A 57,671-nucleotide genomic window follows, 5' to 3' on the forward strand; every position below is an offset into this window, starting at 1 on the left:
ATTTGACCGATACACAAGGCTATGGCCGCCTGATAGCCGCCAGTCTGGGAGGACAATGGCGGGGTTTTGGTCAGGCAATGTTTGTGGAGCCGTTAACGCAGGCGTGGCAGGGCGTACTGAAACCGGCAGAAGCGAATCTGAACACCCAGTGGCGGACGGCGATAGTGGACAACTGGAACCGGGCATTCACTGGCCGTTACCCGTTTGCCAGAGGGGAAAGTGAAATCTCATTGCCGATGCTGGGGCAGTTTATCCGGTCGGATTCGGGGCGGATAGAGCAGTTTTTGACGCGTCAGTTAGGCGGAATAGTGCATAAAGCGGGGAACCAGTGGGTGGTGGATGAGGTGAATGGTCAGGGCGTGCAGGTTAACCCGGATTTTTTGAAAGCGATAAATCAGCTCAGTCAGCTATCGGACCTGTTGTTTGCCGATGGCAGTCAGGGGCTGCGGTTTGAACTGCGGGCTAAACCGGTGCGGGATGTAGCGGAAACCGACCTGACGATAGATGGACAGCAATTGCGCTATTTTAACCAGATGGAAAGCTGGCAGAGTTTTCGCTGGCCGGGCGAGACCGATGAACCGGGGGTGACGCTGATGTGGACCAGCGTTAATACCGGGGCGCGGTTGTTCGGTGATTACCAGGGAAACTGGGGGCTGATCCGTTGGCTGGCGCGGGCGAAAGCGGAAAGGCTGGATGAAAGCCGTTACCGCCTGATATTTACTGCCCCGGATGGATTACCGTTGATCTGGATTTTACGCACAGAATTGGGGGAAGGGCCGCTGGCATTATTAAAACTGCGCGGATTTAAATTGCCGAAAAATATCTTTGCGGTAAAGCCGGGTAGTCACAGGACAATATCAGCGGTAAATGACGATGATCTGATAGCGGAATAATGCATGCGATTGGAGATAAATGAAGAAATAGCGTAACCGTTAACTGTTTTCGTTAACAGACTAGCTGTCAGGATAAATATCACTACAGATATTCCGATGAAGATGTTTGGCTATATGGGTGAGAGTCGTGATTATACTTTTCTCAGTGAGGAAGGAATGTTGCTATGGTTTTATTGATGTTATTGGCTGTCTTATTATTCGTATGGCATGAATGAGAATGATTCTTCTTTATCGTGATGGGATAATTGAGATTTAAAAAGGAGTGATGAGATTGGAACAGCGATAATCTATTGGATAACATGAGAATAGTAATTATTATCATAGTGACCTGATTATAACAACATATTCAGGTCGCTTTCTAAAGTGATCCTAGTAATTTTCCTGCCGGGAGTGATGGGGAGTAATTTAAAACCGGAAGATAATGTCCCGGTTTGGTTGGTAAATTCTAAGCTTGGTGTTGCAAGTTGGATGGCAAAGAATGCTTCTTATAGAAAAGAGACGTTAGATCCTAGTAAATCTGATTGTGCTTTGATAAGCAAGGATGCAGAATAATGTAAGGTAGTGCGGAAAGCGATGTGTATACTGTACTCCTATATATTTATCCCACAGATAGATCAAAGGGGGTTCACATGACAGTAGGAATGACAACGTTAGTAACGTTGCTAACTCCACTTCCAGACATTAATCAGTTAGCAAAATTGCCAGAGTATCTTTCTGCTCCGATTACGCAATTGGTGCAAGACAGAGCAGAGCAAAAAATGCTGACTGCTCAAGAGGTGATGTCATATTTTTCTGAATCTAAAATGGCGCTTGCCTACCTGAAAGAGAATACCCAAATTGGTATTGAATTACTTGAAACCATTGACCGTGACGGGATCGAACCAGGTATAGATATTCGTGATGTAGTCGAGCGCTACGAATCCGCTGCAAAAATCGCCACGAGCCAACTCCATCTCTTGAAATTAAGTTATATTCTTGCGGAGTCTTCGCCTGCATGGGGACCGCATGTCAAGCTATTCCAAACGCATTCTCAGAGAGCGCTGAGGGTTTTTGCAAATAATAGAAACGTTTTATTGCGTATTGCAACAACGTTAAAGCAGTACTTGCCAGTTAATGCAGGTGAATATACATCGAAAGCCGACGCGGAAAGTTATAAAGAGTTGGTGAATCTCTCGCATAAAAAGCTCGGTATTCCATTACCTGTGTGGGGTTAGGTATATGGTTTACGTCAGCGTGGCGGAAGATCTACTTTTCAATGCGGCTGCTCATGATTACGCAACCATGTTGGCTAAATATTTGAGTGGGGCAGAAGAGGTGTCTGGTTGGCTTGGATGCCAAGGGCGTTTTGAGCGCAACATGCAGGCTATGGAATCAGGAATATGGAAGTTACATATTCTTCCTCTGAATGAAAAACCGTGGCCGGCAAATATGATGCTACACAACAGGAAAAGTGACAATTATCTGGTTTATGCCCAACATTGGTATTATGAAAATCATTATCAGGTCGTGGCCGTGGTGATACCAGATGCACACTCGCGTATTGATAGGCTCTTGGATAAACTTGTTCATATCGTAGAAGACTCTTTTCAGTGTCTAAATGAGCGGGAATTAAGACTGCTTAATCATGTAAGCGTATGAACCCATTTACTAAGAAAAACAATAGACCTGCTCCGACAGGTTTTTTTATGGAGTTTTCACAATGCCAATCTATTGGAGATAAATGAGGAAATATCATAATCACTAGCCATTCTTATTAATAGTTTACGCTTAGTACTCGCGGTGCTTTACCGTCTATGAAGTAGTAAACTTAAGAATATTCGGTTGAAGTAAGAATCTAATTTGAATAATATCTTATGGCTATTTGGCAGTAAGATGAAATTACCTTTATTAATAAATAATTAAGTGAGGTGTTTATGTCTGAAATTAATAAGCCAGAAGTTACTGAAATAGAAAATAAACTCCCTGAGCATAAATCATTAAACCCTGATCAATACAAATGTAATCATGTTGTTGCCCCAGAAAATTCTTGTCCGTGGGCGATTATTCAAGTGTATCTAGGAAATCAAGCACGTCGTGGTGATTGGGATTCTCCTAATGAATGCATACGCCTTATTCCTGAATCGATTGCTAACAGTGAAGGCAACTTAATTTATATTGAGAAGTGCGATAAGCATGGGCATTGGTTACCCTGGCAACCAACGCCGGAAGATATAATGGGTAGTGATTGGTCATTGAGCTAGATAACAATATGTTGGTTTTTGATGTTACCTTGGGGACTAGTAAGTATGATACTGGGCAGGATTGGGGATATATGAGTGACAAGGGAATCTTTGGTAAGGGAGAATCTACTTTCGGTACTTTAAATATAACCCAAAATAAAATAGATATTAAAAGCATTTTAATGCTCTACTATAATAGCGGCGGATTGTGTTTGAGAGTATATTTTGATAAAGCTAATTATCAGAAAGTTAAAGAAGTATTCAAGAAGAATTTTTATGTCTCAGTTGATAATGTAACTTATGATTTTGGAACTTTCTTGTATGATCATGATGCAGATAACGATAATTATGAATACGATGTCTACTATTATGCATCGGAAAACCCAACCGTAGAAAAACTAGGTGCCATAATGAAAAAACAGGTGAAACCAAGCGTTTTTACTGTAACTGGCGTTAACTATATTATGTTGAATTCCAAGCCTCTCACTTGCGGGGTTTTTCATATATAAAGTCCACTTCCACGTTCTCAGATAATGTTTAATGTAGCATTCAATTTCAACTACCGAGTAATCCTCGGTAGTTGATAAGTATTTAGCAGAGAATGAAGATGTTACTTTCTGCGTAGTGAAGTTTGAGCTATATATTGAACTAAATTTTTATATACGAGAGACATATAGCTAACTCTTAAGAATTTTTATACCCAATTAAATTCAGCTTCGGTAGTCAGGGTTGCGTCTAAATTGACGGCTGTAATTCTATAGTAATAAATAGCGTTAGGAGGCGCGTTGAGTATTTTAGTTTCTCCAGGCCAGACATCAATAGAATTATAGAATTCATACTCCCCAAATGGGGACGCCCAGAAATTTAAAACCCTCATTGCTGCTTGGCCTTTGTTTTTTATTGCTATATTTCTCCATCGAATAGGAATGGTTATATTCCCATTTTTATAAGCTTCGATAGCTTGGTTAGGGTTTAGGAATATTTTGAAATCTGTTAATATCATATTGGTTTCCTTATTATTACTGTTATTTGTTGGCATATATAATCAGGTGATTTGACCTGTGAAATTTAACTTAACACTTTCCATGAGCAGTTAAATATTGAAATTTATCAGTGATGTAAAAGGAATAAGGTAAACATAAAAGCGGTTAATACACATTCCATGCTACGCATTGCGTGGCCTTTTCTTTTTTCACACACGTTTAACAGGATCTTAATTTCTAGTGGGGGTGGAAATATGAAATTCATGGACAAGCCGCCTGACATCTGGATGCAGCTATGGTTATGGCTGTTATTAGTCAAAGAGATACGAAAATCCTGACAGTGGCGAGGACATATATTCCTGACGGATTTATTGCCGATAGCGGTAGTCGTAATTAATGACTAAGGAGTTACACCGACAAAAAAGGATATTATGAATAATGATTTTTTCTTATTAAAGCGGCTCATAAGTTGCTGAAATGAGCCGCAAAGAAGAAGTGAATAACTCGTGTATGCTGTTTAATTTAATGGACCTCCATTGACCGGAATTTAATTGTTTTGTAAATAAAAATCATCATTATCTCTTAGCCAGAAAGGGGGCAGTATATAGGATAGTTGATATCCAGATGATTGCAGTGATAAACATAACAATCATCTTGGTGAAACGCCAATAAAATGGTTTTGGAGGTGTAGCGATGGAAATAGGTAATTTGGTATTTTGGGGCTGACTATTATCTTGTTCGTTATCTTGATATGGCAGGATAAAACGATAGCCTTGTCGGTATACCGTGTGTATGGCTTCGTCGAGATCACAATAGCGTAACGTTCGGCGTAACTTACAGACTAATTGCAATAAATTGGTTTCTGCTACGCCGTTTTTGCGTTCAGGCCAAACCAGAGGGATTAATTGTTCCCGATTTAATGTCTTCCCTTGTGATGCATGTTCCCACAATGCGAGTAGCAGGCGTTTCTCTTTTTCAGTAATGATAAATACATTTTTACCATAAATTATTTTGTTTGAGTCACAGTCTAAATAAACATCTCTAGTTATTTTCAACATAACGCATTCTCTGCCTCTGTTTAATGTTTGTCTATTCGCTATAGCCAAGATGGCTTAATTAGGCTTATGCCTGTCAGAACTTATATAGTTTTCCCATGAGTAATGCAAGAAAATAAATTATTTAAAATCTTTTATTTTATTTTGTCATGTGAGTTATTTTTCTGTTTTTTATTTATAAATAAAAATAATGATAATTAATTATTAGTTTTATTTATATTATGATGATTGTGCCTTTATTGTTCGTGAAGTGATAGAAGTGTTGTAAATATAGATAAAATATTTTTAGGTATTATTGATTGTATATAAATTCATTTTGTAAAAATAAGTGAATAGATATCCATGAGAAATAATGCTGTGAATTGAGGGTAATTTCCATATGTAATTGAATTAATAGATAAAAAATTGATAAAAATAATTATTTTTTATTTTTAACTTTTATTTAGCGGTATTTGAGTGATTACTGTTCAATAAACAGTTTAAAGCTCCAACAGTGTGATGTTTATCACGTATTAACTTACGTTAATCAGTAGTCAGGTCGCCTCATTCCCTTGAATGAGGGTTTGGATATTAAAGCACGGTGAATACACAAGTCAGGCATTAGGCATGATACCTAAGGGCGGTAGCGTACCTAAAATGATGTGTGTTTTAACCCGGTTATGAATTTAACTCTTAAGGAAATAACAATGTCTACAACTGCCGATCAAATTGCTGTTCAATACCCCATTCCAACTTACCGTTTTGTCGTGACCGTTGGTGATGAGCAAATGTCTTTTCAAAGTGTATCGGGATTAGATATTAGCTATGACACGATTGAATATCGTGATGGAATTGGTAATTGGTTACAAATGCCCGGTCAACGCCAGAGACCAACCATTACCTTAAAGCGCGGTATTTTTAAAGGGCAATCTAAATTGTACGATTGGATTAACTCTATTTCGCTTAATCAGATAGAGAAGAAAGATATTTCTATTAGTCTCACCGATGAAACAGGTTCAAACCTGCTGATTACTTGGAATATTTCTAATGCTTTCCCAGAAAAACTAACCGCCCCCAGTTTTGATGCCACCAGTAATGAAGTTGCGGTGCAGGAAATAAGTTTGAAAGCCGATCGGGTGACTGTTGAATTCCATTAATACACTGCTTGGTGTCAGGACTGTTTGTTGTCAGGAATAGTCTGGCACGTCAATGCAGTGCTTTTTAAAGGCGAATATTATGACAATTGATACATCTTATCCGGGTGTCTATATTGAAGAAGATGCTTCATTGGCACTCTCTGTCCGTTCCAGTGCAACGGCGGTACCTGTTTTTGCAGTTGCAAATGATAATAAATTTTTATCTGCAGATTATATCCGTATCAGTAGTTGGCTGGACTATTTGACACGAAAAGATGGGCAATTTGATCCTGATGATAAGCTTGATGTTTCACTACGTGCCTATTTTATTAATGGCGGTGGATATTGTTATCTTATTAAAACCGAAGAGTTAGTAAACCAAGTTCCGAAGCTGGATGATGTTACATTGCTGGTTGCTGCCGGAGAGAATATTACTACTGCTGTAGATACACTTTGCCAACCGGGTAAAAGCTTATTTACCATTTTTGATGGTCCAGTCACTCAAATAGATTCGAACCAAAAACCCGACGAAGTACTTAAGATTTATACCGTCACCGCCTATGGCGCAGTTTATTATCCTTGGTTGACCGCTGAGTGGGGAGAAAAAGATAAAGAAGGGAAAAGAGCTAGCGTTAATATTCCACCCAGCGCAGTAATGGCCGGTATCTATGCCAGTGTCGATAATAGTCGGGGTGTTTGGAAAGCACCGGCTAACGTCCCTATTCAAGGAGGATTACAACCTAAATATCCGGTGACTGATGACCTGCAAGGACAATATAACAAAGATAACGCTAAAGCGTTGAATATGATTCGTACCTTTCCTAAGAGTGGCACATTGGTGTGGGGGGCTCGTACGCTTGAGGGCAGTGATAACTGGTGTTATATCCCGGTTCGCCGTCTGTTTAACAGTGTAGAGCGAGATATTAAAAATGCCATGAGTTTCGCGGTCTTTGAACCGAACAGTCAACCCACTTGGGAAGCGGTGCGTCGAGCTATCGATAATTATCTCTATTCCCTCTGGCAACAAGGGGGATTGGTGGGTAATAAAGCTGAACAGGCTTATTTTGTTCATATTGGTAAAGGTATCACCATGACTGATGACAAGATTAAACGTGGTGAAATGATCGTTAAAGTGGGTATGGCGGCAGTTCGTCCAGCCGAATTTATTATCTTGCAGTTTACACAGAATATGAACCAATAGAAGGGAAGGAATATGGCCACACAAACTTCTACTCCTGGCGTCTATATTGAAGAAGATGCTTCACTGGCGCTTTCTGTTAGTCAAGGAAGCACGGCAATCCCGGTTTTTATTGGGCGTTTCTTTCCGAAAGAAACGAGTACGATGCCAAAAATAACACGTGTTAATAGCTGGTTGGATTTCACTAATCTGTTTCATGTGGGTTGTGTTAAGTCAATAGCCATCAAATCAACTCCTCCGTCTACCGCCGCTAAAAAAACTAGAAAAGTTGAAGGTGTTGTATCGGTTAAAAACAATGATAATGGAGAGGCTAGTAGCGATACAACAAATGAAAACGAAAATGAAAAAAATGAAAGTGAAAACGAAAACGGAAAGAAAACCGATTACACTTACGAGGTGACAGTTAATTACACAATAAGCAGTGATGCCTTAAAACTTTATTTTCAAAATGGCGGTGGACCTTGTTATATCCTACCGATTGCTAAGTCGGAAGATTCTAATATGCTGGCTTTAATCCCTGAGTTAATTAAGCAAGCTTTAGAAATTACTTTAATCGTCTGTCCTGAACAAGATTCTGATTACCAGAGCAAGATATATAACAATCTGACATCTTCATTATTGGATGAGGGCTATTTCCTTATCGCTGACAATCAGGATAAAACATCTGTTATCAGTGTTAACGTACCCTCACAAACCGCGACGTATTATCCTGCGGTAAAAGTTTCGCAGCTTATGCAAACGGAAGAGGAGCGTGTAGTTGTTACAGGTTATGAGGATGCAAAAGAAAACGATGTTAATAATCTGACGGAACTCAAAGAGAAAAACTCGGATGTCTATAAGAAGGCTGTTACTGCAATAGAGAATATAAACAAAACTATTCCCGCTAGTGCAATCATGGCCGGTGTCTATTGCGCCACTGATGCCAACCGCGGTGTTTGGAAAGCACCGGCTAACATTATGCTGAATGGGATTAGCGATGTGAACGAACGGCTCACTGACGATGACCAAAAAGTCATGAACCCGAAAGGTATTAATGCCATCCGTTATTTCAGCAACAAAGGTTTTGTTGTCTGGGGCGCACGTACCCTGAAAAAAGATGATGACAACTGGCGTTACATTCCGGTACGGCGTCTATTTAATGCGGCGGAGCGGGATATCAAACAGGCAATGCGATTTGCCGTCTTTGAGCCTAATAGCCAACCGACTTGGGAGAGAGTACGGTCAGCCATTGACAACTATCTCCATCAACTCTGGCAACAAGGGGCGCTGGTCGGCAGTAATCCTCAAGAAGCCTATTTTGTCCAAATTGGTCAAGGTGTCACTATGTCTGACGACGACATTACACATGGAAGAATGATCGTCAAGGTTGGCATGGCGGCAGTCCGTCCGGCTGAATTTATTATCCTGAAATTTTCGCAAAAAGTAGCACAGTAACCGTACTGGGGCGCGGTTTGCCGCGCCTGTCCTGTAGAGGAAACGATAATGGAAATAAAACAGCCGGGCGTGACAATCGCGGAGAAGCTGATATCCCAGACGCCAGATGATGCATTTATGGGTATACCGGTTTTTATTGGTTATATTCCAAAAATTTCGGCCAGTAAAACCCGTTCGGGTAGTAAAACCATAGTTAAATTAAACAGCCTGACCGACTTTACCCTAAAATTTCACGAGTCAGGATTAATGTACTACTCCGTGCGTCATTTTTTCGAAAATGGCGGTCAACAAGCCTATGTACTGCCGCTGGCCTCTGATGAACCACTGAACGATTTTCAATCATTGATCACTGCGCTGCGACAAAATTGGCTTAAGCAGGCTATTGCCGCGGAAAGTACTATCACCCTGATTATCGTTCCTGATGTTGTCCTGTTTAATCAAATGGAAGAACTAGGTGCTGACATCGATCTTTGGCTACAGTTTTGGCAGTCAGTACTCGACCTTTGCAAGAGCCGACGTGGCATCATGGGATTGCTGGATGCCCCGGATGATCCGGTACTGGCCGCTACATGTTTAGAGCAGTTTTCCTCAAGCGATCGGCAATGGGGCGCGGTATATTGGCCGGGATTGAAAACCACATATCAAGAAAATGGTCAACATATCATCCTTTCGCCTACCGCGGCGGTGGCTGCGGTTATCCAAAGTAATGATAATCAGCAAGGTATCTGGACTGCTCCGGCCAACGTGGCTTTAGCTAAGGTGGTCAGCCCAATACGCTCTTTTATTGAAGCTGATGCGCTCTTTAATCAGAATGGCACTTCGTTGAATCTGGTTCGCAGCTTCCCCGGTAAAGGAATTAAAGTCTGGGGATGCCGAACTCTGGACAACTTCTCCGGCTCTCCCTGGCGCTATATCCAAACTCGCCGCTTGGTCTCTTATATCGAAGCGCATATCACCCGATTAGGCCGGGCTTTTGTTTTCGAACCCAATAACGCCGTCACTTGGATGAAACTTAAGGGTCAAACCTACAACTGGTTGCATCAATTATGGTTAAAAGGCGGGCTGCTAGGTACCCACGAAGAACAGGCATTTGACATATTACTCGGTGTTGACGAATCAATGAGTGAAGCGGATCTGCGAGCCGGGAAAATGATCATGAAAATCAAACTGGCTCTACTCATTCCGGCGGAATTTATTGAACTGAGTTTGACGTTTGATACACGTACCGGGATAACGGGATTAAATTAAACAGGGGCAAAATATGCACAATCTATACACCCCGTCTGTGTCACATCGTTTTATCGCCAGTTTTCTGTTTAACAACATTCCCAGTCCGCTTGATATCGCTTTTCAGCGTATATCGGGACTTAGCCGTGAACTGCAAACCACGCAACACAGCCAGGGCGGGGAAAATGCCAGAAACGTTTGGCTGGCCGAGAAGATCCAGCACGGTAGTTTGGTATTGGAGCGTGGTGTTATGACGGTTACACCGCTTACTCTGATATTTGATCGTGTCTTGCGTGGAGAAAAAGCGGTTTATGCTGATGTGGTCATCATGTTGCTGAATGAAAATTTTTTACCTGTGGCAAGCTGGACTGTGAGTAACGCGTTACCGGTTCGTTGGTCTACCGGTGACTTTGATGCCAATAGCAATGCTGTTTTGGTGAACTCCCTAGAGTTACGTTATCAGGATATGCGCTGGTTAGGAGTGAAAGCATGACTGTAGAAATTAAGGAACTGATTATTCAGGCTAAAGTCACCGATTCTACGAGTGATTTATCATCTCCGCGAACATTAGCCCAAGAAGCGTTAGATGACGCTCTCCTGATTGAAAGGATTAAACGGGAGGTGTTAGAGGCATTACGTGAAACAGGGGGCCAGTATGAGCTTAATTGAACGCAGCCTGTCCAAACTCACGCTGACCGCTTTTAAAGATCGGGAAGGTAAAATCTTGGTGGGCAGTTTACCGGTGATGTATAACCCTGATGCGATCCAGTTCAATTATCAAGCCAATTATAAAAACGATGAAAGCATTACCCATATTCACCAAAGTAACCACCATGTGTCGTCTCAGCCTGCGGGCCTGTCATTAGATCTGCTGTTTGATGCATCAATGCCCGGCAACAGTACGCCGATCGAAACCCAACTGTCGACGCTGAAAACCCTCTGCGCCGTTGATGCCGGTACCAAAGTCCCGCATTTTCTTAAAATCAAATGGGGCAAAATGCGTTGGGAAAATAAAGGTTATTTTGCCTGCCGGGCCAGTGGTCTCACTATTCATTACACCTTGTTTGACCGGGACGCCATGCCATTACGGGCAATGGCTGCCTTGTCGCTGGTGGCGGATGAGAGCTTTGTTATTCAGTCCACTGAGCAGCAGTTAAAATCGCCACCGGCTACCGCGGTTAGCGTAACCGATATGCTCTCTCTACCATTGATTGCACTGGGCGCGGGCGCGGCTCTGGCGGGGGGTATCGATTATCTTTCACTGGCTTGGCAAAACGATCTGGATAATCTTGATGATTTCACGCCGGGACAAACGCTGCAAGCACGGAGGGAAGCATGAAGATACCCACGCTCGCGATTAAGATAGGCGGCAAAACGCTCAATCAGTTTACGGTTATCGGTTTGTCAGTAAATTACCCTATCAATGGCATTCCTTCGGCTAACGTCACTTTGGCTATTGTTGGTGATACCAGCCATATTTTTGATGCCAAGGCGCAAGCTGAACTGGCAAGTTGTCGTCCGAATCATGAACTTATTGTGCAGATCAAAAAAAGTGTGGTGTTTAAAGGGATTATTGTTCAGCAGACATTGAAGCTTAAAGGTCAGGAGAGTCTAATGATTCTGACGGCAAAACATCCACTGCAAAAATTAACCCATAGTTTCCACTCGCAGCTATTCAGTAAACAGAGTGATGAGGCGATTATCAAGAAGCTGTTCAGCCAGGCCGGAGTGTCTGTCACGATAAAACAAGCGCCCCAACTTAAAACGGTACATGAGCAAATGGTGCAGTTTCGTTGCAATGATTGGACATTCTTAAAGAGCCGACTCAGTGCTACCAATACTTGGCTGATCCCAAGCCGTGACGCTATTACGTTGGCAACACCGGAATCACTTAATCGGTCAACCGTACATACCATTCGCCAGAGCGGCGACCTTCGGGACATTGTGCTGTTTGAAGCGAATCTGCAATGGGATAATCAGCGCAGCCCCAAAGCGGTAAGTGTACAGTCTTGGGACATTAACCAACAGAAGCTGTCTCAGGCAGTTCAGGCGAAGCATAGTGGGTTTGGGCATGGTCAACTTGCTACCGACACGTTGAAACCGCTGACCGATCAAGAGTGGCAATGGATTTTCAGCAGTCCATTGGATAATGAACAAACCAGGCAGTTTACTCAAAGCATCATGGGTAACCGACGTAGCCATAATATATCCGGCAGTTTTGAGGTTGCAGGCAATGATCGTTATCAGCCGGGTGATGTTTTGGCATTAACTGGCTTCGGGCAGGGGATGGATGGTCAGGCGATTATCACCGGCGTCAACCAGATCATCAACCAGCGACAAGGTTGGCGCACCCGGTTAACGTTAGGCATGCAAGCAGATGTAGAACAGGTTGTACCTCAGGTTAAAGAACTGCATGTCGGGATCGTAGAAAAATACCAACAGGATAGCCAATCGCTAGGTCGTATTCCGGTCAAAATACCGGCTTTAAACTTAACCAACGGCACGCTGTTTGCCCGCTTAGGTAAACCTTACGCCAGTCATGAGAGTGGATTTTGCTTCTACCCGGAACCGGGAGATGAGGTGATTATCGGCTTCTTTGAATGTGATCCTCGTTTTCCGGTGATATTAGGCGCCATGCATAATCCTAAAAATAGATCACCGGTGGAACCGAGTGAAAAGAATTTGGTGAAAACCTTAGTGATTAAACAGGGAGAGAATCAGCAGGCATTAATCTTCGATAATAAAGACAATACACTCGCGTTTAATAGTGGAAAAAATACCTTATCTCTGCAACAGGATAAAGATATCACCATTAATTCCGCTAAAAATCTCATTACTCAGGCGCAGGAAATTAATATTCAAGCCGAAAAATCCCTATCAGCTGCGGGAAAATCTGGGGTTGATATTAAAGGGGCGAAAATTAATTTAACACAATAATAGGTTAAATAAGATGGAAAATAAAATATTAGCCGATATTTATGGTCGGGGCTGGGCATTTCCGCCACAGTTTTCTTTTCAGACGGGAATCATTATGGCAGAAGGGGCAGAACATGTCCGCCAGAGTATGAAAGTTCTTTTTCTGACGGAACCTGGAGAGCGGATTATGCGTGAAGATTACGGTTGTGGCCTAAATGATTATATGTTTGAAAATATCAGTGATGAACTGATGGCTCATATTCAAACGCGTATTGAAGAGCGAGTATTACGTTATGAACCCCGCGCAGAAATTACTGAAATTCAGGTGAATCAAAAAATAAATTTACCGAATACTCTGCATATTAAGGTGAATTATGCCCTGAGAGGCAGCGAAATTAGCCAGCAAATTGAAGGCATTCTGGAGGTTGGCGAAGGAGAAGTCATCTTATGAGTAAACAACTGGTGGTGGATGGCGACACTCTATTATTCGAACCTTTATTCGGCAACCGGCAGGTCGCCATCTTAGGGCCTGCAACCATTCGGGGTAGCGGGCACGTGCAAATTCGGGGGAAAAAGATCGTGATAATGGGTGATGAAAAAAAGGTCCAATTTCAGGCGCAATATATTACCCCTAGCCATCCGGGACCCGGCATGGGTATGGTTACCATTGCTCAATTAGATGCCAGCCAGCAGGTAAACTTTTGTCGTAGCCCTGTCACGGTAATTGTTGTCGGGCAGCAATTTATTGCCCGTTTTACCCCAACACAGCCAGCGAGTAATCCGTCAGGCGTGTTAGATATAACCGCACCCAGTATGGGAAAAGGCCGGTTTATTGCCGGTCAATACGCTGTCAGTGCCGGATAAATAACGCTTTAATTTATTTTTAAATAATAACGATCTCCTGAAAATATATTAAAGTTATATGCAAATAACGGGTGGTATAAATATGGGACAGACCGGATTACATAATAAACTTACCGCTATTGTGTCTGAGACGGATTTTAAACTTGATGAAAGAAGCACATTAGATATTTTAGACTGGCTTAAAGAATACGCCGAAAAAATTCCTTTTGGTCAAGAAAAAGAGCAGTTTTGGAGTCGCTTCTATTTTATTCAGGAAAACACGCCACAGCAATTAGCGGATATTTACCAAGAAGCGAATAGAGCAAATGGTACTTTACCCGCTCATCAAGCTTTTTTACTGGCTTTTTTAAAACTGTTAGAAACAACGAAAATATTATTCAATACTTTTCCGGCACGTCATCGAGATCTTTATTACCGGGAATTATTGGGCTTGAAACCGAGAGATGCTCAAGCGGATCGGGTGGCGATAGGAATTACCTTGAATTCTGATCGTGCTGAATATCTTATTCCGAAAGGAACTCTCTTTGATGCCGGACATGATAGCGCTGGCAATCCATTACAATATGGATCCGAGTTGAATGTATTGGCAAACCAAGGGGAATTGACTGACCTGTGTTGGTATCGAAAAGAGGGGAATGGCTGGAAATCGGCAATACCACTGAATCTTGCAGATAACATTGAATTTCCTGAAAACGGTATTCGGCTTTTTAGCCCAACGCCTGATGATGTTTCGGTTCTGTCCGGTTATTTAATTACTTCGCCTTTATTTACGATGCCGGCAGGAGAGCGCACGATTAAAGTCACATTAATAAGCGAGTGGCAGGGGGATTCTAATCAAATCACCGCTCAGATTAGCTCGGGAGATCACTGGCTTTTTCTATCAGTAGAAAAAGAAAATGTTAACCTTAAACTCAGCTTATCCGCTAATGATGACCCCACTAGCCCGCCTAATGCGTTAGATAATATGACGTTTGATGTACCGGTACTAAAACTGAGTACCAAACAGGGACCGATGTTGCCGCAGATTAAAGACATCGAGATCAACATCAACATTAACGACAACCGTAGTGTGAACTATGCCTCTGATGGCGGTATTGAACAAATAAATGCGACTAGTTTTCCTTTTGGTCAATCACCGTTATTAGGCTCTGGTTTTAATCTGGTTGCCCCTGAATGGTATAACTCCGAAAACGCGACCTTGATGATTACCCCTCAATGGGTTGGCTTGCCTACAGTAAATTTTTCAACATGGTATGAAGGATATAAGACCAAGCCCGATAATAGTGCATTTAAAATACAGGGTTACTTAGTCACGCCTCAAAAGAGAGAAATACTTAAGGGAAAAATACTTAATAAAGAAACAATTAATAAAGCTGAATCTCAGTCATTATTCAATGGAGGTAGTGGAGATAATAATAAACCACAAGGACGAAGCTTAGAATTTACCTTGCCAACGATGAATTTTCCCCTTGCGGACAGCTTAAATCCTAATGATTGGCCTGCATTCGTGCGTATAGAATTGGCCGGACAGGATTTTATGCATACCCAATATTGGAAAGATCCGAAAGATAAAAATTTACCTTATATCCCACAAATCAGTGCATTGCAGATTCAATTCAACGTTGAAGTTAAATCTAAGCAATTTACTGTTTACCCTCTGACGCCTTTTGGCCGGGGCGAGGCAACAGCAGAAATGCCGACATTGACTCATGATGCATTCTATTTAGGCTTTACGGGGGTACTACCGGGGCAAACTTTATCTCTCTATTGGCAACTAGAAGGGGTCAAAGTACTCGATTTATCTTGGTTTTACCTCGACGAGCACAATACTTGGAGTAAATTGGATAAATTAGTTGATGATCAAACCGGCAGCCTGTTTGACCGGGGTATCTGGCGCACTTTATTGCCACAAGATGCATCAAATCAGGCCGCTCTGATGCCGACAGGGCGGTACTGGTTGAAAGCTGAGATAGTTGGAAAAACTGATCCCCAAGATTACCCACGTATTAAAGGTTTGCTGTATAACGCCACCATCGCCACATTAGCCAACGCAGAAACTGTTGAACAGGAGCATTTTATTAATGGATTGGCTGCTGACAGCATAAAACAGCCGGTGGCCACGATTGCTGCAATCAACAGCGTCACGCAACCTTGGGCTTCTTGGAATGGTCGTTCTCGAGAAACGGAGCAAGCCTTCTTAAAACGAATCCCTGTCCGATTGTCCCACCGTAACCGGGTACTGAGTTGGGGAAACATGGTCACCTTACTAAAAGATCATTTTGTTAGCCTATTTGATGTCAGATACCATTCAGGCAGCCAATTAACCACCATTCCGGCGCCAGAAAAACAACAACTGATAGTTATCCCGGATAATCGTTACAAGGATAACGATGACGCGTTACGCCCAACACTAAACCCGGCGCGATTGGCAGAGATGGTCTTATGGATAAGTCAGTTAAGTAGCCCTTGGGCAGTCATTGAAATCAACAATCCTACTTATATTGACGTTAGTGTGAGCTATCAAGTGACCTTTATTTCAGACGTTAATTCTGACTACGGCCATTACCAATTACAGCAACAATTAAGCCGAATATATATGCCGTGGGCAGAGAATCCTGCTATCGGTGTAGCAACCGGTAATCGCATTGACTACTACCAGTTGTTAGCCACTATCCAACAATCCCCTCTGGTTGAGCGTGTCACTAATTTAAGCCTAACCATAGCTGACCAAACTAAAGGGGCCGTGGGTGCAAGTATCGAAGCTAAAGATAATGAAGTGCTGATTTTAGTTTGGACAGATAAGCGTCTTTCAAGCCAAGGAGTTGATAATGAATAATCAGGATGCTCTGTTTCCCATCATTAAAGACGATATTGCCTTTGATACTTTACTTGCTCAGGCCAAGGCTATTATTGAGCAATATTCCGGTCAATATTGGAGTGATATGAGTGAAAATGATCCCGGTATCACCTTATTGGAAGCCTGTTGTTATAGCGCGTCTGATTTAGCTTATCGTCACTCATTACCACTGAAAGATCTGCTGACGCCCATTCCAGAGGAACAGACCGCAGGAGAGGGTATTTTCCCTCACGAGTTTGGCCCGCAACAGATGCTGACTTGTGGCCCTATTACTGCGGAAGATTATCGCCGGGTGCTATTAGACTTGCATAGTGACGACACGGTTAATGGTTACTTTTTATTTAATGATGCACAGCTGATATGCGAACCTAAAGATCAACGCTACACATACTGGTATAGCAAAAAGAAACGTGAATACGGTTTTATTCGAACCCCAGATTCAGATAGTGAAGAGTTAACATTAAGAGGAAATTATTGGCTTTATTTGCTGGCAAGCCGGGAAAGTGAAAATAATAAAACCCCAACTGAGGACAGATTAAAGGCGTTTCTGAAAGATAATCGTAATTTGGGAGAATGGGTGAGTAAAATTATCTGGTTACAACCCGTTGATTTACCATTGAAGATCGATATTCAGCTTGATGATGATGTTAAAGATATCGCTGACATATTCGCCCAAATTTATATGACAGCGGAACAAACGATAATTGAAAAGCCGCGACGTTATACCACCCAAGCGATGAAAGAGATGGGTTACAATAATGAAGAAATTTTTGATGGGCCTTATTTACATCACGGTTGGATACCGCAATTACCGCCGATCAGAGATTACAACGGCACTAGGGTATTAAACTTAAGCCATTTGGTTAACCAATTATTGGCGATTAAAGGTGTTCAAAGTGTAACCCGGTTGGAGTTAGATAAGGAGAAATATGATGCTAACATTATCTCCCCGTTACCGGACGATAATTGGTCTTGGAAAATTGTTAAAGGATATTATCCCAGACTATGGGGCGAAGATCCTTTATCATTAATGACTTCATCAGATAGCCCATTGACTATTATCGCCAAAGGTGGTGTGAAAGTTACAATTTCTAAGGAAGATATAGAGAAAAAACTCATCACAGAACCGTTGATTAATACAAAAGCAGAATTATTGCATTGGGGCAAGCATCGTAAAGTGGGGGATTATTATCCGGTAAGAAATAAATTACCCGCGTGTTATGGATTGAAAAAGAATAATAAACAAACCTTACAACAACTACAGTTACACCAATTTATGCTGCCTTTTGAACAATTGTTAGCTAATGGTTGTGCTGAACTTGCTTTATTGCCAAAACTATTGGCGTTTAAACAACGAGGAAATAGGGTACATGGTGCACAATGGCCTTTTAAAGTTAATACAGTTAGTCAGAATGTTCATCGGGAGATAATGCCTGACTTAATTAAAAAATTGAATGATGATGCGCAAATTGATAATGGTGATGGTATCCAGGAACGTAATTATGTAAAAGAGCTGGTTATCCTGGAGTATCTATTAGGCTATTTTGGTGCGCATCGAGCAGACAGACCACTTATTCTCAATCGGCAGGAGTTCTTATCCACTCAGCGCGGTTATTTGGCTCAGCAACCGGAGCTGGCCTATCATCGTAATAATATTCGGATTGATAAAGTATCGGCGCTGCAAAAACGAATTGCAGCCCGGTTAGGTTTGGGAAGAAAATGTTTTAGTGAACCGCCTGATTTAGCTGATCTACCTTTCTATTTGATTGAACATCGTCGGCTATTACCAGTGAAGCCTGATGAAGCATTCAACGATGAACAAACACCGGATGGATTGGAAATTAAAAATCATCCTGATTCTAAAAGCCATCACTTAATTATCATTCAACAAAATGTGGCAGGGCGGTTATTGCACGGTCAAATGATTAACTTGATTATTAAAGGTGAGAACGGATTCACATTGCGGGGCCAAGTAATCACTGAGATTACAGAAAAATCATTTTATCTTGACACCCGTAACAGTGTTGCTCTGGAATATAATCTGGACAGAGTACAGCAGGCATTTACTGACAAAAAACTATGCTGGCAAAATAGCCCGGTGTGGTTGGAAGATATGGATTATCAACTGGTTTATGCCGATGAGACAGATCAAATAGATGATAAAGATGAACACTGGATTATTTCCAGCCCGCAAAGCCATTTTCCCGCCATGATTAAAGAGGATGACGAAATTACGCTAAAATATAAAATTACCCCTTATGAGCCAGACAAAAAAAGATCAGCTAATGTAAATTCTCCATCTGATTATATGCTTAAAGCTGTGGTGAAAGAATTCGATCATATTGAGGGTAGAATATTAATTAAACGAGATAAAGACAATAAAGCTGTTTTTCCAAAGAAGGAAAATGCGTGGCGTTATCGCTGGTATTTCTCTGGTGCAAAATACGCGCATACTGATCGTTTCTCGTTTGTCGTCAGTGTAGTCATTAATCGTCAATTAATTGAAAATAATAATGTTGATCCTCATAAGCTGGAGGCGTGGGTAAAAACTGAGATTTTAGCTGAATTTCCTGCTCATGTTTCAATGATTATCCATTGGTTACCAACCGACCATTTTAGAAATTTTGCCAGTACCTATAAACGTTGGCAAAATAATGGTTCTGCTTTAGGAGATGAAGCATACCATATTTTAGAAATGTTAACTTTAGGTCGCCTGCCTTCCCCATTAACGGGGACAGGGAATATGAGAATTGCTACTAAAGAGCAAAGAACTGAGGTCATTGGTGAATCTGAAACAGAATGGCATTCTAAATTTATTGAGAGTAACCAGTTGTTGTATGTGCCTAAAGTTCAAGAAGATATTTTTCGTAATAAAGACAAAGATTGATTTATTTATAAGGTGATGAAAATGGAAAAGAATAACGATTTATCTAATGTAGAGATTAATCCAGAAAATAGTAATGATAAAATAGAAGACCTTTCCGCGGATGATTTAAAAAAACGCTTTAAAGCAGGGAGTATTCCATTACAGACTGATTATGAAAACTTGATTGATATTGCTGATATTGGTCGTAAAGCAATTGGAAAAGCCCCGCAACAAAATGGACCGGGAGCAGGATTGAAACTGGATGATAATGGTACACTTAATTTAAAAATGGGTACCATCGCCAATAACGGATTTTCTCCATTAATGTTAAAAGATGATATTTTATCTGTAGATCTTGGTAGTGGTCTGATTAATAAAGACAATGGAATATCTGTTGGTCAAGGTAATGGTATTGTTGTAGATACAGATAAAATATATGTAAAGGCCGCTAACGGTATTAAGGTTGAGGGTAGTGGTGTTTCAGTAAAATTCAATGATGGTATCAATGTTGATAATAAAGGTGTATCTGTAAAGACAAAAAATACAACTATCAAAGTTGAATCTACTGGGATATCTGTAGGAATTGGCTGGGGAGTAAAAGTAGGTGGTGAGGGATTAGATGTTCAAGCTAGTAATGGTATTAATGTTGATAAAAATGGTGTTTCAGTTAAAGCGGGTAATGGTATTAAGGTTGATGATAAAGGTGTCAGTATTGATCCTAACAAAGTACTCCCCAGAGGAATGATTGTGATGTTTTCTGGTAGTAGTGTTCCTGAGGGATGGGCATTGTGTGATGGTAAAAATGATACACCAAATTTGATCGATCGATTTATTTTAGGCGGGGATTTTTCTGGTGTTAAAGGGCAAAGTAATACTAAAGTTTCAGGACCTAAAGATGGTAAATCATTTAGTTTTAATTCTGATGAGGCTACATTAAATATCAATGGCAGAACAAATGAGAGATCGTTATCTATTGGTCAAATACCTAATCACAATCATCTTAGTGGAATAATAATTGACACAGAGATAATGGCCCAGCATGGTTATTATAAGATCGATTCAAACAAGAGAGCGGTAGCTTCTTCGAATAATACCAACAATAGATATCTCTATTACTCAACAGGGATGACCACATCTAAAGGTGTTGTAAATGGAAACAGTCCAGAGACACACAATCATGATATTGATGTGAAAAACACAGGCAAACATTCCCATAGTAATAAAATAACAGTTCCTTATTATATTCTTGCTTTCATTATGAAGCTTTAATTTGTTCATTAATCGTAAAGGGAGTGCTATTTATGACTTCGGAGCTAAATTTATTAAATCGAATTGCTATTACTATTGAAGCTAATAATCAACAGGTAGCTAAAAAAGTATTACGTAGTTCCATGCTTAATCAGATCAGTGTAAGTAAATTACTTAATCTATACTTTAATCAACATGCGACTAGTCAGGATATCTATTTAGATAAATTAACGCTGAATCTGGGTGAAATAAATTTTCATGATTTTAATTCATTATTTCCTATTAGGTTTAATATTGCAATAAATAAAGCATTGGATCAATATTGTAAAAATAATAAGGAAAAAATTATTACGGAGGGTTCAATAATATCCCAGAATACCGGTAAATCCTCTTTATTACATAGTAATGATTTATCTGATATTAAGGAATTTATCCAGTATTTATATCAAAAAGAGGTTAAATTAAATCCTGAAAAAGTAATAGCAGATAACAGAAATATTGATGTTAATACTAAAGTTTTAATTAATCAGTTAATGCGAATAGAGAAAAATTTAGCATTATTATTGGCAAAAAGTTGCTTATCTGAGCATGGCTTGCAGCGGCTTTTAGCTATCAGTCAACCAGATTTATTAACCGCGATTAATTGCAAATTATCAGAGAATATAGATAGATCTCAGCATCAAGGAAAGGTAGTTTCCTCTTGGCAATTGGTATTGAATGCATTGGGATATATACAGCGGCATAATATTCAGGAAATACCCAAATCAGATATGAAAGTGATATCATATATCATGGCTGAATTTGATAGCAGTATGCTTGATATTGTGCCTATTATTACGTTATTTCGCCAGAATATCGTCGCTGAAAATACCTTATTAAATAAATGGTTGAAACAGATTTGGAAAATAGAGTGGATTCCAAAATTGTGTAAGAAACACCTCTCTTTTCAGGAATATAAAATTTTAGTCAATCGTTTTGGTTGTGAAACACAGACTTCTAGAGAACAATCTTTACAGCAAATAGTTCCGGTTAATTCAATGATTACTGAGCTATTACAGAAATTATCTCCAGAGAATCGGGAAGATTTACTACAATTAAATCAGCATCAAACTTCTCAAGAACAACCAATATTATCAACACCAGATAATTTGCGCCATAAAGATAATAATTGTAATCAACCTCAACCTCAACCTCGGGCTATTAACCGGCCATATCCTGAATCAGATTTATCTTCTCCATATCAGGTAAGTAATGCTGGGATATTAATTTTATGGCCGATGTTACCTGCATTGTTTAATCAATTAGATCTACTTGAGGAGAAAAAATTTATTCATCGTCAAGCTCAATTTATGGCGATTGATTTCCTGGACTATCTTATTTGGGGGAGTGAAGAGGGGCAGGTAGAGAGAAAAATATTGAATAAAGTTTTATGCGGATTAACGATTGATGAAGAGATGCAATCAATCCCTATTGAACCAGAAGAACAGTTGATAATAGAACAGTGGTTGGATGCAATTATCGCTCAACTTCCGGGCTGGAAAAAACTGAGCCGAAATGATGCCCGCCAACTGTTTTTACAACGACCGGGTGAATTGCTGATAGATGAACAGGAAATAAAAATTACACTACAACATCAGCCATTTGATCTGTTATTAGCCGACTGGCCGTGGCCGTTAAATATCGCTAAACTTCCCTGGCTAAATCATCATTTACAGATTGACTGGCAAAATATTTAAAAGGTTTATATGAACTCTTTACTTAAAAATAGTCACTATGTGGTAGCTGAATTACATTGGATTTATCCCCATTTGGAACGTATCGATCTGTTATTACAGCGCTACTATTATCAAAAGAGGGAACGGTACGATTTATTACCGGAGAGTTTTTTACTTACTGAGGATAAGGTAGAAGAATATTTGGCACAACCGCAGGGTTTTCCTCATTGGCTATTTGAGGAAGGTGACATTATTATTCATCCGAAAACCGAAGAACACTTTACCTCTGATTTATTGTCTTTATTGATTGAACGTTTTGAACTCACAGAATTTGAGCATGATGCTTTATTACTCGGTTTATTGCCACATTTTGACAGCCGTTATCATGCATTATTTGCCGCTCTGAATGGTAACAGTAAAAAACAGTGGCCCAATTTTGCTTTAGCAATTGAATTATTTAGTCAACGCCAAAGTGACTGGCAATTCCTGCAAAACAGTTTTTTACCACACGCACCATTAATCAATAACCAATTATTACGGCTCAATAACCACGAAGAACCTATTTGGTTACAAACGCAATTTTTAACTCACAGCGCTGTCTGGCATTTTTTATCAGGACAACAGGTAATTTTGCCTCCCCTAATAACTTGTGCTTATTGGCATTATCCTGTTTCACGCCTTTGGTATCCGCCAACCCTTTGTCATTCACTTGAAAAGATATTATTGAAAGAAACTGATGAAATTCGTCCGCTGGTGATACTGAAAGGAAAACAGGGCAATGCCAGAGAATTAGCGGTCAGCAATATTATGGCGTTTCACAGAATCAGCACTTTAACCTTGAATTTAGCTCGATTACCAGAGGAAGAGAACTCAACTGTAATAGTTAATTTGTTAGCAGATGCAGTGAGAGAAGCACGGTTACATAATGCTTGTTTATTAATTCGCAATTTTTCTTTGCTTGCAGAGGAAAAGAAAATATTGAATAACGCATTATCCGTTTTATTGAGTCAACCAAGGTTACGGGTGGTTTGTTTAGTGGAACCGGGAGATACATTAATATGGATTAATTATCTGCCAATAGTGCAAATTAATATGCCGGTAGCTACGCTGGTGGATAAAGAGTCTATGTTGAAAGAATATTTACCGGATAATCCCGCTCAGAGGATTAATATTGCTCAATTGTGCCAGCGTTTCTCATTTACCGCAGAAACCTTGCCATTAATTCTAAAAGAAGCTTATCGATATCAAATATTACGGCAACCGGATGGTCAATTAGAGGAAATAGACTTACGTAAAGCATTAAGTTTCCGTGCTCAACAGAACTTAGGTAAACTGGCTAAACGAATAACGCCAACGCGTAATTTTAATGACTTAGTAGTTTCTGATGAATTAGCTCAACAATTGAAAGAAATTATCGCGGCAATTAATTACCGTGACCAGATTTTGAGTGCTGGATTTCAGGAGAAAATAGGCTATGGTACCGGTATTAGCGCACTATTTTACGGTGAATCGGGAACGGGTAAAACGATGGCCGCAGAAGTGATTGCCGGGCATCTTGGCGTTGATTTGATTAAAGTCGATCTCTCTACCGTGGTGAATAAATATATTGGCGAAACGGAAAAAAATATTGCTCGTATTTTCGACCTGGCTGAGATGGATTCCGGGGTACTGTTTTTCGATGAAGCCGATGCACTATTTGGCAAACGTAGTGAAACCAAGAATGCTCAGGACAGACATGCTAATATTGAAGTTTCTTATCTGTTACAACGGCTGGAGGATTATCCGGGATTGGTGATTTTAGCCACGAATAATCGTAGCCATCTGGATAGCGCTTTTAATCGCCGTTTTACCTTTATTACCCATTTTACTTATCCTGACGAAATATTACGTAAGAAAATGTGGCAAACTATTTGGCCTGAACAACTGAAATTATCCGACGAAATTGATTTTGCACATTTGGCTAAACGGGCTGATTTAACGGGAGCTAATATTAGAAATATTGCCTTATTGGCATCAATATTAGCCACAGAAAATAATAGTGAAAAAATTGAGCATCAGCATATAGAGCGGGCGGTTATTCTCGAATTAAATAAGAGTGGTAGACTGATTTTTTAAATGCTTATCAAGTTTGGAGTCGATATGAAAGATATCATTGAACCTAATAATGCTATAGTGGAAGTTAATAATGCATTAAAAGATATTTTATCTCAATATTTAAATAATATTGATATTCGTTTTGATTTGCCGGAGATAAATTCGATTCCATCGAAGCCGACAATAAGTATATTTCTCTATGATGTACATGAAGATTTGCAATTACGCTCTGCTGAACCAAAGCGTTATAACCCTGTGACTAATTTATTGTTACCGGGGTGGGTCAATATTAATTATAATTATTTAATTACTTACTGGCATTCGAATAAACCCTCAGTTGATGGCAGTAACCCGGATAGCCAACCTGATAATCAAGCTGCAAAAATAATGACCTCTGTTTTGAACGCATTGATTAATCATCGTCAATTACCCAAAATTCCTGGTGCTTACACCAGAGTCATTCCGCCGCAGGAGAATTTAAATAGCTTGGGTAATTTTTGGCAAGCTCTTGGTAATCGTCCAAGACTCTCTTTATTATATTCAGTTACCGCACCGGTAGAACTTCAAGATATTAAAAATACAATAGAGCCAGTTATGGAGATTTCCCATTTTGTAAATCAAAAATTGAATCCTACTAGTTCACAAATAAACCAAGCTTTGTTAGCGGAATTATGTACTGATTTAGGTGGTACAGAAGATGTGCGTTTGGCGCTAACTAAAGTGAATCTAATAACTAAACCAGTCTTATCGATTGTAGACAATAATGATAAGCAAGAAAATGAAAAAATTATTCTTGAGGTTTCAGGCATTACTTTTTCAATCTATTGTTCTGAAATAAAGGATATTCTTTCAAGATGGGTAAACAGCCGTAAAGCGGTTGTTAAGATAAATGGCATAGGTATTATTGTTGATAAAGTAGATTCTAATAAATTAATTAGCATTTAGAAATAATCACTTAATTAATTACCCATAATAAGATGGCGAGTAATAGAAGATAACAATATTTTTATTGATTGCTTTATATAAAAACATCTTGTTGTTAGTAGTGTCTTAATCTATATGTTACTTATTGCTTACTTATAACTCTTGGGTGATAATATTATGCTGATCAGCGATCTTGCAGAAAAAATTGAAACTCATGCCGGAAAAGATAGAGCATGTGAAAATATAGAAACGGGTAATCATCTGGAAATAGAGATTTCTACTGGTTTATCGAGAACAAAGGATAGAACAAAGTTAAAAAAACATAATATAAATGCCGTAAAATTGATAGATGACATTATCGCACTACATAATGATCCAAAAGGAAATAAATTACTTTGGAATGATAATTGGCAGGATAAAATCACTGATCGGGACTTGGTAACTATATTTAAGGCAATTGATGAAATTGTTTCTGAATTCGGTGGTATTGGATCCTATCAAGAAATCGTTGGGGTAAATCCTTATGATCCTACTGAGCCAGTTTGTGGTTTATCCGCCCAAAATATATTTAAATTGATGACTGAGGGGGAACACGCTGTTGATCCAGTAAAAGCGGCCCAGACAGGAAAAATAGATGGCAATGAATTTGCTAAAAGAGTTGATCAGCTCAATAGTACAAAAAATTATGTTGCATTAGTTAATGATCGTCGACTGGGGCATATGTTTTTAATTGATCTCCCATCCAATGATCAGGAAACAGTGGGATATATCTATCAATCAGATTTGGGAGAAGGGGCATTGCCTCCGCTTAAAATAGCAGATTGGTTAAATTCCAGAGGAAAAGATCCCGTTCATCCTAATAAATTAAAAACATTGTTAAGTCATGAGTTTAATCTATTATCTGATGATGAAAAGAGAGCATTAGTTTCAGAGACGCTTGATATACATAAAGATGCATCTAATGTTAAATTGGATAGAGTAAAGAGAGATCAAGGCGTGGATATTTATTTGACCGAATACGATGCTAATAGCTTTTATGAAAATATTGAAACATTAAAATCTAAACTTGATAACGATACTTGATAATTATGATAGAAAATTTAGTAAACCCGAATGAATTGTATTATTCAAATATTTATATTAGGATTGCGAAAATAATATTAGGTAAATCAAAATCTTAGATGTAATAAATTTAACCAATACAGTGGAGTGGGCCTATTAATGTTAAAACATGCTAATCCTCAAACAATATCCACACAACGTACTAGAAATAGTGCCACGCAGTCGCCATTATCGAGTTCTTCTGGTGGACATCTTGAGCTTTCAAATAATGAGATGGAGTCGGGGGAAGGTTATAAAAGCAGGCAAACCAAAGGATTGAAGCAATTTCTTGCGGATAGAAGCCTTAATAAGGGATATATTTCCCCGTTGAGGAATAAAGGGTTATTGGTGGGGAGTGAAGAGGCGCCAATTAACGTGCCCGTCATAGCCCATCGTTATGACAGTAATCGGGAACTTGCACAGGCAATGCCTTTGAGAAATAACGTCCCCCGTCAGGAAAATCCTTTTCATGATGTTGTAATGGGATTTCTTGGTGATCAAGTGACATCATCAGAATCGGGTTCAGGAGCGATAGGAGTACATTGGGGAAAAAATACGTTAGACCCCAATATTACCGGGATTAATGTGGTGAATGGCGCATCGGGAACCGTGGGGATTAGAATTGCTTTGAAGGATATTCAAGCGGGACATCCGGTTATTGTTACGTCTGGCGCATTGAGTGGTTGTACTATGATATATGCCGTGAAGGATGGCTATTTTTTTGCTTATCATACGGGACAGAGACCCGGAGATAATGAATGGAAAACAGGTCGGCAGGGTGTTGTTGCTACTTATGAGAGCCATAAAGCCCTTTCGCCGGACAGCGAGCCGATGACGGTTGGCGAACAGAATAACGATCTGGTGAATATATTTGCAAAGTATGATCAGAGTGTCATTACCTATATGGGTAAACCGGGCGTGGTGATTGATAATGAGGCAGAGAATGTTGGCGTTTTTAACTATGACGAAATGAAGCCTGAAAAACCTGCTATTAGGGCTGGTTATAGTTATGCGCTGTTGGCTAGAGATGATAAAGGAAAGATCAATGTCAAAGTATTGTCGGAAGATGCTACTGTTTCACCCGGCAAGAAAGGTAATACTATTGAGGTCATTAATTCGTTTAAAAAACGGTTGTTATAATATAGTAGGTTTGTTTAATGTTTTTTTATTTAAATCCAGCGATATTCTTTACTATCTGATTTGTCAGAAATTGATTGATTTATTTTGTAGTTAGAAAAAAAGCATGGCAATGTTGTTTGGCATAAAATAATAATATCAGGTATCACAAGTTCAGCCATTATAGAGAGCGTAGAAATGTTCAAGAATGATATTCGCGAAAAAGCAGTTACATCTGGTAAAAGCAAAACTTCGAATGAAGGGTTGTTGGACGCATTACATTTGGAATTACCTAATGTAAAAGCAGTTATGTCAGCTTATAAAAAACAGCTTCCTGAATTTGGTGATTTTAATAGAAAAACGCAATTAATTCTCAATGCTTCGCAAGAGTTTGGGCAATTGAAACCTGCAAAGCAGCGTAAATTCTCTAAACCGGGTTTAAAAAAGGAAGGTGTTTCTGATGGAAATTTCATTTATTCAAAAAAATCTCTGCAAGATTTCGCCGCTCATGCAGGATATGTGCATAATGGCGATTATGACGATGAATTTGTTAATTTTAAGGATAATGATAGAAATTTAGCGAATGGAAGATTATTCCCGGGTATTAGCTTGATTAAACGTCCGAAATTATCAATAGTAAAAGATAAAGAAGAATGGAAAATGCAACAAAGTGACGAGGCCGAAGCTTATAAGATTACTGATATTGAAGCCTTTATTTCAGGGATAAGAGAGATGTATGGTAAGGAAAACCCTTTGCACCCTGTAGTAGAATCTTTGATCAGAAATCATATTATTAATAATCAATATATATTACCGACGATGGCGGGTATTGCTGGTTTGCATGCAGAGGTACAAGCACTGAATAATTTATTGACTTTAGAAGATGAAAGGGCAGGGGAAGCTGTTGGGAGTCGGAAAATAGGGGAGTATATGCGGGATATGTTGCAATCATCTATTTTTACTCAGCGATTAACAACAAAACAAGCTGGAGATGATTTTGCCGCTTGTCATAACTGTTCGGGGATATTGTCATCACCGGTCAATGTTATTACAGGAAAAGTGCAAAGTGCAGGAAGTAATTTTTCATCAACATTATCTCGATATAAAAAATCGCAGGAATCACCAATATAAAATAAGATCTTTTTTATGCCTGAGTGTTTCACTTCTCAGGCATTTTATTTGCTTATTATTGGTTTTTTATGTGAATATTAGCTTAATAGGAATTAATTATTTTTCATAGTTTCGAGTATCCAATTATTGAAAAAACTGACCTTAGTAAACTGTTCTGCTGGTTTTAACAGTGAACGAGAGACTAATCCAGAAACTAAATAGTCGTTGTTATTTGTTTTAACCATTAATGGCCCGCCTGAATCTCCGCCGCCGACACCGCCATTTGGATTGCCAGAACAAATATTTATTTTGGGATCATAATTTGTATCAGGATATCCTGGGGGGACTTCGATACATTTCTTATCATCAAGAATATGTTCATTGGTTTTCATTAATATATCTGGAGTTAATACGCTTTCCGTCCTGCCAAAACCAATAACCGTTAATTCTGTACCAACGGGTAGTTCAATGTTTTCGTTTATTCCATTGAGTTTTGCAAATGCGTTACTATGAGTATCTCGGTTGAGCTTAATTAGCGCTATATCATATTGTCCTCGTTTTCGTGCTTCTTTTTTTGTTCCCGTTTTATGCTGAATATTCTCTGGCGATGTAAACCAGTTTGGATGAATAATTATTTTCTCAATATCAACTTTATCCTTATATATTGGTGTCGGTTTATATCTTTCTAATCCTACATAGATTGTGGATTTAATATTATCATCTTCAACACAGTGAGCTGCTGTTAAAACCCAACGTTTATTGATTAATATAGAGCCACAATGATGTCCTTCAATATTTCCATCTTTTGTATTAAGTGCCGAATAGAATGGGAATTCATTCGATGCGGCAGGCTCACCGTTTATTATCTCTATTTCTTCGGCGCTATATGCCATCGATGAGAATGATAGCGTGCTGATAAAAGCCATAATGAAAAGCAATTTTTCTTTCATAATGTAATCCTTGTATAATACGATGATAGAGATAAAATTCCATCGTATACTATATCAATACGGTCTGGCAGAATAACAATTATATGCATATTTATACCTCATTTATAGTTAATGGGTTTTTATTATTTAAAATTAAGTTAAATAAATATTTGTTATTGAGTAACTTGAGGTTTTACAATATGGATAAGATTGTTTTAATATTATTAACAAGCAAGTGTGGGTAATCTTATACCTTATTGTCTAATTGAATTGTGTTAAATGCACGGTTTATTTTTGGTAATTAAAGATATTATTGAAATTAATAGTATCAAGAAGAATATAAAAACATTAAATATATAATATTATATTGCAATTTTATTGAATGATATTATGAAGATATATAGTAATGATATCATTTAATCGATCTGAAGGATATTAACGCCATTTTGTTGCACAAGAAACTTGATTTACTTGATTTATGTAACTATCATTAGTTACATCCTTGAGAGAAAGGACGAATATGTAAGTAAAGCGGAGAAACTGATAAAAAAGTTTCTTAATAGCCAAAAGACTTTTGAATGGTCTGAACTTGTTGTGTTATTAAGTCTATTAAATTATGAGAAACAAGAAAAGCAAGGTTCAAAGGTACGATTCTTCAATCAATCAATCATTGATTCACACAATTTTAATGCACCGCCCTCATCCTGAAAATTACATTAAAGGTAGCACATTAAAAGCGGTGAAACAGATTCTAAAAGAAGTGGGGTTGATATGAAATATTTAAAATATAAAGGTTATTTAGGTACAATTGAATTTGATCTGGAAAACAATACTCTTTTTGGTAAATTGGAATATATCCGTGATTTAGTGACTTATGAAGCCAAAACAATTGCAGAATTGGAAAATGAATTTAAGATCTCAATTGATTTGTATTTGCAAGACTGCAAGGAATTAAATAAAAACCCTGATGTGCCATACAAAGGGGTTTTTAATGTTAGAGTTAATCCAGAATTGCATAGAAAAATTGCAGAATTAGCACTTGAAGAAGATGTGACGGTTAATGCTTTCGTGAATCAAGCGCTAGAAAATGAAGTCAGTAAACATCATGTAGGGTCTTAATAACCTTATCGGATTAATGACAAAGGTCTAGCCATCGGCTTAGGTCTTTGATCTAATAGAAGCACTGGAAAATGGATACCTCGATAATTGATAAATGAAATTTTATAATAGGTTATAGTATGATCAATGTATTAATTTAGCCTCTTAATTTTTAAAGAGGCTAAATGATAATTTTGCTAATGATTTGGTGTTTATAACACCAGATCCAGAATGATGACGCCACATAAGCCAATCGCCCATGCAATAGTGGTTGGTATTGACCAAACGATCATCTGTTGTTTGGCATCTTTGATTCCCATCATACGGTTAACGACCCAGAATAGGCTGTCATTAAAATAACCGAAGAATAACGATCCCATCGTTGCTGCTTGTGCGGCAACCAGCATGTTAATTCCCGGAATTTGACTAATAATTGGCGCGGAAATAGAAGCGGCGGTAATCATTGCCACAGTGCCGGAACCTTGAATTAAGCGAACCAGTGTCGCGATGATAAATGGAATCAATACCGGTGTTAGGGGGAGATTGGCGATATATTGCGCCAGAATGGTGCCGGTACCACTTTCACGCAGTACCGCTCCTAACGCGCCGCCCGCTCCTGTCACCAATAAAATAATACCGGCAGCTTGTAAACCCTCTTCCAGACGATCAATCACTTCATGTTTATTGACTTTTGGCATTAAGGTATAAACCGCCAACAATACACTGATGGCTAAGGCAATAACCGGTGCGCCAAGGAAATCAAATGTCTGGAAATAGAAGTTGTTTTCTTGTCCAGTAAAAGTTTCAGTGTTTAGTAGCAGGCCATTAATGGCTTTAATGAAGATCAAAACGATAGGGACAATAATCGGCAACAGGGAGAAAAATAGGCTCGGTAGCGGTTTGTCCGCCTTTTCTTCCATGTAGCGTTGGTGGATTGTTTGTAAATCTTGCGCTTCTTCTGCTTCATCAATGGGTTGAAACTCAGGATATTTTACTGCTAACCATTTGGCATAAAATACAATGCCAATAACGCAAGGCACCGCCAGAACCATACCGGTTAACATCATAGCGCCGACATCTACGCCAAAAATACCGGCAACCCCCAGTGGCCCCGGTGTTGGCGGAACAGTGTGGTGGGTAACAACCAATCCTCCGGCCAGCGCCACGCCAAGTGTTAGAAGATGACGTTTTCCCTTTTTCGCGAGTGCCTTTGCCAGTGGATAGAGAATAACAAAGGCAGAGTCGACGAAAATCGGAATACTGACAATATAGCCGGTGATCGCTAATGCCCACTCTTCGCGTTTTTTACCTAACCATTTGATAAAGCTGTAGGCTATCTGTTCCGCGGCGCCGGAAACTTCCAGCACTCGTCCCATCATGACTCCCAGACCGATAACAATGCCGATACTGCCCAGTGTGGAGCCAAAGCCTTTAGTCATAACATCAATGGTATTTGCTGCGGTTAAGCCACCAGATAGCCCGGCGATCGCCGCTGCGATGAGCATTGCTAATAAAGCATGAACACGGGTACGTAGTACCAGAAAGATCAACGCAAATACGGCTACACCCAGACCAATGACCGGAATGTAGAGTTCCATAATTAGCCTCCAGATAGGGACAAGTTATTGGTGATAAAAGCCCGGATTGCATCACTGAAAGTATTATCAGCATGAAAACCTAGTGATAAGCCACGACTGATATCGAAGTGACCCGGCCAACTGGCGACAATACGGTTAATGTTTTCGTCTGGCTCGAAGCGGATGAGTTTCACTGTTTTCTGCCCGGCAACTTCTGCCAGTGCGTCAATCATGCCCTGAACCGTGATACTTATACCCGGTAAATTAACTGTACGGGAAAGACCAAATTTTTCCGCCGGAATTTGAATCGCATGGATAAAGTTGCGGATTACGGTTTCAGGGCTGGAAAGCCATAAAGTAAGATCGCGGGAAACCGGGCAGATGCTGCTTTCTCCGCGCAGAGGTTCACGGATGATAGCACTGGCAAAAGAGGATGCCGCTTTGTTTGGTTTCCCGGGACGGATACTGATTGTTGGTAGACGGAGAACTCGGCCATCGACATATCCTTTGCGGGAGTAATCGTTAATCATCAATTCACACATGGCTTTCTGTGCGCCATAGGATGATTGAGGATTAACCGCACATTGTTCGGTAATGGTTGCGGGTAATTCTCCGCCGAATACGGCCAAAGAGCTGGTGAAAATAAATTTCAATTGTGGATTTTTGACCCGTGCAACGTTTAATAAGTTGCGAGTAGCATCAAAGTTAACTTGCAAACCGAGATCAAAATCGCTTTCAGCGTGGCTACTGACAATGGCAGCGAGATGGAATAGTACCGCACTGTTTTCATCGATCAGCTTTTCCGCGGCTCCTGATTGAGTTAAATCCAGTGCCAGACATTGGACGCGGGGATCGTTAACCGGTGATACAGGACATTGAATATCGGTCAATATGAGTTGGTCGAAATTTAATGTTTGATGGTTGTTTAGTAAAGCGTTGGTTAGTTGCTGACCCAGAAAGCCGGCTCCACCAGTGATGATTACTTTCATTGCGACTCTCCTTGTTTAATAGCTTTGGTTATATATACCCGTCATCTTTCAAGTTGCCTCTTTGTTGGCTGCACTCTCTCACCCCGGTCACATAGTTATCTATGCTCCCGGGGATTCGCTCCCTTGCCGCCGCGATGCATCTTGAAATCTTTAGGGTATACCCGTTATCTTTCAAGTTGCCTCTTTGTTGGCTGCACTCACCCCGGTCACATAGTTACCTATGCTCCCGAGGATTCGCTCCCTTGCCGTCGCGACGCATCTTGAAATCCATAGGGTATAGGGTTCTTATCCTTATACGCTGACGGTATGTAATATCAGATTGTGTTCTCGTAATTGTTGCTGCACTTTCGGTGGAAGCTGGCTGTCACAGACAATATCATCCAAACTTGAAAGCGGGCAGACGCGAAACATGCCGTATTTGCCATATTTACTGCTATCAGACACCAAAACACGTCGGCGGGCGATTTCCAATACTGCTTGTTTGACTAAAACTTTTTCTTCATGCGGCGTGGAGACACCATGTTCCAGATCCCATGAGCTGGTGCTAATAAAGGCAATATCCACATTTAGGTTGCGAAGCAACATAGCGGCGATAGGGCCGACACAGGAATGATTTCTCTTATCTACCTGTCCCCCGGTATGGAACAGATTTAATTGGGGTTTGTTCATCAGGTATTGGGTAATGGAAAAATCGTTCGTGATGATAGTGAGGTTAAAACGCTCAGCCAGAACCTTGGCGATTTCAAACGTGGTGGTGCCGGCGTCAAGATAGACCACTTGTCCATCTTCAACCATAGAGACTGCGTAGTGACCAATTTCCCGCTTATGACGATGATTAAGCCGGGCTTTTTCATTCCAGGGCAATTCCTGACGTAAAACATCACTAAGTTGCACGCCGCCACTGACGCTAACGACCTTTCCTTCCTCCTCCAGAGTGTGGATATCCCGCCGTACTGTCATATGTGAGACATTCATCAGTTTAACCAGCGCGCTGATGGAAATTGTCTGATATTCATGTACGTAACGATAAATAAAGTCTCTACGCTCTGATGGAAGCATATTTTCTCCTGATTATTTCTGTACTTTGGTCAACCAATTCAGACCATCTTCTGTGTGACCCGCAGGGTGATATTCACAGCCAAACCACCCTTGATAGCCCATTTCATCTAGTTTGTTAAATAGCCACGGATAGTTCACCTCGCCGCTATCGGGTTCGTGGCGGTCGGGCACGGAGGCAATCTGGATGTGACTGAATTTACCCCATAGACGTTCAATGGCGCGGAGCAAATCTCCTTCCATAATCTGGCAGTGATAAAGATCTAGCTGGATAAAAACATTTTGACGGTCAATTGATTTGAGTAATGTTTCAGCCTGATGCTGAGTCGTCAGAAAGTAACCTGGCATATCACGAGTATTAATCGGTTCAATTAATACGTTGATGTTATGTTCTGCCATCACATCAGCGGCATGTTGAATGTTGCTGATATAACATTCACGTTGTTGTATCAGAAATTGGGCATCCAGTTTTCCCGCCATCGCATGAACTTGCTTGCAGTTCAGCGCCAGTGCATATTTCAGCGCGGTTTGTACACCTTCGGCAAATTCTTTTTCACGGCCAGGAATAGAGGCGATCCCCCTTTCTCCCGCGTCCCAATTTCCGGCGGGCATGTTGAACAGAACTTGGGTTAATTGATGCTGTTTTAATAGGGCGGCCAGTTCTTCCGCCGCCGCTTCATAAGGAAACAGATATTCAACGCCTTTAAATCCAGCTTTGGCTGCACGGGCAAAACGTTCTGTGAAAGGTACGTCGTTGAACATCATGCTCAAGTTCGCCGCAAATTTAGCCATGATGAATTCCTTGTTTGTTTACTCAGTTCTTGGGGTAACGAGTTTCAAGTTCTTGCACTTGCTCTTCATTTAATGTGGTGAAGCCATGTGGCAGTAACGTTAAATAGAGCCGGGCGGTATCTTCCAATTCCTCTGCGTTGAAAAAAGCTTGCCGTAAAGTTTTGCCGCCGACAACAGGTCCGTGGTTGGATAGCAGGATTGCGTTGTGTTTTGCGGCCAGCTTCGCAATTTCCTCGCCGATTCTTTCATCTCCTGGTGGTAGATATTTGACCAGAGGCAGTTTTCCAACTCGCATCACATAGTAGGGCGTAATGGGCGGCAGACAGTTACTTTTATCCAGATTGGATAGGCAGGAAAGGGCGGTTAACCAAGGGGAATGTAGATGGACCACCGCACGGCATTCGGGACGGTTGCGATACATTGCCAGGTGCATGGAAACTTCTTTGGTGGGTTTGTCACCGGATAGCCAGTTACCTTCCGCGTCCAGCTTACTCAGGCGATTGGCTTGCAAGTCGCCAAAACTGGAGTTGGTCGGCGTGATGATAATCGCGCCATCTTCCAGTTTGGCACTGATGTTACCTGCGCCGCCGCTGCTATAACCTCGGTAGAACATTGAGCGAGCCCATTCGACTAATTCTATCCGTAGTGCTTGTTCACTCATGAAACATCTCCTGTACATGCAGGAAGAAATCAATATCGCCGAAGTTGCCTGATTTTAACGCCAGCCAATAATTGTGTTGTCGATCGTGTACCCAAGGTACGCCCGGGGCGATTGGCGCACCGATATTGAACTGTTTGATATCCAGACTTTGTACTATCTTACCGGCGGTTTCGCCGCCTGCGACAATGAAGGTGTTGAATCCGAGCTGACACAGGCTTTTTACAACCTTGGCGAAGGTGTTTTCTATTGCTTTACTGGCAGTGGCGGCGCCGTATTGTTGTTGGATTTTCTGTAATGTTTCCGGGGGGTGAGTTGCGTATAGCATGGGCGCCAGATGGTTTTTGGATTGCTGAATAACCCACGCGACCAGTTTTTCGGCATATTGTGGATCTTTGATGCATGAATCAATATTCAGGGCCTTGGCAGGGGCCAGTTTCTGGTACAGGGCAACTTGTTTGTTGGTCATGATGGAACAACTGCCGGAAAGGATCACAGTGCGTCTATTCTCGGCGGATGGGGTTGCCCCTTCCAGTTGGCATGGCATTAATGGCTTACCGGTGTCGGTGCTGGCAAGGGCAGCGCCAAGGCCGGAACCCCCAGTGATTAATTTCAGTTCTGACGCCGCTCTGGCAATAGGCAGCAGGTCATTCATGGAGAAGGTGTCTGTTACCGCGTAACGTATGTTTTGTTGTTGTAAATGATTTATTCGTTCGCGGATTGCCTGTTCTCCCTGGTGTACGCATGCCAGATCCACCAGATCTGCTTTTCCCTGAGCCTGTTGTTCCATCAGGCGTAGTAAATTGGCGTCTGTCATTGGTGTTACGGGATGGTGCTGCATCCCGCTTTCATTAAGTAGTTGACCATTAACAAATAGATGTCCATGTACAACTGTTCGCCCGTTAACCGGGAGGGCAGGAGAGATCAGCGTGATGTCTGTTTTCAGTTCATCCATCAGGGCATCGGTGACCGGTCCAATGTTGCCTTTACTGGTGGAGTCAAAAGTTGAGCAGTATTTGAAGAATATTTGTTGACAACCGGCTTTCTGACGTAACCAACGGCAGGATTTCACCGCGTTATTCACCGCTTCGTCTATCGGGCAGGAACGGCTTTTCAGGCTGATAACGATAGCGTCAATATCCTGTGGAATAGCGGTATTTTCATCAGGCGTATTCAGTAGCTGGACGACTCGCCAGCCGCTTTGCACCATAAAACCGGCGATATCGGTTGCGCCGGTAAAATCATCGGCGATAACGCCCAATTTAATGGTCATTACTTTTTCTCCGGCAAAGTGATACCTTTAAATGTTTTGATAACCGCGCTGTCATCCCATTGGCCGAAACCTTCGTTACTGGCGGCAAGGAACATTTGATGGGCAGCGGCTGATAATGGTAGTGGGAATTTCAGATCTTTACCTGTTTCTAATGCTAATCCCAGATCTTTGACAAAAATATCTACAGAGGATTTGGCGGTGTAATCTCCCGCCAGAATATGGGGAACGCGGTTTTCAAACATCCAAGAGTTACCGGCAGCGTGGGTTACAATATCGTACATCAATTCTAGGGAAATACCGGCTTTAGCTGCCAATGCCATACTTTCTGCGGCGGCTGCAATATGTATACCTGCAAGTAGTTGATGGATTGTTTTAACGGTAGATCCTTGACCAACTTCATTTCCGACATGGTAGAGGCGTTCGGTGGTGGCATCAAATACGGGTTTTAGTTGTTCAAATAACGCGGGTTCGCCGGAAGCCATAACGGTAAGTTGGCCTTGTTCGGCTTTTAGTGCGCCACCTGAAATAGGCGCGTCCAGCATGTTGAGGTTGTATTGGTTAAGACGATGGGCAAAATCTTTAGCTTGTCCTGCGGCAACGGTACTGTGAAGCACAATGATCGTACCGGCTTTTAGTTGGTTGACTAGCGGTGTTTCGCCTTCGAACAGGATGCTTTCTATTTGAGCGCCATTGACGACGACGAGTAGGATAGCATCCAGCTCTGGCGCCCAGTTTACGGCGCTGTTTGCAGCCGCCTTAGCGCCCGCTTGCAGAAGCTGGTCACAGGCTTCTGGATTTAAGTCAAATCCATATGTGGGAATACCCGCGCGTATTAACGCGCGGGCAATTCCCATACCCATAGCCCCCAATCCTATAATTCCTATTTTTTGTGTTGATTGGTTCATGATGGTTCCCTAGTGTTGTTGTTATAATTTGTTATTTTTTATAATTATTTCACATGAAATTTCACAAATACACGATGGTTATCACATTCGAATGCCCGCTGTTTGAAGATGGATTTTATTTTAATTGTTTGATTTATATGGTTTATATTGGGTGATTGTGGAATGTTAAGTTTCACATAATGGTGTGATGAGAAATATGGTTGTGAGAGCACACTAAGGTGGGTAAGCGCGTTTAGTTGAGTTCTTTTAGAGGTGTTAGTTAGTCTCTGGAGCTGTTTAAGGATAGATAATTTAGGAGCGTTGATGTAGGTTGTCTGTCTTCGGATGAGTAGGGGGATATCGGGTGCTAAGAAGTATTTGTGGTGGTGGGGGAAGGATTCGAACCTTCGAAGTCTGTGACGGCAGATTTACAGTCTGCTCCCTTTGGCCGCTCGGGAACCCCACCAGATTTTGAAATGTATCACTGTTGTTGACAGCGGACGGAATCATATCAGATGAACCGCTGCTGTAAAGCATATATTGAAAAATAAGTGACTATATGCTGATTTTCCAGCCTTATTGATCTTGTTGTGAGCAAATAAGTGGTTTGTTTGCTGGTGGCGGGGGAAGGATTACTCGTCACTGCGTTCCTCGCCCTGCGGGCCAACGCGTCGCAAGCGCCGCATTGTTGTTTCGCTACGCTCAACTCGAACCTTCAAAGTCTGTGATGGCAGATTTACTGTCTGCTCCCTTTGGCCGCTCGGGAACCTCACCCGATTTTGAGAAGTATGATTGTCGTTGACAGAGGACGGAATCACATCAGATGAACCGCTACTGTAAAGCATATATTGAAAAATAAGTGACGATATGTTGGTTTTCTACCTTTATTGATCTTGTTGTGAGCAAATAAGTGGTTTGTTTGCTGGTGGTGAGGGAAGGATTACTCGTCACTGCGTTCCTCGCCCTGCGGGCCAACGCGTCGCAAGCGCCGCATTGTTGTTTCGCTGCGCTCAACTCGAACCTTCAAAGTCTGTGACGGAAGATTTACCGTCTGTTCTCTTTGGCCGCTCGGGAACCTCACCCGATTTTGAGAAGTATGATTGTCGTTGACAGAGGCCGGAATCACATCAGATGAACCGCTACTGTAAAGCATATATTGAAAAATAAGTGACGATATGCTGATTTTCCAGCCTTATTGATCTTGTTGTGAGCAAATAAGTGGTTTGTTTGCTGGTGGTGAGGGAAGGATTACTCGTCACTGCGTTCCTCGCCCTGCGGGCCAACGCGTCGCAAGCGCCGCATTGTTGTTTCGCTGCGCTCAACTCGAACCTAATTTAAATAGGGTTATCGAGGTTATTTTTTATTGATATTTGGAGTTATTGGGGTTATTGTTATTGCCAGGTTAAACGGATAGGAGTTGATTTGAGAAGTGCAGATTTAATTAAAGAAGTTGAGAAAAAAGGGTGGGTACTGGTAAGAATCAATGGGAGTCATCATCATTTTAAACACCCTGAACGTAATGACTTGTTGACAATTCCACATCCAAAACAGGAAATCAAAGTGGGATTGCTCAGGAAAATACAGAAGCAAGTGGGGCTGTAAGCCCCCTTATCTGCATCTGCACTAATCAAATTTCTTAAAATTATTGGAGGAGTATAACGTGTTATATCCTATTGCGATTGAAATTGGTGATGAGAACCACGCTTACGGCGTGGTTGTGCCCGATATATCAGGTTGTTTCTCTGCGGGTGATTCAATGGAGGATGTAATAAAAAACGCCAAGGAAGCTATCTCTGGGCATTTAGAGTTATTGGCCGAAATGAACCAATTACCCCCTGAAGCGAAGCCATTAGATTACTGGATCAAAGATGAAGAATACTCAGGGTGGGCATGGGCTGTAATTGACATTGATGTTGAACCATATTTAGGTAAATCGACAAAATTCAACGTCACTCTGCCTGATTTGTTATCAAAGAAAATCGATGATCAAGTTAAAGCAAGTCCAAACCTGTATAAGAATCGTAGCCACTTTTTGCAAGTGGCTGCTTTGCATGAATTGCAAAACGGTATTTAGTGTTGTGAATAAATAAGCGGTCTGTTTGTTGGTGGCGGGGAAAGGATGACTCGTCACTTTTGAAAAGTCACTGCTATTGCTTACAGCGGCTAGGATCACATTAAATCAATCGCCGCTGTAAAGCATATGCTTGAAAAGAAGCTACTGTGTGCTGCTTTTGAGCCTAATTAATTCAGTTTTAAAGAATTACAGTTCGGTTGCCGTAAACAAAAACTCGTTGAGCAAGAACCCAATATAGAGCATGGCTCAGAGCATTTTTTTCAACATCCCGGCCCGCTCTCATCATATCTTCAGCGGTGTATGTATGGTCTATGTTAATGACCTTCTGAGTAATAATTGGACCTTCATCCAGGTTATTATTCACATAATGCGCTGTCGCTCCGATGATTTTTACCCCTCTCTCGTAAGCCTGATGATAAGGACGCGCCCCGATAAATGCAGGTAAAAAGGAGTGGTGAATGTTAATAATCTGATTTGGATAATGCTGGACAAATTCTGGCGTCAGTACTCGCATGTATTTAGCTAATACCACGTAGTCAGGTTTGTATTGGTCAATCTGGGCAATCAGTTTTTCATCATGTTGTTCACGGGTTAAACCTTCATGACTAATCAAGTGGAAAGGAATGCCAAATTGCTCAACCAACGATTGTAATGTTGCGTGGTTGCCGATAACAGCGGCAATTTCAACGTCAAGCCCATCATAAGCGCTTTTCATGAGCAAATCCCCAAGACAATGCGCTTCTTTTGTCACCATAATGACAATACGCCGACGCCCCGCACTATTTAATTCCCGTTGAGAACCCACCGGAAGCGCATCATCTAAGTCAGCAAGAAATGTCTCATCATTGAAGATTCCTTCAAGCTCAGTACGCATAAAAAAGCGGCCAGTGCGATGATCGACGAATTCATTATTCTGAACTATATTCAGCTGGTGTTTGTAGCAAATATTCGTAATTTTGGCGATCAGTCCTTTGGCGTCAGGGCAAATAGTACGTAGAATTTTCTTTTGTATATGTTGATGTTGCATGAATAGGATTGTCCTTAAATATTTTGCGTTTTCTGTTTGTGGATCTTAACCACAACATTTTTTGTATTTTTTGCCTGAACCACATGGGCAGGGGCTATTACGGCCAATTTGAGGTTTTACGCCATCAATAGGTTTTACACCATCGATATAGTACCAACGCTGGTCTATACGAAGAAAACGTGAACGCTCATGAATAAGTTGCTTATCTTGGGATTTATGATCAAGAAAGCAAGCTGAAAATTCAACATAGGCTTCGTTATCATTTTTGCCTTTTTCAGTTGTAATAACATTTAGTCCGAGCCACTGGGTAACAATAAAACTCTGTTCTATGTCTAAACGCCACTTTTCAGCCTGGCAGTCAGGATGCCAGCTGGTAATAAGATAATCGGCGTTGTGCTTTACATAGGCACTGTATCGAGAACGCATCAGTGATTCGGCTGTCGGGGCAAATTTTATGTTTTGGAGATAAGGGGAACAGCAATCCGCAAAATCTATTCCACTACCACAAGGACATAGCTCTGTCAAAATAACTCCAATTGTAAAGGGTGAAATACCATTTTTATGGGTTTTCTATTGCAAAGAAACGTAAGAGAACAAATGATAGTCACTTAATTGAACTAATATGAGTGATAGTACCTAAGAAAAGGTGAAGGTCGCAATATTAAGGTAAGGGAGCGCATTTATGGAAAAGGCACTGGCAGGCAAAAAAATTCTGATTGTGGAGGACGAACCCGTTTTTTGTTCTTTGCTGGCAGGGTATTTGCAAACGTTGGGCGCTAAGGTATTAGTCGCATCTAATGGGGCTGTTGCACTACAGGTGCTGGGACGCGAAGCTCATATTGAACTTATTTTGTGTGATTTAGATATGCCGATTATGAATGGTATTGAATTTATTGCGAAATTGACGAATGAGGGTATTAGTATTCCGGTTATTATTATTTCAGCAACTAACAAGATGGCCGAAATTGATGAGGTGCTTCGTTTAGGAGCAAAAGATGTTTTATTAAAACCTGTTTCAGATCTTAATGAGATAAAAAAATCAGTGTTGGCCTATTTACATCCTACGGTCTTTATGTCTGATGCGATTGAGCAGAATAACTTGAATAAAGATTGGTTAACCCTAAAGCATAATTCAGATGAAGCATTAAATATGCTTAAGCAGTTACAACCTCCAGTGTCTCAAGTGATCGCTCATTGTAAAGTCAACTACCGAAAATTGAATATGATTGATAAACCAGGATTGATTCTCGATATGGCGGCGTTATCTGACAATGAATTGGCTTTTTATTGTCTGGATATTAGCCGCTCAAAAGAGTATGGTGTGATTTCAGCATTATTACTTAGAGTCGTATTTAACAGCTTGTTGCAAGAGCATATCGTGCACCATTCCCGGCGTTTACCCAGTATGGCAGGTATTCTAAATAGAATTAATAACTTGTTGGCAGGTGCGGGGTTACAAGGGCAATTTCCATTGCTGCTTGGGTATTATCATACAATCAATAAAACAGTTCTGCTCACTTCCGCGGGGTTACATGCCAGTATTAAATCGGGTAATCGTCAAATCCAATTAGATAGTGGTGTTCCTCTTGGGACGTTGAGAACGATTTGTTCGAATCAGGTTTGTTCCCATAGTGCTGAATGGCAATGTCGGATTTGGAATACAGATAGTCAAATAAATCTGATGCTTTCTTCAATGTATTCTGGGTGAATATTACCAAGGCGGAATTTTGCTTAAAATGGATTTTAAACATTAGGTCACGGTAATGTAATTAAACAGGACAGTGCTGTTTATCGGGGGGAATTAGCTGGTATACTTCGCCTATTATGCTAGGAATCTATCTAATCAGGCTATTTTATTTGCCGCTCTTTAGTACAAAGAGCGGATTTAGCGCTGCTCAGGTAAAAATGATATCTTTTTTGAGTAGTCAGAGGGGTAAACGAGGCGGTGAACTCTGTGTATGCACCGGTTTCTGCGCTCGGTTTATTGACATAAAATAATCAGTAATAATGATGCCTTATTAAAGAATCGGCACTGATTTTGAGTTGAAAACGGATTTGTTTCAGCCAAAAAACATCGGGAGAAAGATTAATGCCATTGGTAAACGAACTATCGGTAAACAAACCATCAGTAGAAAAACTATCAGTAAAAAAAACAGTAAAGAAAGCCGTTATTCCAGTAGCGGGTTTGGGAACGAGGATGTTGCCTGCTACGAAAGCAATTCCTAAAGAGATGTTGCCTTTAGTGGATAAACCGCTTATTCAGTATGTCGTTAATGAATGTATTGCCGCTGGCATTAATGAAATTATCTTGGTGACCCATTCATCAAAAAATTCAATTGAAAACCATTTTGATACCAGTTTTGAGTTAGAGGCAATCCTTGAGAAAAGGGTGAAGCGTCAGTTGTTGGATGAAGTTCAATCTATTTGTCCAAGTCATGTCACCATTATGCAAACTCGTCAGGGAATTGCTAAAGGATTAGGGCATGCGGTGTTATGCGCCAAGCCTTTAATTGGTGATGAGCCTTTTGCTGTGATACTCCCTGATGTTATTCTTGATGAGTTTAGTACAGATCTGACTAAATATAATCTGAGCGAAATGTTGGTCCGGTATAATGAAACGGGCGCTAGCCAAATATTAGTAGAACCTGTACCTCATGAAGAGGTCTCTAGTTATGGTATTGTCGATTGCCAGGGAGAAAATCTGCAACCCGGTGACAGCAAACCAATTAAGCGTGTAGTTGAAAAACCTGAACCGAAAGAAGCGCCATCAAATCTTTCTATTGTTGGCCGTTATGTGTTGTCCGAGAAGATTTGGTCATTATTAGAAAAAACAGCGCCAGGCGCCGGTGATGAAATTCAACTTACTGATGCAATTGCGATGTTAATAGAGAAGGAGTCTGTGGAAGCCTATCATTTGCAGGGTGTAAGTCATGATTGCGGCAATAAACTTGGTTATATGCAAGCATTTGTCCGGTATGGTATGAAACATCATACTTTGGGCAAAGAGTTTACTGATTGGTTAATGGCTTTGCAGGATCGGGTTAAAGAATAATTTTACGGAAATTTAGGTATTATATGAAAGTTACGGTATTTGGTATCGGTTATGTTGGTTTAGTTCAGGCGGCGGTTTTAGCTGAAGTCGGTCATGATGTTCTTTGTATTGATATAGATGCGAATAAAGTTGAAAATTTGAAAAATGGTCAAATTCCCATTTTTGAACCTGGTTTAGCTCCACTGGTTAAAAAAAATTATGAAGAAGGCCGCTTGAATTTTAGTACGGATGCAAAGGCCGGTGTTGCGCACGGTAAATTACAATTTATTGCTGTCGGCACGCCTCCTGATGAAGATGGTTCAGCAGATTTAAAGTATGTGACAGCGGTGGCTCGTACTATTGCTGAACATATGGAGAGCTATAAGGTCATTATTGATAAGTCTACGGTTCCTGTTGGTACCGCGGATAAAGTTAACGCCGTTGTTAATGAGACTTTGCGTCAACGTAATATTGATATTCCATTTGATGTGGTTTCTAACCCTGAGTTCCTTAAAGAAGGAGCGGCCGTTGCAGATTGTATGCGCCCTGAGCGGATTATTATTGGGTGTGACAATGAAAGAGTTGTTGACCTGATGCATGAATTGTACGAACCGTTTAATCGTAATCATGATCGTATGATTGTGATGGATATCCGTAGCGCAGAACTGACGAAGTATGCTGCTAACTGTATGTTGGCAACGAAAATCAGTTTTATGAATGAGATATCTAATTTAGCAGAAATGCTTGGCGCTGATATTGAGCATGTTCGTCAAGGAATTGGTTCTGATTCCCGTATTGGCTATCATTTTATCTATCCGGGCTGTGGTTATGGTGGCTCATGTTTCCCAAAAGATGTTCAGGCGTTGATTCGTACCGCAGAGCAAATTGGTTATCAGCCTAAAATTCTTCGTGCCGTAGAGCAAGTGAACGAACTGCAAAAGCATAAATTGCCCTCTTTTGTCACGCGCCATTTCGGTGAAGATTTATCCGGTAAGACATTTTCTGTCTGGGGATTATCGTTCAAACCGAATACTGATGATATGCGTGAAGCATCAAGCCGTGTTTTGATGGAAGCATTATGGCAGGCGGGAGCCAAAGTACAGGCTTACGATCCGGAGGCGATGCAGGAAGCCCAGCGTATTTATGGTCAGCGCGATGATTTATTCTTGATGGGGACTAAAGAAGCGGCGCTGAAAGGGGCCGATGCCTTGATCATTTGTACTGAATGGCAAAGTTTTCGCGCGCCGGATTTTGATGTCATAAAAGAGTCTCTCAAGACGCCGGTTATCTTTGATGGCCGAAATCTCTATGATCCTGAGCGCCTGCAATCCCGGGGTTTTATTTATTATGGGATTGGTCGTGGCGCATCCATTAATCCGGTTATCTGAGTAATACAATGAAATTCTTAGTCACAGGCGCTGCTGGTTTTATTGGCTTTCATGTGAGCCAGAGATTATTGCAAATGGGGCATGAGGTTGTAGGTATCGACAACCTTAATGACTATTATGATGTGAGTCTCAAACAAGCACGGTTAGATCTATTATTTGATAAGCCAGGTTTTAAATTTGAAAAGCTGGATTTAGCCGACAGAATAGCCATTCCTGATCTTTTTTCTCGGCACCAATTCCAGCGGGTTATCCATCTAGGAGCTCAGGCGGGTGTTCGCTATTCGTTGCAAAACCCAATGGCTTACATTGATTCGAATATAATAGGGCATATCAATATTTTGGAAGGTTGCCGTCACAATAATGTTGAGCATTTATTATATTCTTCTTCTAGTTCTGTTTATGGATTAAATAGAAAGCAACCGTTTTCTACAAACGATTCAGTTGATCATCCAGTTTCACTATATGCGGCAACGAAAAAGTCAGATGAATTAATGTCTCATAGTTACTCTCATCTTTATCAGTTGCCAACGACAGGCTTGCGTTTTTTTACCGTATATGGCCCGTGGGGACGTCCTGATATGGCTTTATTTAAGTTCACCAAGGCTATGTTATCAGGACAGCCTATTGATGTTTATAACCACGGTAAGATGGTTAGAGATTTTACTTATATAGATGATATTGTTGAATCGATAATCAGATTGCAAGACATCATTCCCGTACCAAATGAGAGCTGGACGGTTGAAGATGGGCAAATATCTGCCAGCTCTGCCCCTTACTGTATTTATAATATTGGTAATGGTCAACCAACTAGACTAGGTGATTTTATTGAAGCCATAGAAGAATCATTAGGCATTCAGGCTAAGAAAAATTTTATGCCCATGCAAGATGGTGATGTTCTGTCGACCTGTGCTGATTCAAGTGACATTTTTCAAAAAATAGGGTTTGCCCCAAATACACCGGTGAAGCAGGGTGTGAAGCAGTTTGTCGAGTGGTATTTGAGTTTCTACCATAAGTCTAAATAAGATGAGGAGCCATTGGCTCCTTTTCTATTGAATCAACGACAGTGATCAGAGGGAAGTAAATAGTTGCGCCTGTTTGACTATTAATTTACCCAGGCATTGGCTAAACGAGTAACTAGCCTGCTTTATCGTAAAGAAATGATAGAAAAACGTGCAATTCGACTAAATTCTTCCCAAGGATACTTATACACGCTCATTCGATAGCCATTAATTCTTTTGTTATCTAAGTTGTTTAATAATAAAAACACCCTTCTATTTTAAAAGGGTGTTTTTAATTAAATTAACTTCAAAAACAATAGATTAGAGTAAGAAGCTTTCCAGAGTTCTTCCTTCTTCTTCAATTGCTTTTTTGATAACAGCAGGTGTACGTCCTTGGCCAGTCCAAGTTTTAGTTTCACCGTTTGTATCAACATACTGGTATTTAGCTGGACGAGCCGGACGTTTTGTTTTACCAGCAGATTTGCCGGCGCTCATTGTCTGAAGTAATTCGCTTGGATCAATTCCTTGGTCAAGAATCATTTTACGAACTTCTTCCAATTTACGTGTACGTTCCTCTAATTCAGCTTGTACCTGACTTTCTTCTTCACGACGCTCTTCAACAACGACGGTCAGTTTCTCAAGTATTTCATCCAAGAACTCAAGTTGGCATTCTCTTGCTTGAGCTCGTAAAGTACGGATGTTATTTAGGGTTTTTAAATCGCTCATTGTCCTGGTCTCAAATTATTAATGATGATGGCTGATGTGGATATAATAATAGAATGCTATTTTATTTTCTGCAATAGTCAATTTATCATATTCGGATAAAATGGCTCTTTTTTTTAAACGTAATTTCTTTACAAAAGTTATATAGCGCTTTTTATACAGCTATTTCGATTGTCATTCCCCAATAACATGTTCAGGGTACCTTTAACAAAGGGGGGACATGATAATCTCTCTAATTTATAAACCAGGTATATACTAAATCGGTAAGTAATTTTAACTGTTTCTTATCATACCTGCTAAAGCAGAATAATACTAAGTTAAAAAAAACTTATGACTAATCCATGAGTTATCGCTGATTTACTGTTACCGTTTTCTGGAAATCAATCACGCACATTATTAATTTGCATACGATATGCAACAAATCAGTCTGGCTTTCATTTCTTAATTTAAACATGAGCATTTGTCATTCAAATGTGCTTTATTACTTGGCTGGTGTGATGATGGTCATGAATCATTAAGACATCACTAAGCTAAATATTTCGCTATATCAACCGGGACAGCTTACTGGGATGGATAATCACGACGAAAGTTTATGGTAAACTCATCTGACTATATGGCTTTATAAATTTTGTTAAGGGGTAGGGCTGATGGCTCAACTTTATTTTTATTACTCCGCAATGAATGCTGGGAAATCGACATCCCTGTTGCAATCCTCATATAACTATAATGAAAGAGGGATGAGAACGCTGGTGTTTACCGCGGAAATTGACACCCGGTTTGAAAAGGGAAAAGTCAATTCTCGGATTGGATTATCTTCTGATGCGCTTCTGTTTAGTCAACAGACGGATATTGGCGAGTTGATCAGAAATGAAAATAAGCAGGCAAAAGTGCATTGTGTGCTGATTGATGAGTGCCATTTTCTCACGAAAGCACAGATTGAACAGCTATGTAAGGTGACTGACTATGATGATATTCCGGTTCTTTGTTATGGGCTGAGAACTGATTTTAGAGGCGAGCTTTTTAGCGGTAGCCAGTATCTTTTGGCGTGGGCTGATAAGTTAGTTGAGTTGAAAACTATTTGTCACTGTGGACGCAAGGCAAGTCGTACATTACGTTTGGATAGCGAAGGCATGGTCATTTATGATGGCGAACAAGTTGATATCGGCGGCAATGAAAAATATGTTTCTGTTTGCCGTAAGCACTATATGGATGCTGTCAGTGAAGTGAGGAAAAGTAAAAGAAGCAACATATGGATGCTGTCAGTGAAGTGAGGAAAAGTAAAAGAAGCAACATGTAATGGGTAATGGATAGTTTTTCTGTGAAGTAGTCAGGATGCTCTGTTTGCGAGTTTGTATTAACAATAGGGCACAGCGGTGAGTTAAAGGGCGCTGATATTAGCGCCCTTAAGTGATATTCAATCAGTTAATAAATTTGTTCTTATCGGCTTTCTTCTGCTGCGATGGTTTCAGTGAATTCTCGTCCATAGTATGAATCCAACAGCAATTGTTTCAGCTCAGAAATCAGTGGATAGCGTGGGTTAGCGCCGGTACATTGGTCGTCGAAGGCATCTTCGGATAACTTATCAATTTTTGCCAGGAAGTCAGCTTCTTGAACGCCCGCTTCGCGGATAGATGTTGGAATACCTAGCTCAGACTTGAGTTCTTCTAGCCAGGCTAATAGTTTTTCAATTTTTGTTACAGTCCGGTCGCCAGTAGCGGATAAACCGAGGTGATCGGCAATTTCAGCGTAACGGCGGCGGGCCTGTGGGCGATCATATTGGCTGAATGCAGTCTGTTTGGTTGGGTTATCGTTAGCGTTATAGCGAATAACGTTACAGATTAGCAGCGCGTTAGCCAAGCCATGAGGGATATGGAACTCCGAACCTAGTTTATGCGCCATTGAGTGACATACGCCCAAGAAGGCGTTAGCAAATGCAATCCCTGCGATAGTTGCTGCGTTATGAACCCGTTCACGGGCAACTGGATTAGTGGCGCCTTCGTGATAGCTGGCAGGTAGGAACTCTTTTAGCAGTTTTAGCGCTTGCAGTGCCTGCCCGTCAGAGTATTCGTTTGCTAAGACTGACACGTAAGCTTCCAGAGCGTGGGTGACGGCATCCAGTCCACCAAAAGCACAGAGTGATTCTGGCATATCCATGACTAGATTGGCATCAACGATGGCGATATTAGGAGTCAATTCATAATCTGCCAGTGGATATTTCTGGCCGGTTGCATCGTCAGTGACAACCGCAAATGGGGTTACTTCAGAACCGGTGCCGGAAGTTGTGGTGATGGCGACCATTTTCGCTTTAACCCCCATTTTTGGGAATCTATAGATGCGTTTACGGATATCCATAAATCGTAGAGCTAACTCTTCGAAATGGGTTTCAGGGTGTTCATACATCACCCACATGATTTTGGCCGCATCCATTGGGGAGCCTCCCCCCAAGGCGATAATAATGTCCGGTTTGAATGAGTGCATTTGTTCCGCGCCTTTACGAACCGTGCTTAGAGTCGGATCTGCTTCAACTTCAAAAAAAACTTCTGTTTCTATCCCGTGGGATTTCAGTACATCAGTGACTTGATCGGCATAACCATGATTGAATAAGAAACGGTCCGTTACGATAAAGGCGCGTTTTGCGCCGTCGGTTGCTACTTCTTCTAATGCCACAGGCAGGGAACCGCGACGGAAGTAAATTGATTTCGGAAGTTTATGCCACAGCATATTTTCTGCTCTTTTCGCCACGGTTTTGGTGTTGATGAGGTGTTTTGGCCCGACATTTTCAGAGATGGAATTTCCTCCCCAGGAGCCGCAACCTAGTGTCAGAGATGGAGCAAGCTTGAAATTGTAGAGATCGCCGATACCTCCCTGAGAAGCCGGTGTATTCACTAGAATACGAGCCGTTTTCATTTTATCGCCGAAATACTTGATTCGTGCCGCCTGATTGTCCTGATCGGTATACAAGCAGGAAGTGTGACCAATTCCACCCATTTCAACCAATTTTTCTGCCTTTTCTACGGCATCTTCAAAACTATTACCACGATACATAGCGAGCAACGGGGATAGTTTTTCGTGAGCAAAGGGTTCTGTTTCATCAATCAAACTCACTTCGCCAATCAAGATTTTGGTCCTTTCCGGAACATGGATGCCTGCCATTTCGGCAATTTTTGTTGCCGGTTGGCCAACAATCTCCGCATTTAGAGAACCGTTTTTTAGAATGATATCTTGAACAGCTTTCAGTTCCTCGCCTTGTAACAGATAACCGCCATGCGTAAAAAATCGTTTACGGACCTGTTCATAAACAGCATCCACCACGATAACGGATTGTTCTGAAGCGCAGATGACGCCGTTGTCAAAGGTTTTGGACATCAGAATAGACGCAATAGCACGTTTAATATCAGCCGATTCATCAATGACAACTGGGGTGTTGCCGGCACCGACGCCGATTGCGGGCTTACCAGAGCTGTATGCCGCTGTGACCATCCCCGGACCACCGGTCGCCAGGATCAGATTGATATCCTGGTGATGCATCAATGCATTGGAAAGTTCAACAGAGGGTTCATCAATCCAGCCAATAATATCTTTTGGCGCCCCTGCCGCAACCGCAGCGGACAGAACTAACTCTGCTGCTTTGGTTGTTGCTTTTTTAGCGCGGGGGTGGGGGGAGAAAATAATACCGTTACGGGTTTTTAGACTGATAAGAGCCTTAAAAATAGCGGTAGATGTTGGGTTTGTGGTTGGCACAATACCGCAAATTAAGCCAATAGGTTCAGCGATAGTGATGGTGCCGAATGTTTTGTTTTCAGACAAAATGCCGCAGGTTTTATCATCTTTATAAGCGTTATAGATATATTCGGAAGCAAAGTGGTTTTTGATCACTTTGTCTTCGACAATGCCCATACCAGATTCTGCTACAGCTAATTTTGCTAAAGGGATACGTGCGTCTGCTGCTGCAAGAGCCGCAGCGCGGAAGATTTTGTCAACTTGCTCCTGAGAAAAGTTAGCAAATTCACGTTGTGCTTTTTTTACCCTGGCAACCAGTTCGTGCAGTTCAGTAACATGAGTTACAGTCATAAAGAAGTACTCCTGAAAATATTAAAAATCTTTTAATATCAATAAATAAGTATTTTTTAGACTATTTAGCTTGGTGATTTTTTGGTAGCTACAGGTTACCATTTGGTATTAAGTATATATTGATCTTAATCACATAAATCTCAAGCTGACTCCTTTCAGCTCAGGTTGATGATAGTTATTATTGAATGAGTGTAAATTAGAGTTAAATAAGGTTAAATTTCTAATCTAATGAAAATATTGGGTTAACAACTTGTTATATAAGATATTTTAAATTGGAAAATGAGTTGCGGTCGATGGAAAATGGAACTTTACCAGTATAAAGTGAAGAAAAAATTAAGTGTTCTGTGATTTTTTGGTGAGCGATCACAAGAATATTTTTAATAACACAGCGTAACTTTGTAGAGGTTATTTGTGGGTGACTTACTGCTGGATTTTTCTGGTTACATTAAGTTTTTTGTTGGGTTGTTTGCACTGGTCAATCCTGTTGGTATTTTGCCGGTTTTTATCAGCATGACTCACTACCAAGCCCAGTCGGCTCGTAATAGAACTAACTTGATTGCCAATACTTCTGTTGCCATTATTTTATGGACCGCTTTACTGTTAGGTGACGCAATACTACGTATGTTTGGCATTTCCATTGACTCTTTTCGTATTGCTGGCGGAATTTTGGTGGTGACCATCGCGATGTCGATGATTAACGGTAAGCTTGGAGAGGACAAGCAGAATAAGCAGGAAAAGTCGGAAACCGCCATTAGAGAAAGTGTTGGTGTTGTGCCGCTGGCATTGCCGTTAATGGCAGGTCCCGGCGCAATCAGTTCTTGTATTGTCTGGAGTTCTCGTTATCAGGGATGGCGGAATTTTCTTGGGTTGGTGCTTACCAGTGCATTGTTTGCTTTTTGCTGCTGGTTATTATTTCGATCTGCGCCTTTAGTCGTCAAATATCTGGGGCAAACAGGTATTAACGTTATCACTCGAATTATGGGGCTGTTGTTGATGTCTTTGGGAATTGAACTGATTGTGACAGGGATCAGAGCGCTATTCCCAGGGTTGCTTTGATATGATTTACGATAAAAGGTGTTAGTTTTTTTCTGGTGAAATTACAAATTATAATATTCTTATCATTTTTATTATAAAGCTTATATCATAGGCTTTTCTCACTTCTTTTACCGGTACTCCCTGAATTTTATACAAATAACCCAATATTTTTCTAAATTATTCTTTCCTGCTAGTTCAATGTGTAACTGGTTGCTTCCACCACTGTTTTGTGATGAATGTAGGTTTTTAATTTGCATTGATTGCAATTTGTTAAAATTATGTTTATTTTCATCTTTGGTCTAGCTTTGTTTACTATTTTAGTTAAGTTTAAAGTTGGTAATTTTATAAATATCAGTTAGTTATAGTGGTTATTGGCGTGTTTTATCAATTAATGTAATAGGTCGCACTAAGTTGTTTGTAAGGATGATTTTTGCAATATGGGCGCGATATTTTAACAGTTGATATGATAAGTCCGCTTTAATATTTAATCCGTTACTTTGGGCTAAATAATGTGAAGATACCGGCCTTGATGGGATATGTGGAATGAATAAGTCCATCAAACTGGAGGTAAAAAATGAAGATCAAACAATTAGAATTATATAAGTTTATTTACTGTATATTTTTATCATCAGCATTTCCTGTTACAGCCGTGTCTGCCGCTGAACTTCCAGATGGTGTGAAACTTGCGGATAAGCAGAAAATTATTATTAATAATGGCACAGAGGTTGCTTCGCTTGATCCGCATAAAGTCGAAGGCGTACCAGAAACCAATATTATTCTTAATCTCTTGGAAGGGTTAGTAAGTACCGGCTCCGAGGGAGTAGTTGTGCCAGGTGTTGCCACCCATTGGGAAAATCAGGATTACAAGGTATGGACTTTTTATCTGCGTGATAATGCTAAATGGAGTGATGGAGCGCCTGTCACTGCCCACGATTTTGTCTATAGCTGGCAACGATTAGCTGACCCAAAAGTAGGTTCGCCTTATGCCAGCTATCTTCAATATGCTTACGTTGAAAATGTTGGTGATGTTCTGAGGGGTAAAAAATCGCCTGATCAGTTGGGCGTAAAAGCGCTGGATGATCATCGTTTACAGGTGACTCTGACGCATCCCGTGCCTTATTTCGTCAGTATGCTCAGTCATACGGCAATGAAACCGGTGAAAAAGGATGTAGTTGAAAAGTTGGGTAATAAATGGACGTTGCCAGAAAATTATGTCGGTAATGGGGCGTATTCGTTGAAAGAGTGGGTGGTCAATGAGCGGATAGTGATCGAACGCAACCCTCGATATTGGAACAATGCAAAAACAGTTATTGATCAAGCGACTCTTTTACCCCTTCAATCTGAAACCAGTGATATTAACCGCTATCGTAGTGGAGAGATAAATATCACCAACAGTGCTATCCCGCCGACTCTGTATCAGAAAATGAAGAAAGAGATTCCTGATCAGGTTCGCGTCAGTCCTTATCTTTGTACATTTTATTACGAAATTAACAATAAAAAACCGCCGTTTACTGATGTCAGAGTCCGCGAAGCCGTCAAGTTAAGTCTCGATAGGGATATTATTGCCGGAAAAATTATGGGGCAGGGGCAAATACCGGCTTATGGTTTTACGCCAACATTTATCGGTGGCGGCGATTTTGTTAAGCCAGAATGGGCTAATTGGACACAGGAGCAGCGCAATAAACGCGCCAGAGAATTGTTAGCTCAGGCCGGTTTCAATCAGGCGAATCCATTGAAGTTCACATTGCTATACAACACCTCTGAGCAAAATAAACAGCAGGCTATCGCCGCCGCATCCATGTGGAAAAAGAATTTGGGAGCGGATGTGATTTTGCAGAATCAGGAATGGAAAACTTCTCTTGAAAGCCGCCACCAAGGGAATTATGAGGTGACTAGAGCAACCTGGTGTGCTGATTACAATGAACCTACGGCGTTTTTAAACATGTTGCTGTCAGACAGCAGTAATAACACGGCTTTCTATCAGAATAAAAATTTTGATAGCTATCTGGAACAGGCATTAATCGCTAAGGACGCTATTGAGCGTAAGAAATTATACCAGCAAGCTGAGTTTCAACTGGATAAAGACTCGGTGCTGATTCCCGTTTATTACCGGGTGAGTGTAAGGCTTGTTAGCCCATCAGTGGGAGGGTTTTCAGGGAAAGACCCATTGGATTATATGGATATTAAGCGACTGTATATGAAAAAAATTAAACAGTAGCTTTATTCAAAAGAGTTACTGAGTTCCTGCAAACAAAATCGTTCCTTTTGGATGCGGGTAGTAATCCACCCCTTATTTCTGGGCCGTCGGCCGAACAAGTTTGACGGTATAAAATTGGAGTAGAAAAAGATGATAAACACAACGAAAAAGAGACTACTTACTGTCAGCATCAGTGCTGCACTGAGTATGGTAATGGCAAGTCAGGTCTTTGCTGCAAAAGTACCTGATGGCGTTCAATTAGCTGATAAACAGGTTTTAGTCCGTAATAACGGCTCTGAACCGCAATCGTTAGATCCGCATAAGATTGAAGGGGTGCCAGAATCACATTTGGCACGTGATTTGTTTGAAGGTGTTGTCATCGTTGGCCCGAATGGTGAAATTTTACCGGGTTCTGCGACCAGTTGGGAAAATAAAGACTTTACCGTCTGGACATTCCATATGCGTAAAGATTCTAAGTGGTCTAATGGCGATCCTGTCACGGCCCATGATTTTGTTTACAGTTGGCAACGTCTGGCTGATCCTAATACCGCTTCTCCCTATGAAAGTTACCTCCAGTACGCCCATATCACCAATATTGACGACATTATCGGTGGCAAAAAGAAACCAGATGCTCTGGGAGTAAAGGCGCTGGATGACTATACATTGCAGCTTACATTGAGCGAAGCGGTTCCTTATTTACCAAGGCTTTTGGCTCACTCTTCCATGTCACCGGTGCATAAAGCTACGGTAGAAAAATATGGCGAAAAATGGACTCAGCCACAGAATTTTGTCGGTAATGGGGCTTATAAACTGAAAAATTGGGTAGTTAACGAACGTATTGTGATGGAGCGTAGCCCGACATACTGGGATAACAAAAATACCATTATTGATCAGGTTACTTTCCTGCCAATTTCGTCAGAGGTCACGGATGTCAACCGTTATCGCAGTGGTGAAATTGATATGACTTATACCAATTTGCCGATTGAGCTATTCCAGAAACTGAAAAAAGAGATCCCGGACGAACTGCGTGTTAGTCCATATTTATGTACTTACTACTACGAAATTAATAACGAAAAACCCCCATTTAATGATCCCCGCGTCCGTACTGCACTGAAATTGGCTATGGACCGAGACATTGTGACCAATAAAGTAAAAGCACAGGGTGATATCCCTGCTTCCGGTTATACACCGCCGGTTACTGATGGTATGAAAGAGATGAAACCAGTGTGGTTTACTGGTTGGAGTCAGGAACAGCGCAACCAGGAGGCCAAAAAATTACTGGCGGAAGCAGGTTATAATAAAGATAACCCACTGAAATTTAATTTGCTTTATAACACTTCCGATCTGCATAAGAAAATTGCCATCGCGGTAGCTTCTATTTGGAAGAAAAATTTAGGTGCTGATGTTCGTTTAGAAAATCAAGAGTGGAAAACTTTCCTTGATACTCGACATCAGGGGAATTATGACGTAGCTCGTGCGGGGTGGTGTGCGGATTATAACGAACCTTCTTCATTCCTGAATTCAATGCTTTCTTATAGTAGTAATAACACAGCTCATTATAAGAGTGATGAGTTTGATAAACTGATGAAAGAATCTCTGAAAGTGGCAACAGATGATGAACGTGCTGCTGTTTACCAGAGAGCAGAGGCGCAGTTAGATAAAGATTCGGCTATTGTCCCGCTTTATTACTATGTGAATACCCGGTTAGTGAAGCCCTATGTTGGTGGCTATACAGGGAAAGATCCTTTGGATAATTTACACACCAAAGATTTTTATATTATCAAACACTAATCGTTGTAAAGCAGCCCGGAAAGGGCTGCTTTAGTGCCAAATTATTTTAAGGCCAGGGTTAAGGGCCAACACATAGGAACGGGCGATGCTTAAGTTTATTTTACGCCGTTGTTTAGAGGCGATCCCGACACTTTTTATTCTTATCACTATTTCGTTTTTCATGATGCGACTGGCGCCAGGCAGCCCATTTACCGGCGAGCGAAAACTGCCGCCAGAAGTGATGGCAAACATTGAAGCGAAATATCATTTGAACGACCCAATTTATAAGCAATATTTTGATTATTTAATTCAACTCACTAAAGGAGATTTTGGGCCTTCTTTCAAATATAAGGACTACTCGGTTAACGATCTCGTCGCAACAGCCTTTCCAGTATCGGCTAAATTAGGGGCTTCGGCATTTATCATGGCGGTTGTCTTGGGGGTCAGCGCCGGGGTTATTGCTGCACTTAACCAAAATACCAAGTGGGATTATACGGTTATGGGATTCGCCATGACGGGGGTTGTTATCCCAGGTTTTGTCGTGGCGCCGTTGCTAGTACTGGGATTTGCTATTCATCTTAAATGGTTGCCGGGAGGAGGTTGGAATGGCGGTGCGCCCAAATATATGATTTTACCGATGGTGGCGCTCTCTTTGGCCTATATCGCCAGTATCTCCCGTATTACCCGTAGTTCGATGATAGAAGTGTTGCACTCTAACTTTATCCGTACTGCGCGTGCCAAGGGGTTGCCATTACGTGTCATCATTTTCCGCCATGCTTTAAAGCCCGCATTGTTACCGGTTATCTCTTATATGGGGCCTGCTTTTGTCGGCATTATTACCGGTTCGATGGTGATTGAAACGATCTTCGGGTTGCCGGGAATAGGGCAGTTGTTTGTTAATGGCGCATTAAACCGTGACTATTCGTTAGTGTTAAGTCTGACGATTTTAGTTGGTAGCTTGACTATTTTTTTCAATGCGATTGTTGATGTGTTGTACGCTGTTATCGATCCGAAAATTCGTTATTAAGACTGGAGCACGCAATGATAGTTAATAAACAAAACAGCGAAGCTCTGGAAAATTTCTCTGAGCAATTAGAAATTGAAGGCCGTAGTTTGTGGCAGGATGCACGACGCCGTTTTATTCACAACCGGGCAGCGATTGCCAG

General features: G+C 40.9%; 50 protein-coding genes, 2 tRNA genes, 2 other RNA genes and 1 pseudogene (1 of these 55 running past the window's edge). 37 read left to right on the forward strand and 18 right to left on the reverse strand.

Features of this window, described 5'->3' with window-relative positions; genetic code table 11:
• From EAE92_RS10435 to EAE92_RS25595, 5 genes and pseudogenes are all read left to right on the forward strand, one after another.
• The coding region (locus tag EAE92_RS10435) for a type VI secretion IcmF C-terminal domain-containing protein (RefSeq protein WP_281422775.1) at nt 1-893 on the forward strand (893 nt) is incomplete at its 5' end.
• Between the two features lie 363 nt (nt 894-1,256).
• Entirely contained in the window at nt 1,257-1,445 is a 189-nt protein-coding gene (locus tag EAE92_RS10440) for a hypothetical protein (protein WP_214068029.1), read from the forward strand.
• Nucleotides 1,446-1,534: 89 nt separating this feature from the next.
• Nucleotides 1,535-2,107, forward strand: a complete 573-nt coding sequence (locus EAE92_RS10445) for a hypothetical protein (RefSeq protein ID WP_214068030.1) — start codon at nt 1,535-1,537, stop codon at nt 2,105-2,107.
• A 4-nt stretch (nt 2,108-2,111) separates the two neighbouring features.
• Nucleotides 2,112-2,531 (forward strand): type II toxin-antitoxin system YafO family toxin, encoded by a 420-nt coding sequence (locus tag EAE92_RS10450; protein ID WP_036805565.1) that lies wholly within the window; start codon nt 2,112-2,114, stop codon nt 2,529-2,531.
• A gap of 275 nt (nt 2,532-2,806) precedes the next feature.
• Nucleotides 2,807-3,569 (forward strand): annotated as a pseudogene (locus tag EAE92_RS25595) (Thoeris anti-defense Tad2 family protein).
• A 237-nt stretch (nt 3,570-3,806) separates the two neighbouring features.
• On the opposite strand, the gene EAE92_RS10465 reads toward EAE92_RS25595, so the two are convergent.
• Nucleotides 3,807-4,115 carry a hypothetical protein gene (locus tag EAE92_RS10465; RefSeq protein WP_235319347.1) on the reverse strand — a complete coding sequence of 103 codons (309 nt, stop codon included), beginning with the start codon at nt 4,113-4,115 and terminating at the stop codon, nt 3,807-3,809.
• Between the two features lie 555 nt (nt 4,116-4,670).
• Nucleotides 4,671-5,153 (reverse strand): winged helix-turn-helix domain-containing protein, encoded by a 483-nt coding sequence (locus tag EAE92_RS10470; RefSeq protein WP_246545129.1) that lies wholly within the window; start codon nt 5,151-5,153, stop codon nt 4,671-4,673.
• Nucleotides 5,154-5,836: 683 nt separating this feature from the next.
• Between EAE92_RS10470 and EAE92_RS10475 the strand changes: the two genes are divergently transcribed.
• The 19 genes from EAE92_RS10475 to EAE92_RS10565 all read left to right on the forward strand — a co-directional run bounded on the left by EAE92_RS10475 (nt 5,837) and on the right by EAE92_RS10565 (nt 28,956).
• Nucleotides 5,837-6,286: a phage tail protein gene (locus EAE92_RS10475; protein WP_214068032.1), complete on the forward strand. Its 450-nt coding sequence runs from the start codon at nt 5,837-5,839 to the stop codon at nt 6,284-6,286.
• A 79-nt stretch (nt 6,287-6,365) separates the two neighbouring features.
• A complete protein-coding gene (locus EAE92_RS10480; protein WP_046396632.1) occupies nt 6,366-7,466 on the forward strand; it encodes a phage tail sheath family protein in 1,101 nt (366 codons plus the stop codon).
• Nucleotides 7,467-7,478: 12 nt separating this feature from the next.
• Nucleotides 7,479-8,897 carry a phage tail sheath family protein gene (locus tag EAE92_RS10485; RefSeq protein ID WP_214068033.1) on the forward strand — a complete coding sequence of 473 codons (1,419 nt, stop codon included), beginning with the start codon at nt 7,479-7,481 and terminating at the stop codon, nt 8,895-8,897.
• A 48-nt stretch (nt 8,898-8,945) separates the two neighbouring features.
• Nucleotides 8,946-10,145 (forward strand): phage tail sheath family protein, encoded by a 1,200-nt coding sequence (locus tag EAE92_RS10490; protein ID WP_214068034.1) that lies wholly within the window; start codon nt 8,946-8,948, stop codon nt 10,143-10,145.
• A gap of 13 nt (nt 10,146-10,158) precedes the next feature.
• Complete coding sequence (locus EAE92_RS10495) at nt 10,159-10,617, forward strand: phage tail protein (RefSeq protein WP_036781759.1); 459 nt, start codon at nt 10,159-10,161, stop codon at nt 10,615-10,617.
• A complete protein-coding gene (locus tag EAE92_RS10500; protein WP_036781761.1) occupies nt 10,614-10,793 on the forward strand; it encodes a DUF5908 family protein in 180 nt (59 codons plus the stop codon). The genes EAE92_RS10495 and EAE92_RS10500 overlap by 4 nt, the downstream gene beginning before the upstream one ends.
• Nucleotides 10,780-11,463, forward strand: coding sequence for a CIS tube protein (locus EAE92_RS10505; RefSeq protein ID WP_214068035.1), 684 nt, complete (start codon nt 10,780-10,782; stop codon nt 11,461-11,463). Before EAE92_RS10500 ends, EAE92_RS10505 begins: the two co-directional genes overlap by 14 nt.
• Nucleotides 11,460-13,061, forward strand: a complete 1,602-nt coding sequence (locus EAE92_RS10510) for a phage baseplate assembly protein V (protein WP_214068036.1) — start codon at nt 11,460-11,462, stop codon at nt 13,059-13,061. The genes EAE92_RS10505 and EAE92_RS10510 overlap by 4 nt, the downstream gene beginning before the upstream one ends.
• Before the next feature lie 13 nt (nt 13,062-13,074).
• On the forward strand, nt 13,075-13,491 hold the full coding sequence (locus tag EAE92_RS10515; protein ID WP_214068037.1) for a GPW/gp25 family protein: 417 nt from the start codon (nt 13,075-13,077) through the stop codon (nt 13,489-13,491).
• Entirely contained in the window at nt 13,488-13,904 is a 417-nt protein-coding gene (locus EAE92_RS10520; RefSeq protein WP_214068038.1) for a hypothetical protein, read from the forward strand. The genes EAE92_RS10515 and EAE92_RS10520 overlap by 4 nt, the downstream gene beginning before the upstream one ends.
• Before the next feature lie 82 nt (nt 13,905-13,986).
• A complete protein-coding gene (locus EAE92_RS10525; protein ID WP_214068039.1) occupies nt 13,987-16,740 on the forward strand; it encodes a hypothetical protein in 2,754 nt (917 codons plus the stop codon).
• Nucleotides 16,733-19,648: a hypothetical protein gene (locus EAE92_RS10530; RefSeq protein WP_214068040.1), complete on the forward strand. Its 2,916-nt coding sequence runs from the start codon at nt 16,733-16,735 to the stop codon at nt 19,646-19,648. The genes EAE92_RS10525 and EAE92_RS10530 overlap by 8 nt, the downstream gene beginning before the upstream one ends.
• 21 nt (nt 19,649-19,669) lie before the next feature.
• On the forward strand, nt 19,670-20,896 hold the full coding sequence (locus tag EAE92_RS10535; protein ID WP_214068041.1) for a tail fiber protein: 1,227 nt from the start codon (nt 19,670-19,672) through the stop codon (nt 20,894-20,896).
• Nucleotides 20,897-20,928: 32 nt separating this feature from the next.
• Nucleotides 20,929-22,611 (forward strand): contractile injection system tape measure protein, encoded by a 1,683-nt coding sequence (locus tag EAE92_RS10540; RefSeq protein WP_214068042.1) that lies wholly within the window; start codon nt 20,929-20,931, stop codon nt 22,609-22,611.
• A 9-nt stretch (nt 22,612-22,620) separates the two neighbouring features.
• Nucleotides 22,621-24,705 carry an ATP-binding protein gene (locus EAE92_RS10545; protein WP_214068043.1) on the forward strand — a complete coding sequence of 695 codons (2,085 nt, stop codon included), beginning with the start codon at nt 22,621-22,623 and terminating at the stop codon, nt 24,703-24,705.
• Nucleotides 24,706-24,729: 24 nt separating this feature from the next.
• Entirely contained in the window at nt 24,730-25,629 is a 900-nt protein-coding gene (locus tag EAE92_RS10550; protein WP_214068044.1) for a Pvc16 family protein, read from the forward strand.
• Between the two features lie 156 nt (nt 25,630-25,785).
• Nucleotides 25,786-26,691 (forward strand): cycle-inhibiting factor, encoded by a 906-nt coding sequence (locus EAE92_RS10555; protein ID WP_214068045.1) that lies wholly within the window; start codon nt 25,786-25,788, stop codon nt 26,689-26,691.
• Nucleotides 26,692-26,829: 138 nt separating this feature from the next.
• Complete coding sequence (locus tag EAE92_RS10560) at nt 26,830-27,849, forward strand: cytotoxic necrotizing factor Rho-activating domain-containing protein (RefSeq protein WP_214068046.1); 1,020 nt, start codon at nt 26,830-26,832, stop codon at nt 27,847-27,849.
• Between the two features lie 174 nt (nt 27,850-28,023).
• Nucleotides 28,024-28,956 (forward strand): YwqJ-related putative deaminase, encoded by a 933-nt coding sequence (locus EAE92_RS10565; protein ID WP_214068047.1) that lies wholly within the window; start codon nt 28,024-28,026, stop codon nt 28,954-28,956.
• 92 nt (nt 28,957-29,048) lie between these two features.
• Here the strand turns inward: EAE92_RS10565 and EAE92_RS10570 are convergent, their stop codons facing one another.
• Complete coding sequence (locus EAE92_RS10570) at nt 29,049-29,885, reverse strand: S1 family peptidase (RefSeq protein ID WP_214068048.1); 837 nt, start codon at nt 29,883-29,885, stop codon at nt 29,049-29,051.
• 750 nt (nt 29,886-30,635) lie between these two features.
• Between EAE92_RS10570 and EAE92_RS10575 the strand changes: the two genes are divergently transcribed.
• Nucleotides 30,636-30,983: a type II toxin-antitoxin system HicB family antitoxin gene (locus EAE92_RS10575; protein WP_040148744.1), complete on the forward strand. Its 348-nt coding sequence runs from the start codon at nt 30,636-30,638 to the stop codon at nt 30,981-30,983.
• A 191-nt stretch (nt 30,984-31,174) separates the two neighbouring features.
• On the opposite strand, the gene EAE92_RS10580 is transcribed toward EAE92_RS10575, so the two are convergent.
• From EAE92_RS10580 to EAE92_RS10630, 11 genes are all read right to left on the reverse strand, one after another.
• Entirely contained in the window at nt 31,175-32,560 is a 1,386-nt protein-coding gene (locus EAE92_RS10580) for a GntP family permease (protein WP_214068049.1), read from the reverse strand.
• Between the two features lie 2 nt (nt 32,561-32,562).
• A complete protein-coding gene (gene denD / locus EAE92_RS10585) occupies nt 32,563-33,528 on the reverse strand; it encodes a D-erythronate dehydrogenase (RefSeq protein ID WP_214068050.1) in 966 nt (321 codons plus the stop codon).
• Between the two features lie 291 nt (nt 33,529-33,819).
• Complete coding sequence (locus EAE92_RS10590) at nt 33,820-34,587, reverse strand: DeoR/GlpR family DNA-binding transcription regulator (RefSeq protein ID WP_214068051.1); 768 nt, start codon at nt 34,585-34,587, stop codon at nt 33,820-33,822.
• Between the two features lie 12 nt (nt 34,588-34,599).
• Entirely contained in the window at nt 34,600-35,376 is a 777-nt protein-coding gene (gene otnI / locus EAE92_RS10595) for a 2-oxo-tetronate isomerase (RefSeq protein ID WP_214068052.1), read from the reverse strand.
• Between the two features lie 22 nt (nt 35,377-35,398).
• A complete protein-coding gene (gene otnC / locus EAE92_RS10600) occupies nt 35,399-36,037 on the reverse strand; it encodes a 3-oxo-tetronate 4-phosphate decarboxylase (protein WP_214068053.1) in 639 nt (212 codons plus the stop codon).
• Entirely contained in the window at nt 36,030-37,307 is a 1,278-nt protein-coding gene (gene otnK / locus EAE92_RS10605; protein WP_214068054.1) for a 3-oxo-tetronate kinase, read from the reverse strand. The genes otnC and otnK overlap by 8 nt, the downstream gene beginning before the upstream one ends.
• The gene (gene ltnD, locus EAE92_RS10610; protein WP_214068055.1) at nt 37,307-38,212 is read right to left on the reverse strand and encodes an L-threonate dehydrogenase; all 906 of its coding nucleotides are present in this window, start codon (nt 38,210-38,212) and stop codon (nt 37,307-37,309) included. Before ltnD ends, otnK begins: the two co-directional genes overlap by 1 nt.
• A 360-nt stretch (nt 38,213-38,572) precedes the next feature.
• Nucleotides 38,573-38,657, reverse strand: a tRNA-Tyr gene (locus EAE92_RS10615).
• Between the two features lie 149 nt (nt 38,658-38,806).
• Nucleotides 38,807-38,965: transfer RNA gene (locus EAE92_RS10620), tRNA-Tyr, on the reverse strand.
• Between the two features lie 149 nt (nt 38,966-39,114).
• Nucleotides 39,115-39,259: non-coding RNA, RtT sRNA (locus EAE92_RS10625), on the reverse strand.
• A 163-nt stretch (nt 39,260-39,422) separates the two neighbouring features.
• A non-coding RNA gene (locus EAE92_RS10630) (RtT sRNA) lies at nt 39,423-39,555 on the reverse strand.
• Nucleotides 39,556-39,613: 58 nt separating this feature from the next.
• On the opposite strand from EAE92_RS10630, the gene EAE92_RS10635 reads away from it, so the two are divergent.
• Together EAE92_RS10635 and EAE92_RS10640 are read left to right on the forward strand one after the other, a co-directional pair.
• On the forward strand, nt 39,614-39,793 hold the full coding sequence (locus EAE92_RS10635) for a type II toxin-antitoxin system HicA family toxin (protein ID WP_036805646.1): 180 nt from the start codon (nt 39,614-39,616) through the stop codon (nt 39,791-39,793).
• 58 nt (nt 39,794-39,851) lie between these two features.
• The gene (locus EAE92_RS10640; RefSeq protein WP_036805649.1) at nt 39,852-40,265 is read left to right on the forward strand and encodes a type II toxin-antitoxin system HicB family antitoxin; all 414 of its coding nucleotides are present in this window, start codon (nt 39,852-39,854) and stop codon (nt 40,263-40,265) included.
• 178 nt (nt 40,266-40,443) lie between these two features.
• On the opposite strand, the gene purU is transcribed toward EAE92_RS10640, so the two are convergent.
• Both purU and EAE92_RS10650 read right to left on the reverse strand, forming a co-directional pair.
• Nucleotides 40,444-41,292, reverse strand: a complete 849-nt coding sequence (purU, locus tag EAE92_RS10645) for a formyltetrahydrofolate deformylase (RefSeq protein ID WP_046397232.1) — start codon at nt 41,290-41,292, stop codon at nt 40,444-40,446.
• A 45-nt stretch (nt 41,293-41,337) separates the two neighbouring features.
• A complete protein-coding gene (locus EAE92_RS10650) occupies nt 41,338-41,817 on the reverse strand; it encodes a YchJ family protein (RefSeq protein ID WP_214068056.1) in 480 nt (159 codons plus the stop codon).
• A gap of 157 nt (nt 41,818-41,974) precedes the next feature.
• Between EAE92_RS10650 and rssB the strand changes: the two genes are divergently transcribed.
• The 4 genes from rssB to EAE92_RS10670 all read left to right on the forward strand — a co-directional run bounded on the left by rssB (nt 41,975) and on the right by EAE92_RS10670 (nt 46,733).
• Entirely contained in the window at nt 41,975-43,000 is a 1,026-nt protein-coding gene (gene rssB, locus EAE92_RS10655) for a two-component system response regulator RssB (protein WP_214068057.1), read from the forward strand.
• 381 nt (nt 43,001-43,381) lie between these two features.
• The gene (gene galU, locus EAE92_RS10660; RefSeq protein WP_281422776.1) at nt 43,382-44,344 is read left to right on the forward strand and encodes a UTP--glucose-1-phosphate uridylyltransferase GalU; all 963 of its coding nucleotides are present in this window, start codon (nt 43,382-43,384) and stop codon (nt 44,342-44,344) included.
• Between the two features lie 23 nt (nt 44,345-44,367).
• The gene (locus EAE92_RS10665; protein WP_214068058.1) at nt 44,368-45,711 is read left to right on the forward strand and encodes a UDP-glucose dehydrogenase family protein; all 1,344 of its coding nucleotides are present in this window, start codon (nt 44,368-44,370) and stop codon (nt 45,709-45,711) included.
• 8 nt (nt 45,712-45,719) lie between these two features.
• The gene (locus EAE92_RS10670; RefSeq protein ID WP_036805656.1) at nt 45,720-46,733 is read left to right on the forward strand and encodes an NAD-dependent epimerase; all 1,014 of its coding nucleotides are present in this window, start codon (nt 45,720-45,722) and stop codon (nt 46,731-46,733) included.
• Between the two features lie 297 nt (nt 46,734-47,030).
• Here EAE92_RS10670 and hns read toward each other — a convergent pair whose 3' ends face one another.
• Entirely contained in the window at nt 47,031-47,435 is a 405-nt protein-coding gene (hns, locus tag EAE92_RS10675) for a histone-like nucleoid-structuring protein H-NS (RefSeq protein ID WP_036777152.1), read from the reverse strand.
• A 644-nt stretch (nt 47,436-48,079) separates the two neighbouring features.
• On the opposite strand from hns, the gene EAE92_RS10680 reads away from it, so the two are divergent.
• Nucleotides 48,080-48,703: a thymidine kinase gene (locus EAE92_RS10680; RefSeq protein ID WP_214068059.1), complete on the forward strand. Its 624-nt coding sequence runs from the start codon at nt 48,080-48,082 to the stop codon at nt 48,701-48,703.
• Between the two features lie 166 nt (nt 48,704-48,869).
• On the opposite strand, the gene adhE is transcribed toward EAE92_RS10680, so the two are convergent.
• The gene (gene adhE / locus EAE92_RS10685) at nt 48,870-51,503 is read right to left on the reverse strand and encodes a bifunctional acetaldehyde-CoA/alcohol dehydrogenase (RefSeq protein ID WP_214068060.1); all 2,634 of its coding nucleotides are present in this window, start codon (nt 51,501-51,503) and stop codon (nt 48,870-48,872) included.
• Nucleotides 51,504-51,914: 411 nt separating this feature from the next.
• On the opposite strand from adhE, the gene EAE92_RS10690 reads away from it, so the two are divergent.
• From EAE92_RS10690 to oppC, 5 genes are all read left to right on the forward strand, one after another.
• The gene (locus EAE92_RS10690; protein ID WP_214068061.1) at nt 51,915-52,559 is read left to right on the forward strand and encodes a YchE family NAAT transporter; all 645 of its coding nucleotides are present in this window, start codon (nt 51,915-51,917) and stop codon (nt 52,557-52,559) included.
• Between the two features lie 553 nt (nt 52,560-53,112).
• A complete protein-coding gene (locus EAE92_RS10695; RefSeq protein WP_214068062.1) occupies nt 53,113-54,756 on the forward strand; it encodes an ABC transporter substrate-binding protein in 1,644 nt (547 codons plus the stop codon).
• Nucleotides 54,757-54,885: 129 nt separating this feature from the next.
• A complete protein-coding gene (gene oppA, locus EAE92_RS10700) occupies nt 54,886-56,526 on the forward strand; it encodes an oligopeptide ABC transporter substrate-binding protein OppA (protein ID WP_214068063.1) in 1,641 nt (546 codons plus the stop codon).
• Nucleotides 56,527-56,611: 85 nt separating this feature from the next.
• Nucleotides 56,612-57,532: an oligopeptide ABC transporter permease OppB gene (gene oppB, locus EAE92_RS10705; protein ID WP_036777141.1), complete on the forward strand. Its 921-nt coding sequence runs from the start codon at nt 56,612-56,614 to the stop codon at nt 57,530-57,532.
• A 14-nt stretch (nt 57,533-57,546) separates the two neighbouring features.
• Nucleotides 57,547-57,671, forward strand: partial view of an oligopeptide ABC transporter permease OppC gene (gene oppC / locus EAE92_RS10710; protein ID WP_036777138.1) — the beginning only. Its footprint extends 784 nt past the window's final position; only the first 125 of its 909 coding nucleotides appear in the window; it begins with the start codon at nt 57,547-57,549; its stop codon lies beyond the right edge, outside the window.

Origin of the sequence: Photorhabdus hainanensis, from assembly GCF_018448965.1 — a bacterium.
Classification (GTDB): Bacteria; Pseudomonadota; Gammaproteobacteria; order Enterobacterales; family Enterobacteriaceae; genus Photorhabdus; species Photorhabdus akhurstii.

What these genes read in the sequence shown, in the direction of transcription:
- EAE92_RS10465 (WP_235319347.1), bottom strand. Translation starts at nt 4,115, where the DNA reads ATGATATTAACAGATTTCAAAATATTCCTAAACCCTAACCAAGCTATC.
- EAE92_RS10475 (WP_214068032.1), top strand. Translation starts at nt 5,837, where the DNA reads ATGTCTACAACTGCCGATCAAATTGCTGTTCAATACCCCATTCCAACT.
- otnI (WP_214068052.1), bottom strand. Translation starts at nt 35,376, where the DNA reads ATGGCTAAATTTGCGGCGAACTTGAGCATGATGTTCAACGACGTACCT.
- ltnD (WP_214068055.1), bottom strand. Translation starts at nt 38,212, where the DNA reads ATGAACCAATCAACACAAAAAATAGGAATTATAGGATTGGGGGCTATG.
- EAE92_RS10530 (WP_214068040.1), top strand. Translation starts at nt 16,733, where the DNA reads ATGAATAATCAGGATGCTCTGTTTCCCATCATTAAAGACGATATTGCC.
- oppB (WP_036777141.1), top strand. Translation starts at nt 56,612, where the DNA reads ATGCTTAAGTTTATTTTACGCCGTTGTTTAGAGGCGATCCCGACACTT.
- EAE92_RS10575 (WP_040148744.1), top strand. Translation starts at nt 30,636, where the DNA reads ATGAAATATTTAAAATATAAAGGTTATTTAGGTACAATTGAATTTGAT.
- adhE (WP_214068060.1), bottom strand. Translation starts at nt 51,503, where the DNA reads ATGACTGTAACTCATGTTACTGAACTGCACGAACTGGTTGCCAGGGTA.
- EAE92_RS10665 (WP_214068058.1), top strand. Translation starts at nt 44,368, where the DNA reads ATGAAAGTTACGGTATTTGGTATCGGTTATGTTGGTTTAGTTCAGGCG.
- galU (WP_281422776.1), top strand. Translation starts at nt 43,382, where the DNA reads ATGCCATTGGTAAACGAACTATCGGTAAACAAACCATCAGTAGAAAAA.
- purU (WP_046397232.1), bottom strand. Translation starts at nt 41,292, where the DNA reads ATGCAACATCAACATATACAAAAGAAAATTCTACGTACTATTTGCCCT.
- EAE92_RS10495 (WP_036781759.1), top strand. Translation starts at nt 10,159, where the DNA reads ATGCACAATCTATACACCCCGTCTGTGTCACATCGTTTTATCGCCAGT.
- EAE92_RS10670 (WP_036805656.1), top strand. Translation starts at nt 45,720, where the DNA reads ATGAAATTCTTAGTCACAGGCGCTGCTGGTTTTATTGGCTTTCATGTG.
- EAE92_RS10505 (WP_214068035.1), top strand. Translation starts at nt 10,780, where the DNA reads ATGAGCTTAATTGAACGCAGCCTGTCCAAACTCACGCTGACCGCTTTT.
- EAE92_RS10520 (WP_214068038.1), top strand. Translation starts at nt 13,488, where the DNA reads ATGAGTAAACAACTGGTGGTGGATGGCGACACTCTATTATTCGAACCT.
- denD (WP_214068050.1), bottom strand. Translation starts at nt 33,528, where the DNA reads ATGAAAGTAATCATCACTGGTGGAGCCGGCTTTCTGGGTCAGCAACTA.
- EAE92_RS10525 (WP_214068039.1), top strand. Translation starts at nt 13,987, where the DNA reads ATGGGACAGACCGGATTACATAATAAACTTACCGCTATTGTGTCTGAG.
- EAE92_RS10500 (WP_036781761.1), top strand. Translation starts at nt 10,614, where the DNA reads ATGACTGTAGAAATTAAGGAACTGATTATTCAGGCTAAAGTCACCGAT.
- EAE92_RS10555 (WP_214068045.1), top strand. Translation starts at nt 25,786, where the DNA reads ATGCTGATCAGCGATCTTGCAGAAAAAATTGAAACTCATGCCGGAAAA.
- otnC (WP_214068053.1), bottom strand. Translation starts at nt 36,037, where the DNA reads ATGAGTGAACAAGCACTACGGATAGAATTAGTCGAATGGGCTCGCTCA.
- EAE92_RS10540 (WP_214068042.1), top strand. Translation starts at nt 20,929, where the DNA reads ATGACTTCGGAGCTAAATTTATTAAATCGAATTGCTATTACTATTGAA.
- otnK (WP_214068054.1), bottom strand. Translation starts at nt 37,307, where the DNA reads ATGACCATTAAATTGGGCGTTATCGCCGATGATTTTACCGGCGCAACC.
- EAE92_RS10490 (WP_214068034.1), top strand. Translation starts at nt 8,946, where the DNA reads ATGGAAATAAAACAGCCGGGCGTGACAATCGCGGAGAAGCTGATATCC.
- EAE92_RS10485 (WP_214068033.1), top strand. Translation starts at nt 7,479, where the DNA reads ATGGCCACACAAACTTCTACTCCTGGCGTCTATATTGAAGAAGATGCT.
- rssB (WP_214068057.1), top strand. Translation starts at nt 41,975, where the DNA reads ATGGAAAAGGCACTGGCAGGCAAAAAAATTCTGATTGTGGAGGACGAA.
- EAE92_RS10535 (WP_214068041.1), top strand. Translation starts at nt 19,670, where the DNA reads ATGGAAAAGAATAACGATTTATCTAATGTAGAGATTAATCCAGAAAAT.
- hns (WP_036777152.1), bottom strand. Translation starts at nt 47,435, where the DNA reads ATGAGCGATTTAAAAACCCTAAATAACATCCGTACTTTACGAGCTCAA.
- EAE92_RS10445 (WP_214068030.1), top strand. Translation starts at nt 1,535, where the DNA reads ATGACAACGTTAGTAACGTTGCTAACTCCACTTCCAGACATTAATCAG.
- EAE92_RS10680 (WP_214068059.1), top strand. Translation starts at nt 48,080, where the DNA reads ATGGCTCAACTTTATTTTTATTACTCCGCAATGAATGCTGGGAAATCG.
- EAE92_RS10450 (WP_036805565.1), top strand. Translation starts at nt 2,112, where the DNA reads ATGGTTTACGTCAGCGTGGCGGAAGATCTACTTTTCAATGCGGCTGCT.
- EAE92_RS10550 (WP_214068044.1), top strand. Translation starts at nt 24,730, where the DNA reads ATGAAAGATATCATTGAACCTAATAATGCTATAGTGGAAGTTAATAAT.
- EAE92_RS10545 (WP_214068043.1), top strand. Translation starts at nt 22,621, where the DNA reads ATGAACTCTTTACTTAAAAATAGTCACTATGTGGTAGCTGAATTACAT.
- oppA (WP_214068063.1), top strand. Translation starts at nt 54,886, where the DNA reads ATGATAAACACAACGAAAAAGAGACTACTTACTGTCAGCATCAGTGCT.
- EAE92_RS10565 (WP_214068047.1), top strand. Translation starts at nt 28,024, where the DNA reads ATGTTCAAGAATGATATTCGCGAAAAAGCAGTTACATCTGGTAAAAGC.
- EAE92_RS10570 (WP_214068048.1), bottom strand. Translation starts at nt 29,885, where the DNA reads ATGAAAGAAAAATTGCTTTTCATTATGGCTTTTATCAGCACGCTATCA.
- EAE92_RS10695 (WP_214068062.1), top strand. Translation starts at nt 53,113, where the DNA reads ATGAAGATCAAACAATTAGAATTATATAAGTTTATTTACTGTATATTT.
- EAE92_RS10515 (WP_214068037.1), top strand. Translation starts at nt 13,075, where the DNA reads ATGGAAAATAAAATATTAGCCGATATTTATGGTCGGGGCTGGGCATTT.
- EAE92_RS10560 (WP_214068046.1), top strand. Translation starts at nt 26,830, where the DNA reads ATGTTAAAACATGCTAATCCTCAAACAATATCCACACAACGTACTAGA.
- EAE92_RS10590 (WP_214068051.1), bottom strand. Translation starts at nt 34,587, where the DNA reads ATGCTTCCATCAGAGCGTAGAGACTTTATTTATCGTTACGTACATGAA.
- EAE92_RS10480 (WP_046396632.1), top strand. Translation starts at nt 6,366, where the DNA reads ATGACAATTGATACATCTTATCCGGGTGTCTATATTGAAGAAGATGCT.
- EAE92_RS10580 (WP_214068049.1), bottom strand. Translation starts at nt 32,560, where the DNA reads ATGGAACTCTACATTCCGGTCATTGGTCTGGGTGTAGCCGTATTTGCG.
- EAE92_RS10510 (WP_214068036.1), top strand. Translation starts at nt 11,460, where the DNA reads ATGAAGATACCCACGCTCGCGATTAAGATAGGCGGCAAAACGCTCAAT.
- EAE92_RS10470 (WP_246545129.1), bottom strand. Translation starts at nt 5,153, where the DNA reads ATGTTGAAAATAACTAGAGATGTTTATTTAGACTGTGACTCAAACAAA.